This window comes from Vibrio sp. 10N.286.51.E5 (assembly GCF_041469125.1).
Taxonomy (GTDB): domain Bacteria; phylum Pseudomonadota; class Gammaproteobacteria; order Enterobacterales; family Vibrionaceae; genus Vibrio; species Vibrio crassostreae_C.
On the sequence record NZ_JBFRJZ010000007.1, the window covers coordinates 1 to 41050 of the forward strand.

At 43.2% G+C, this 41050-nt stretch carries 38 protein-coding genes, 5 tRNA genes and 2 pseudogenes; 24 read left to right on the forward strand and 21 right to left on the reverse strand.

Features of this window, described 5'->3' with window-relative positions; genetic code table 11:
• Nucleotides 1–142 precede the first annotated feature (142 nt).
• The gene (flgP, locus tag AB4161_RS01600) at nucleotides 143–574 is read right to left on the reverse strand and encodes a flagellar assembly lipoprotein FlgP (RefSeq protein ID WP_017062265.1); all 432 of its coding nucleotides are present in this window, start codon (nucleotides 572–574) and stop codon (nucleotides 143–145) included.
• A gap of 9 nt (nucleotides 575–583) precedes the next feature.
• Entirely contained in the window at nucleotides 584–1219 is a 636-nt protein-coding gene (locus AB4161_RS01605) for a FlgO family outer membrane protein (protein WP_017064137.1), read from the reverse strand.
• Nucleotides 1220–1411: 192 nt separating this feature from the next.
• Between AB4161_RS01605 and AB4161_RS01610 the strand changes: the two genes are divergently transcribed.
• The 4 genes from AB4161_RS01610 to AB4161_RS01625 all read left to right on the forward strand — a co-directional run bounded on the left by AB4161_RS01610 (nucleotide 1412) and on the right by AB4161_RS01625 (nucleotide 5454).
• Entirely contained in the window at nucleotides 1412–2545 is a 1134-nt protein-coding gene (locus AB4161_RS01610) for a flagellar assembly protein FlgT (protein WP_017062267.1), read from the forward strand.
• A 140-nt stretch (nucleotides 2546–2685) separates the two neighbouring features.
• A complete protein-coding gene (locus AB4161_RS01615) occupies nucleotides 2686–3192 on the forward strand; it encodes a hypothetical protein (protein WP_017062268.1) in 507 nt (168 codons plus the stop codon).
• 284 nt (nucleotides 3193–3476) lie between these two features.
• Entirely contained in the window at nucleotides 3477–4874 is a 1398-nt protein-coding gene (locus tag AB4161_RS01620) for an FUSC family protein (protein ID WP_372082641.1), read from the forward strand.
• Between the two features lie 46 nt (nucleotides 4875–4920).
• Nucleotides 4921–5454 (forward strand): isochorismatase family cysteine hydrolase, encoded by a 534-nt coding sequence (locus AB4161_RS01625; RefSeq protein ID WP_240698162.1) that lies wholly within the window; start codon nucleotides 4921–4923, stop codon nucleotides 5452–5454.
• A 125-nt stretch (nucleotides 5455–5579) separates the two neighbouring features.
• On the opposite strand, the gene gltX is transcribed toward AB4161_RS01625, so the two are convergent.
• Nucleotides 5580–7007, reverse strand: coding sequence for a glutamate--tRNA ligase (gene gltX, locus AB4161_RS01630; protein WP_372082642.1), 1428 nt, complete (start codon nucleotides 7005–7007; stop codon nucleotides 5580–5582).
• A gap of 288 nt (nucleotides 7008–7295) precedes the next feature.
• Between gltX and AB4161_RS01635 the strand changes: the two genes are divergently transcribed.
• Together AB4161_RS01635 and AB4161_RS01640 are read left to right on the forward strand one after the other, a co-directional pair.
• Nucleotides 7296–10109, forward strand: coding sequence for a copper-translocating P-type ATPase (locus AB4161_RS01635; protein ID WP_372082644.1), 2814 nt, complete (start codon nucleotides 7296–7298; stop codon nucleotides 10107–10109).
• Nucleotides 10099–10539, forward strand: coding sequence for a DUF411 domain-containing protein (locus AB4161_RS01640; RefSeq protein ID WP_017064149.1), 441 nt, complete (start codon nucleotides 10099–10101; stop codon nucleotides 10537–10539). The genes AB4161_RS01635 and AB4161_RS01640 overlap by 11 nt, the downstream gene beginning before the upstream one ends.
• Before the next feature lie 261 nt (nucleotides 10540–10800).
• Here AB4161_RS01640 and AB4161_RS01645 read toward each other — a convergent pair whose 3' ends face one another.
• Nucleotides 10801–11493 carry an oligogalacturonate-specific porin KdgM family protein gene (locus AB4161_RS01645; protein WP_017064150.1) on the reverse strand — a complete coding sequence of 231 codons (693 nt, stop codon included), beginning with the start codon at nucleotides 11491–11493 and terminating at the stop codon, nucleotides 10801–10803.
• Nucleotides 11494–12026: 533 nt separating this feature from the next.
• Nucleotides 12027–14678 carry a beta-N-acetylhexosaminidase gene (locus tag AB4161_RS01650; protein WP_017071188.1) on the reverse strand — a complete coding sequence of 884 codons (2652 nt, stop codon included), beginning with the start codon at nucleotides 14676–14678 and terminating at the stop codon, nucleotides 12027–12029.
• Nucleotides 14679–15082: 404 nt separating this feature from the next.
• Between AB4161_RS01650 and AB4161_RS01655 the strand changes: the two genes are divergently transcribed.
• Complete coding sequence (locus AB4161_RS01655) at nucleotides 15083–15961, forward strand: TraB/GumN family protein (protein WP_372082646.1); 879 nt, start codon at nucleotides 15083–15085, stop codon at nucleotides 15959–15961.
• A gap of 131 nt (nucleotides 15962–16092) precedes the next feature.
• Complete coding sequence (locus tag AB4161_RS01660; protein ID WP_372082647.1) at nucleotides 16093–16515, forward strand: hypothetical protein; 423 nt, start codon at nucleotides 16093–16095, stop codon at nucleotides 16513–16515.
• 84 nt (nucleotides 16516–16599) lie between these two features.
• On the opposite strand, the pseudogene AB4161_RS01665 reads toward AB4161_RS01660, so the two are convergent.
• The 6 genes and pseudogenes from AB4161_RS01665 to AB4161_RS01690 form a co-directional block, all read right to left on the reverse strand.
• Nucleotides 16600–16974: pseudogene (locus AB4161_RS01665) on the reverse strand (CsgG/HfaB family protein); the annotation flags it as partial.
• 24 nt (nucleotides 16975–16998) lie between these two features.
• Nucleotides 16999–17124: pseudogene (locus AB4161_RS01670) on the reverse strand (transposase); the annotation flags it as partial.
• Nucleotides 17102–17401 carry a helix-turn-helix domain-containing protein gene (locus tag AB4161_RS01675; RefSeq protein WP_372082648.1) on the reverse strand — a complete coding sequence of 100 codons (300 nt, stop codon included), beginning with the start codon at nucleotides 17399–17401 and terminating at the stop codon, nucleotides 17102–17104. The gene AB4161_RS01675 and the pseudogene AB4161_RS01670, both read right to left, overlap by 23 nt.
• Before the next feature lie 415 nt (nucleotides 17402–17816).
• Nucleotides 17817–18653: a CsgG/HfaB family protein gene (locus AB4161_RS01680; RefSeq protein ID WP_372082650.1), complete on the reverse strand. Its 837-nt coding sequence runs from the start codon at nucleotides 18651–18653 to the stop codon at nucleotides 17817–17819.
• Nucleotides 18654–18668: 15 nt separating this feature from the next.
• Nucleotides 18669–19061, reverse strand: coding sequence for a curli assembly protein CsgF (locus AB4161_RS01685; protein WP_032545727.1), 393 nt, complete (start codon nucleotides 19059–19061; stop codon nucleotides 18669–18671).
• 49 nt (nucleotides 19062–19110) lie between these two features.
• Nucleotides 19111–19587 (reverse strand): CsgE family curli-type amyloid fiber assembly protein, encoded by a 477-nt coding sequence (locus tag AB4161_RS01690; RefSeq protein ID WP_029236460.1) that lies wholly within the window; start codon nucleotides 19585–19587, stop codon nucleotides 19111–19113.
• Nucleotides 19588–20023: 436 nt separating this feature from the next.
• On the opposite strand from AB4161_RS01690, the gene AB4161_RS01695 reads away from it, so the two are divergent.
• The 4 genes from AB4161_RS01695 (at nucleotide 20024) to AB4161_RS01710 (ending at nucleotide 23390) form a co-directional block, all read left to right on the forward strand.
• On the forward strand, nucleotides 20024–20707 hold the full coding sequence (locus AB4161_RS01695; RefSeq protein WP_372082652.1) for a curlin subunit CsgB: 684 nt from the start codon (nucleotides 20024–20026) through the stop codon (nucleotides 20705–20707).
• Nucleotides 20708–20781: 74 nt separating this feature from the next.
• Nucleotides 20782–21591 carry a hypothetical protein gene (locus AB4161_RS01700; protein ID WP_372082654.1) on the forward strand — a complete coding sequence of 270 codons (810 nt, stop codon included), beginning with the start codon at nucleotides 20782–20784 and terminating at the stop codon, nucleotides 21589–21591.
• Nucleotides 21592–21594: 3 nt separating this feature from the next.
• Nucleotides 21595–21912, forward strand: coding sequence for a hypothetical protein (locus AB4161_RS01705; RefSeq protein ID WP_017060547.1), 318 nt, complete (start codon nucleotides 21595–21597; stop codon nucleotides 21910–21912).
• A gap of 809 nt (nucleotides 21913–22721) precedes the next feature.
• Nucleotides 22722–23390 carry a LuxR C-terminal-related transcriptional regulator gene (locus AB4161_RS01710; protein WP_017060548.1) on the forward strand — a complete coding sequence of 223 codons (669 nt, stop codon included), beginning with the start codon at nucleotides 22722–22724 and terminating at the stop codon, nucleotides 23388–23390.
• A 102-nt stretch (nucleotides 23391–23492) separates the two neighbouring features.
• On the opposite strand, the gene AB4161_RS01715 is transcribed toward AB4161_RS01710, so the two are convergent.
• Nucleotides 23493–23569: transfer RNA gene (locus AB4161_RS01715), tRNA-Pro, on the reverse strand.
• Nucleotides 23570–23824: 255 nt separating this feature from the next.
• Between AB4161_RS01715 and AB4161_RS01720 the strand changes: the two genes are divergently transcribed.
• From AB4161_RS01720 to rluF, 3 genes are all read left to right on the forward strand, one after another.
• Nucleotides 23825–23965 carry a DUF3149 domain-containing protein gene (locus AB4161_RS01720; protein WP_017062321.1) on the forward strand — a complete coding sequence of 47 codons (141 nt, stop codon included), beginning with the start codon at nucleotides 23825–23827 and terminating at the stop codon, nucleotides 23963–23965.
• A 170-nt stretch (nucleotides 23966–24135) separates the two neighbouring features.
• Nucleotides 24136–24717, forward strand: coding sequence for a DNA endonuclease SmrA (smrA, locus tag AB4161_RS01725; protein WP_372082656.1), 582 nt, complete (start codon nucleotides 24136–24138; stop codon nucleotides 24715–24717).
• Between the two features lie 176 nt (nucleotides 24718–24893).
• Nucleotides 24894–26027 carry a 23S rRNA pseudouridine(2604) synthase RluF gene (gene rluF, locus AB4161_RS01730; protein ID WP_017064161.1) on the forward strand — a complete coding sequence of 378 codons (1134 nt, stop codon included), beginning with the start codon at nucleotides 24894–24896 and terminating at the stop codon, nucleotides 26025–26027.
• Nucleotides 26028–26130: 103 nt separating this feature from the next.
• On the opposite strand, the gene ybaK is transcribed toward rluF, so the two are convergent.
• The 9 genes from ybaK to hemA all read right to left on the reverse strand — a co-directional run bounded on the left by ybaK (nucleotide 26131) and on the right by hemA (nucleotide 35674).
• A complete protein-coding gene (gene ybaK / locus AB4161_RS01735; RefSeq protein WP_050651812.1) occupies nucleotides 26131–26604 on the reverse strand; it encodes a Cys-tRNA(Pro) deacylase in 474 nt (157 codons plus the stop codon).
• A 104-nt stretch (nucleotides 26605–26708) separates the two neighbouring features.
• On the reverse strand, nucleotides 26709–28370 hold the full coding sequence (gene ushA / locus AB4161_RS01740; protein WP_372082658.1) for a bifunctional UDP-sugar hydrolase/5'-nucleotidase UshA: 1662 nt from the start codon (nucleotides 28368–28370) through the stop codon (nucleotides 26709–26711).
• Nucleotides 28371–28772: 402 nt separating this feature from the next.
• A protein-coding gene (locus tag AB4161_RS01745) for an IS3 family transposase (protein ID WP_102319877.1) occupies nucleotides 28773–30010 on the reverse strand; the annotation gives its coding sequence in 2 pieces (ribosomal slippage) (nucleotides 28773–29638 and nucleotides 29638–30010; 1239 coding nt in all).
• Between the two features lie 129 nt (nucleotides 30011–30139).
• Nucleotides 30140–30994, reverse strand: coding sequence for a 3-deoxy-8-phosphooctulonate synthase (kdsA, locus tag AB4161_RS01750; protein ID WP_017069619.1), 855 nt, complete (start codon nucleotides 30992–30994; stop codon nucleotides 30140–30142).
• A gap of 22 nt (nucleotides 30995–31016) precedes the next feature.
• A complete protein-coding gene (locus AB4161_RS01755; RefSeq protein WP_017064164.1) occupies nucleotides 31017–31826 on the reverse strand; it encodes a SirB1 family protein in 810 nt (269 codons plus the stop codon).
• A 27-nt stretch (nucleotides 31827–31853) separates the two neighbouring features.
• Entirely contained in the window at nucleotides 31854–32237 is a 384-nt protein-coding gene (locus AB4161_RS01760; RefSeq protein ID WP_009848726.1) for a SirB2 family protein, read from the reverse strand.
• 194 nt (nucleotides 32238–32431) lie between these two features.
• A complete protein-coding gene (gene prmC, locus AB4161_RS01765) occupies nucleotides 32432–33292 on the reverse strand; it encodes a peptide chain release factor N(5)-glutamine methyltransferase (protein WP_017062314.1) in 861 nt (286 codons plus the stop codon).
• Between the two features lie 5 nt (nucleotides 33293–33297).
• Entirely contained in the window at nucleotides 33298–34386 is a 1089-nt protein-coding gene (prfA, locus tag AB4161_RS01770) for a peptide chain release factor 1 (RefSeq protein ID WP_017062313.1), read from the reverse strand.
• A gap of 28 nt (nucleotides 34387–34414) precedes the next feature.
• The gene (gene hemA, locus AB4161_RS01775; RefSeq protein ID WP_372082659.1) at nucleotides 34415–35674 is read right to left on the reverse strand and encodes a glutamyl-tRNA reductase; all 1260 of its coding nucleotides are present in this window, start codon (nucleotides 35672–35674) and stop codon (nucleotides 34415–34417) included.
• A gap of 160 nt (nucleotides 35675–35834) precedes the next feature.
• Here hemA and lolB point away from each other — a divergent pair, with 160 nt between their 5' ends.
• The 9 genes from lolB to AB4161_RS01820 all read left to right on the forward strand — a co-directional run bounded on the left by lolB (nucleotide 35835) and on the right by AB4161_RS01820 (nucleotide 41008).
• Complete coding sequence (lolB, locus tag AB4161_RS01780; protein WP_136979859.1) at nucleotides 35835–36482, forward strand: lipoprotein insertase outer membrane protein LolB; 648 nt, start codon at nucleotides 35835–35837, stop codon at nucleotides 36480–36482.
• Nucleotides 36479–37354, forward strand: coding sequence for a 4-(cytidine 5'-diphospho)-2-C-methyl-D-erythritol kinase (gene ispE / locus AB4161_RS01785; RefSeq protein ID WP_372082661.1), 876 nt, complete (start codon nucleotides 36479–36481; stop codon nucleotides 37352–37354). The genes lolB and ispE overlap by 4 nt, the downstream gene beginning before the upstream one ends.
• A 27-nt stretch (nucleotides 37355–37381) precedes the next feature.
• Entirely contained in the window at nucleotides 37382–38326 is a 945-nt protein-coding gene (locus AB4161_RS01790) for a ribose-phosphate pyrophosphokinase (protein WP_004739814.1), read from the forward strand.
• 223 nt (nucleotides 38327–38549) lie between these two features.
• Complete coding sequence (pth, locus tag AB4161_RS01795) at nucleotides 38550–39140, forward strand: aminoacyl-tRNA hydrolase (RefSeq protein WP_004739815.1); 591 nt, start codon at nucleotides 38550–38552, stop codon at nucleotides 39138–39140.
• A 10-nt stretch (nucleotides 39141–39150) separates the two neighbouring features.
• A complete protein-coding gene (ychF, locus tag AB4161_RS01800) occupies nucleotides 39151–40242 on the forward strand; it encodes a redox-regulated ATPase YchF (RefSeq protein ID WP_010439159.1) in 1092 nt (363 codons plus the stop codon).
• A gap of 280 nt (nucleotides 40243–40522) precedes the next feature.
• Nucleotides 40523–40599: transfer RNA gene (locus tag AB4161_RS01805), tRNA-Met, on the forward strand.
• Nucleotides 40600–40664: 65 nt separating this feature from the next.
• Nucleotides 40665–40749, forward strand: a tRNA-Leu gene (locus AB4161_RS01810).
• A gap of 30 nt (nucleotides 40750–40779) precedes the next feature.
• Nucleotides 40780–40854 (forward strand) — tRNA-Gln (locus AB4161_RS01815).
• Nucleotides 40855–40931: 77 nt separating this feature from the next.
• Nucleotides 40932–41008 (forward strand) — tRNA-Met (locus AB4161_RS01820).
• The last annotated feature ends 42 nt before the right edge of the window (nucleotides 41009–41050 follow it).

The window sequence follows — 41050 nt, forward strand, 5'->3', positions numbered from 1 at the left end:
TGCTCGGCGCACCAAAAAAGCGGCAAGTATTTTCATACTTGCCGCTTTTACATTCATATTAGTTATTGGTTGCCGATACGCCATCTGGAAAACGAAAGCAGCCAATATAACTGGATAGTCCTATTGCTAGACGCCCCTTGGGCTAGAACAGCGTTTGTTGTCTCTTTTCAGGTACAGGTTGAACTTCACCGTAATTACGTAGCTGTTCCATCTTACGGATATCAAGCTGAAGCTCAGTAACATAGCTATCGCCCACAGGGTAGCTGCGTACCACTTCTGCACCGCGGATTACGCCATCAACCGCACCAGAAGTACGTTCCGTACCAAGGCGTTGATCTTCCAACTCTGCCCGACCACTCACTCGCATACCGTAAACTTGTTCTGCAAGTTCACGATAGGCGTCGATCTTAGAAGCTCTCATCGCACGGATACGTCTTTCTTCATCGTTACGTCCTTTCTGCTCACTGATACTCGCGTAGCCAACGGCAACTAAGTAGTCGTCTGGCCTCATGTTTTGCAGTGGCTGACAGCCAACAAGCAGTAAAGCGGCAACAACAAATATTAACTTCTTCATCTCGAACTCCTAAGGGCGAAGAATAACAGTATAAGGCTGGCTGATCGTTGGGTCAGAACGAATGATAACGCCATCTTGAGTTCGAATACTGTTTAGAGTATCTAGGTCACGACCAATACGGTCTGCAGGCAAGAAGCCTTGTGCCGTCGCCACGACAATGCGAGTTTGCATGCCAACAACACGAGCATTGACTAACACACCACCTTCTTGGCGAAGCATAGTGCCTGTCAGTACGTACTGTACGTCTTGTTCTTGAGCTAAGTCTTTCCAATCGCGGCTTAACGCAAAGTCACCTTGATGAGTCACTTGAATAGAACCTGTTGTTTTGAAATCAACAACCTTGAAGCCACGACGCTGAAACTGATGAATGAAACCTTCTGATACCGAGTTGCCTAGCCAGTTCGTTGTGTCCATGTGCTGCAGGTCCACAAACGAAGTAATTGCTATTGGCGTTCTCGCTGAAATACTTGTATTCGAAATGATCAAATCTTCAGTCATACTTTCCACAAAAAAATCCATGGTATGACGAGGGCTGTCCATCAACATAAACTGACTGCCTGAATATTCAGACTTGCCGTTATAGATCGGCGAATAAGCGCATGAGGTCAACAACATGACACTCATTACTACGAGCCATTTTTTCATTCTCTTATCTCCAGATAGGTTTAGTGCTCCCTGTTCCAATATGTTCTCACCATTATTCTTTTCAATGGATTACAATGTTGGAACAGTCTTTGCTTTTCATTAATGGTTCAGATTAAGAAAAACGCACTTAAGTCAGCTTCAAGCTTATAGTTATTTGTTAAGCAATATTTATACCCAACTGGTAACGAATAGATGAAAAAAATAATTTCTTACTTATTTTCAATAAGTTCACTGATAACCATAAGCTTCAGTGCTCATGCCTCTTGGTATGAGGTTACCGGTACCGCAGCCATCGTATCGTCAGAGGAAACGGCAAGGGTCCATGCTCTGGAAGACGCGGTATATAAAGCGATCCAGTTCTCAGGAGCCGACATTGGTAGCATTGCCAACCTCACGCCCTACCTCGACGCAAACAAAAAAGAGTTTCAATTTACCAATCATGAAGTGCGCTACATCTTGGTAGAAAAAGAGAAAAAACGCAGTGGCAATATAATGATCACCGCAAGGATCGATATCTATCCTTCGGCAAATGCTTGCCATGAGAGCCAATATAAGAAGACATTTTTGGTCGGCAACATCGATGTGACTTCCCCACAGCAAGCTGTAATGGGCAGAATCTATAACATCGGTGATGATTTTGGTCATGTCGTAGATCGACAGCTGGCGCAAGAGTCTCGCAGCTTTGTTTCCGTTGGCACGACCAATTACGACATCGACAAACGTCGACCTGAAGTGATCAAGATGATCGCCCAAGACACTGGCGCACAATACATCATTGGTGGCGACATTACCGATTTAACCGCGACCATCGAGTCCAAACTGTTGAAAGACGACATCATCAATCGCCAGTTTGCGTTAGAGATGCAAGTCTTCGATGGTAAAACAGGACATCAGGTTTACAACCGTAGCTATCGTGAAGTGGCAAAGTGGCCATTTGCTAAGACCAGTGAAGTCGACACCCGCAGTGCCCGTTTCTGGGCATCAACCTACGGCAGCATGATGCTGCGTGTTAGCCGTAATATTATGTTGGACTTAGAATCGGAAGTGTCATGTAAGATCACCCTTCCAGAGGTTGCAGCGGTATTTGGTAACACTGTGACCATTGATTTAGGTCGAATGCATGGCGTACAACAAGGTGACAAACTGCAACTGTGGCACACAGGTTCGTTTATCGACCAACGCGGCTTGCCACGTAATAAGGTATCTCAAAGCGATATCACACTGACCGTTTCTCGCGTTTATGAAAACGAAGCAGAACTGACGATCGACCAACCAAGCCTTGCTGGAAGCATTCAAATTGGTGATGTGATGCAGAAAATCATGTAGTTAGCGACACGCCCGCCTCACAGTTTCTAATAAAGCCTTAGCACTTTTGTTAAGGCTTTATTTTTTTTCATGGGTATTAGTTTCGGTTTTGCAGTATTTGGCGTAATCTTATTAATAACATAATCATCACTTAGCAAACTATGAGTCAGAATAATCTAATTGGTGCTACCGGTTACCGCTTTATCTCGAAAGGTAAAACCGCTTTTAAGATCCACATTCATACTCCCGAAGATACGGTGTTGCATCGGTCGGTCGGTTTTGTTCGTATGGGTGAAGACAAAGCACTGAAGAAAACCATTAAATTAAGAGATGAACTGGGCAGACAGCTATGGGGCAAATTTTGGCCCAAAGTCCTCAAAGAGCCCTACCTGATGACGCGCCTGCCTCATAGTCTAGAACCCAAAATTGTATTCAAACCAAATCCAACTCAGAGTGATCCTGAACACCGCGACGAATGCTACATCGCTAAGTGGCGTGTATTCTCAGAAAACGGCGACTACAAATACAAAACTAAGGTGTGCTCCATTAGAAAGCACGGCAGACTTGCCGCTTATAGCCAAACCAAAAGGGCGCTACTGGATGCCCACAAAGATGTGATTGATCTGCTGATCTTTATGGGTCGACTAAACAGTATCGATCTGAAGTAATCATACTCTCAACAGCGCTAAAATAATCGGAACAACTAGCCAGCTTAGAAGAACGATAAACCTGATGTTCTATCGCTATTAACTATTAGAAGATCTATCGATCATTATCAGCATCGAACAATATCGTATAAGTAGAGTGACTGATCGCCCCCCTCCCCCTGAATGTTAAACGATGCAATAGAGTTGCTATATTTGATGGATCAAGGCCTTCAAACTAGAGTTTAGGCTGACCAAAAGATCAGGCAATATCCTCGTATTCGATCCCTCTGCCGCTAAACCCCACTATGCTACTCATTATAAAGTCACTGAGCACTCCAGCCAAGAATGCCATAAAGGTTGCCCTAGCATTTTGTTTAGCTATCTACCTTGCGTTGTATTTTAACCTTGAGAAGCCTTACTGGGCGGCTATCGTGGTCAATATATTGGCCATCACTGATACTATTACTGCTGGCAAGAAAAAAGGCATTCTCAGATTGTTGGGGACGCTTTGTGGCGCGTTTGTCGGGCTTTGGTTAATCGCTGTTTTTGGGCAAGATCGATATTATTTTTTAGCAAACATCGCACTGTTACTCGCAATTTGTATATACATGGGTTCCGATCCGGTCATCGGCTATGCTTACATTACGGCATTTATTGTCTGCATCCTGCTGGCGATATCTGGCAGCTTTGATGGTGTAGCTACATTTAATATTGCGGTACTAAGGCTGCAAGAAACCCTGCTTGGCTTCGTGGTCTATACGACCATCTATAGCGTGGTTTGGCCTGAGGATGATGACACACGCTTTAACAACGAAGTCAGTGTTGTTTTAGAGGCGATGTCTACCCTCATTCATTCACTCGCTTACAATGACTCAGCGCAGCGTTTCCAGTTACACACGAGCTGCGAGTTAAATATTGAAAGCCCGACCTTCAAAGCGCTGAACGATCTGATGCGCCTGCCCGATTTGCATGGCCGTATGCCTGCCAGAAAGCAGTGGAAGCATCAACAGCAAACTCAAGCAATCTGGGTTGCCAAACAGTTACTGCAAAACGCCCATGATCAAGGGGTTGATCACAATGATTTTTCGATACTTAACCAGGCTATGGCTTTTATTGAAGCATCATCGGTTAATGTCGATTACAAGCCCCCTTTTCCAGAGACAGTCAAACAATTCTACCAGGGTAACTTTAAGAAAAAGCGCTTATTTGCCCGATTACTTGACAACAGCCAGCAACGATTAAGCAATACGTTAGTCGGCACAATGAGCTTCATCTCAGCAATTCTAGTCTGGATATATCTACCAATATCATCGGGAAGTCTGTTCATCATTAACAGTGCCATTTGCGCCTTGATATTAAGCAACATGCCTAGGCAAATGATAAAGCACTGGACCATTGGCTACTTAGCCTTTGGGTCACTGTTCCTCATTCAGTATGTTTTGCTGTTACCTTCGATGACCGAAGTATGGCAATTAATGGCATTTTACTTTGTTAATGTCTTTATGGTGTATCGCCTGTTCGCTGGTAATCAGTGGATGGTCTATCGAGTTCTCGGGGGCAACCTATTAGTAATGATTACCATGAGCGCAACGCAACTTGTGCCTGTTTATGACGTCACTACCCCTTTGAACCTACTCATTTATATGATGGTTGCACTGGCTTTCATCCGCTTTTACACCCGCTTAATACACCGTAAAAGTTAACCACTATAACCTCACACAAAGACCACTAAGGCATAAAGTAATGAAAATGAGTAAATGCTCTGCGCTTGTCGTTATCGACCTGCAACAAGGTATCGTTGATCAATTACCGGAAACCGTGTCCCGACCGATCATAGAGAACAGCCTTGCTCTCTGCGATGCATTTGATGATGCTGATTTACCCGTAATTATTGTTAATGTAGCCGGTCGTCCACAAGGCCGAACGGAACTGCAAAATAAAGCGGCTCAGCCTGACGCATCAAAGATCGTATGGGGAGAGGTCATCGAAAGCCTGCGCCTAAACCCTAATTATCGCTATCTAACCAAATATTCCTGGGGTGCATTTACCAACACAGATTTGCAGAAGCAGCTTTGTGAGCAAGGTATTACGGATATTTATCTGACCGGGGTAGCAACAAGTATTGGGGTCGAATCAACAGCTAGACAAGCATTTGAACTGGGTTATAACGTGGTGATTGTCGAAGATGCGATTGCAGATATGAACCCGATGAACCACCAGCACAGCTGCCAAAATATATTCCCAAAACTCAGTGTTTTAGCAAAAGCTCAAGACTTGCTATAACTGTCTCGTCCTAAAATACGTTGACCGTATTTTCATTAAACAATAAAAAGCCGACAGCGAATTAAGCTGTCGGCTGATGATCGTTCTATCTCAAGTACATTCTATCTCAAACAAGAGAAATAGGATTAAGCGTTAGCTTCACGCTCAGCAATGAACTCAAGAGCCATCTTGATGCGAGCGATTACGCGCTCTTTACCAACAAGCTCCATCACTGCATCAACAGAAGGAGACTGACCGCCGCCTGTTACTGCTACGCGAAGTGGCATACCGATTTTACCCATGCCGATCTCTAGCTCTTCACATACTGCTGCGATAACACCGTCTTTGATGTTTGCAGTCGTGAAATCTTCAAGCGCTTCAACCTTAGCAAGAGCAAGCTCTAGTGGGCCTTTAGCAACACCACGTAGGTGCTTCTTCGCTGCGCCAGCTTCAAACTCAGAGAAATCTTCGTAGAAGTAACGAGATTGCTCAGCAAGTTCGATAAGCGTGTTACAACGCTCGCCAACTAGCTTGATCACTTCAGTGATAGCCGGGCCATTTGTTGTATCGATCTTCTGTGCGTCTAGGTGCCATTGCAGGTATTTAGCAACGTACTCAGGCTCAGAAGTCTTGATGTAGTGGTTGTTCAACCAAAGCAGCTTATCAGTGTTGAATGCAGAAGCAGACTTGCTGATAGCGTTCAGGCTGAAGAATTCGATCATCTCTTCTTGAGAGAAGATCTCTTGGTCACCGTGAGACCAGCCTAAACGAACTAGGTAGTTGTTTAGTGCATTTGGTAGGTAACCTTCGTCGCGGTATTGCATTACTGAAACAGCACCGTGACGCTTAGAAAGTTTCGCACCGTCATCACCAAGAATCATTGCACAGTGAGCGAAAGTTGGAACTGGCGCGCCTAGTGCTTCATAGATGTTGATTTGACGAGGTGTGTTGTTGATGTGGTCTTCACCACGAACAACGTGTGTAATACCCATATCCCAGTCATCCACTACAACTACGAAGTTGTATGTTGGTGCACCGTCTGTACGACGAATGATTAGGTCATCAAGTTGGCTGTTCGCGATTTCAATACGACCACGGATTTGGTCATCAAATACTACGCTGCCCTCTTTAGGGTTACGGAAACGGATAACACATGCATCGCCTTCTTTTGCTGCTTCGTTTGCTGCAACAATTTTAGGGTGGTTAGCATCGTAACGAGCCATCTCTTTGTTTTCTTCTTGCTCTGCACGAATTTCATCAAGCAGTTCTTTAGACGCGTAGCATTTGAATGCTTTGTCTTCAGCAAGTAGCTTATCAACCATTTCGTTGTAACGGTCAAAACGCTTAGATTGGTAGTAAGGACCTTCATCCCATTCCATACCCATCCATTTCATGCCTTCTAGAATTGCATCAACTGCTTCTTGAGAGTTACGCTCAAGGTCCGTGTCTTCGATTCGTAGAACGAATTCACCACCTTGGTTCTTAGCGAATAGCCAAGAGTAAAGTGCAGTACGTGCACCACCAACGTGAAGATAGCCAGTTGGGCTAGGAGCAAAACGAGTTTTAACCGTCATTTAAATACCTTGATTATGTAGGTGATTCTTTTAGTGCTCGCCATTACAAAGCCTGTAACGGACAAATATCACTAAATTTTGGGCGCTATTTTATCACCACCGCTTAAATCTACAATCAGTAGTGAATGATTAATGTGCTGATCTTGTACGAAAGCTATCGTAGAAGGAGAAAACCAATAGCTCAAGTCCATGTCATACACTCTAGAAAGGCAAATTCTCGTCACGCTTGCGATAAACCTCATCTATTCCATCACTCAATATTCCAACAAATATTAAATTCTTGAATTTATGTTTGACCTTACCCTTACGGGAAGGTTTATGTTAGGGCTAGATGAGAATTGGAGTATCGATATGAACCATTACACAACTGCGCTCAACGGCCTAAATTGCATGGGTTGCGCGAAGAAAGTTCGCACACTGTTTAGCGATCTCGACAGCACGATGATTAATGACATATCGCCGACCTACATCGATATTTCGACTCCATTTAGTTACATTCAGCTCAACGAACAGTTAGCAACGCTTGGTTATTCCATGGGTAATTCGCTGCATCTTTCATTATCAGGGCTCAGCTGTGGTAAGTGCGTGAACAAACTGACTCAAGCGCTTCAACAAACCGAGCAAGCCTCAAATCTAGAAGTCACCAAAGATGAATTATCGTTGGTTACTCTACTTGAAGAATCAGAGCTTATTGAGCTGGTCGAAAGTGTGGGTTATCACGCAGCTCCCTACTCTGAAGCCAATAACCTTTTATCTAGTTCAGATTCAGAAAACGAGCAAGCAGATAAAAAGAGTGAAGATACTGAAGATAAAACCACAGCTAGCCAATATACCTATCACCTTGTTCTTGAAGGTATGACGTGTGCGAGTTGTGTATCTTCGGTAGAGAAAGCGCTGAAAAAGAATGAGTTTGTCGACCAAGCTCAGATCAATCTCGCAGAACAAACTGCCTTGGTTTTCACCTCCAAAACACGAGACGTCATCGAAAGCGCGCTAATAGAATCCGTAAAAACCGCAGGTTATGGTGCAGAGTTCGTTGATGACGCGGCGACTCAACAACAAAAACAGCAAGAACAACAACTTCGTACCCAAAAAGCTTTCCTAAAAAATTCGGTAAGCGCGCTGCTTATCGGTGCTCCGCTGATGGCGTGGGGTCTGTTTGGTGGCAGCATGACTATTGCTACATTTAACGACCAATTGGCTTGGGGCTTAATCGGTGTCGTCTGTTTGGTACTGCTAGCCACTTCAGGTCGTAGCTTCTTCACCAATGCTTGGCAATCACTGATGCACAAGCGCGCGACCATGGATACGTTAGTTGCTTTGGGTACAGGCGCAGCATGGTTCTACTCCATGCTAGTTGTGTTGATTCCGTCATGGTTCCCTGAGGACTCTCGCCATGTCTACTTTGAGGCGAGTGCGATGATCGTTGGTCTAATTTCTTTGGGCCACTACATTGAAGCCAAAGCCAAAGCTCGCACCACAAAATCACTACAAGCTTTGATTAACCTACAACCTCAAAAAGCGGTGGTGATTGTCGATGGCAAAGAACAAACTATTGCTGTAGAAGCTATCCAAGTAGGCATGCAAGTACGCGTCAAACCGGGTGAGAAAGTGCCAGTTGATGGTGTTGTGGTATCGGGTGAGTCTTACATCGATGAATCCATGTTGACCGGTGAACCACTTCCCAACGTTAAATCGATGAGTGATGGCGTTTCAGCGGGCACTATTAATGGTGATGGCAGCTTAGTTATTGAAGCGACAGGAATTGGCTCAAGCACCATGTTGGCACGCATCATTCAAATGGTTCGCCAAGCACAAAGCAGCAAACCTGCGATTGCGAAACTAGCCGACTCTATTTCTGCCGTGTTCGTACCCGTTGTGGTCGCGATCGCAGCTGTTGCCGCCCTAGTTTGGTTTTTTGTTGGCCCACAACCAAGTGCAAGTTATATGCTTGTGGTATCGACTACCGTGCTGATCATCGCTTGTCCGTGTGCCTTAGGCCTAGCGACTCCGCTTTCTATTACCGTCGGCGTAGGTAAAGCCGCTGAGCTTGGTGTTCTAATCAAAGACGCCGATGTGTTGCAATCAGCCAGCAAAATCGATGCTGTCGTGTTTGATAAAACAGGCACTCTAACCCAAGGCAAACCAAGCGTTCAGCAGGCGTTTTATCACAACCTATCAGAACAAGAACTGCTGGCTTACGCCTATTCGGTTGAAGTCGGTTCAGAACACCCACTTGCGAAAGCCGTTTGTCAGTATGCCGAAAACCTAGAAGTTTCAGCACTCCCACACAGCGACTTTGAAAACCGCCGAGGCCTTGGAGTACAAGCCAACATTAACGGAAAACACGTCCAAGTCGGCTCTCTTAAATACCTAACCCAACTTGGTATTGATACTCAAATAGGCCGTGACTTTATCGAACTTTGCCGTACACAAGCATGGACGCCAATCTTCGTAGTCATCGACCAAAAACTGGTAGGCATATTAGGCATTTCAGACGCATTAAAAATAGATAGCACACAAGCCATTGCTCAACTAAAATCCGCCGGAATTCACACTGTGCTATTAACGGGCGACAACGACTCTGTAGCTCAAGCGATAGGTAAAAACGTCGGTATCGACGAAGTGATTTCAGAAGTGCTTCCAGAGCAGAAAGCTCAACACATTGTTCAGCTGCAACAGCAATATAAGAGTGTTGCCATGGTCGGAGACGGTATTAACGACGCGCCTGCACTTGCTCAAGCAGATATAGGCATAGCAATGGGCAGTGGCAGTGATGTCGCGATTGAAAGTGCGCAAATGACGCTACTCAACTCGTCGCCACTGTCTGTCAGTAACGCGATCGAGCTATCTCAAGCGACCGTGAGAAATATGAAGCAAAACCTATTTGGTGCCTTCATCTACAACTCGCTTGGTATTCCTATCGCGGCCGGTGTGCTTTACCCATTTTTCGGATTTCTGCTTAGTCCAGTAGTTGCAGGGGCAGCGATGGCGATGTCGTCAATTACTGTAGTAAGCAATGCCAACAGGCTGAGATTGTTCAAACCAAATCATTCTAATATTAATAAAAACCATATTCATGAGGTTAACCATGATTCGTAAAATTATGACTCTTACTGCACTCGCTGCAATCTCAGGACAAGCTTTAGCTACTGATGTTCTAAACCACAAATCTCCATACTGCGGCTGCTGCACAGAATGGACTGAACATATGCGAGATGCTGGGTTCGATGTTACTGAGAAGCTCCACGATGATATGAACCCAATCAAGCAGAAACTAGGGATAACACAAGAGCTAGCCTCTTGCCACACTGCAGAGATCGACGGATACGTATTTGAAGGACACATTCCAGCAGATGACATTAAAGCCTTTCTAGAAAACCCACCACGTAATGCGATTGGTTTAGCGGTTCCGGGTATGCCAATGGGTTCGCCAGGCATGGAATATGGCGATAAGAAAGACGAGTATTCTGTGTATGCGTTTAATGAAAAAGGTCAGGTGTTTGAATACCGTCACTACAACGGGAAATAGAACCTAAACAGACCAACACACAGCAATAAAAAGAAGTCATAAAAATAGAGCCTAGCATTCAGTAAACCCAAGACTGTGGTTTACTTGCTAGGCTCTTTGCTTTTGGACAGTAAAGCAAATCTTGTCGCGGCACCAACCGGGCTGTTAGTACCGCTATGTTCCCCTCGCTAATTAGCTAGCAAGCTATTTAGCAAAAAGCTATTTAGCGAAGAAGCTCACTCGGCTAATAATCTAATAGACTAAGCAACCAAGCGAATCAGCTTAGAAGCCGTAAGAAGCACCGAATACGAATGCGTTGTTCTGCTTAGAATCGCCGTTTGCGAAATCTACACCGTTAGCTTGGCTACGGAATTCAAAGTAAGGTTGAACACCTTGACGAGTCCATGTTGCACGTAACTCGTGGTCCATCGCTTCAGCATCAATCATGTATACGTTGTTGTAGCTAAGCGCTAGGTCAGCATTCACTGTGTAAGCAATGCGGTTATCCATGCGGTAGTCTGTGTCAGCATTAGCTGAAGTATCATCGATGTGTGCACGAGTACGGTTACTAATAGAGATGCCGTTGTCGAAGTTGTAACCGATCTTAACTAGTGGACGGAACTGAATGCTTTCGCCTGCAGAGAATAGGTGTTGGTAACCCGCAGCAACCCATAGGTTGTCAGTGATGTTGAAAGATTGCTCACCACCTACAGTGATGCCTGGAGTAGTATTACCTGCACCGCCATTTTCAGATTCAAGTTTGCCCAGTTGGATACCATCAAACTCAGAATAAACCGTGAAGCCGCCTAGAGAGTTGTCAAACGTGTGACCAGCTTCTAGCGTAGAAGTCATGTCAGAACCGTGGATACGGCCATCGTCATGAATTTGGATGTTACCCGTTACGTAAGAAGAACCAGCAAAAGCACTAGAAGCGAAAGCAAGAGAAAGAGCACTTAGAGCGATAATTTTTTTCATAGTAAACTGCCTTAGTTTAATTTTTTCAGCGGCACATCTTCGGTACATCATTCACCTTCACCGCTTGAGTAGTTGGTAGCCTCCCTGGCATGAAATCTATGTTGCTCGAATTAATTCGCGTTTAAAAATAAAAGGGACAGCAGAGTGATCCCTCTCACTATCAAAAAAAGACAAGTTATTTAAAACTTTAAAATCAACAACTTAAAAACATAAAAATTGATAAAAAACTTAAGATGGAAAAATATACAGATCGGGATCACGTTATTTCACGAAGAAAAATTAGATCTAGATAGTTGAATCACATCTGATTTAGAGTTTTTTACAGGGGGCTTATTTTTTGAAGAGAATAATGAGAAGCGCGTCACTTTTGGGATTAAAGTCACCTTATGTGCATTGTTGATGATATTACCAAAGGCGATTTCTATATGTTTCAGTTTTGGATATGCACCTAATTCGCAGTAAACAAAAAGAGCTCCCGTTTTATCTTGAATAAGATAAAGGTCAGGAGCTCTTCTACTAATAGTGCTTATCGATTATTTAACTGAGGTCACTCGACTTACTTTCTCACCACTTTCTGAAATAGAGCGGATGTAAGTCTCACCAGAAACTGATGGACGTTGTTGCTCATCGTATGTTAGCCAGTTTTCGCCATCAGCAGAGTATTGCAGCTCTACACCTGGGAATTGAACGTTCATCGCTAGCTTACCGTCAACAACCTTCGCACCTGGAACTGGTAGTCGGTAATCAATACCCGCTTTTTCTAGCTTAGCTAGCTCACGTTGACCAAGAATATTCGCGAAGCGATTAAAGTCGCTGTTCAACGCTTGCTTATTCACTAAGTTAGTTTCTTGAGAGTATTCAACACCAACCTTGTAGTCGTTTTCCCAATCTGCTCGGTGCCATGCGCGCTCTGCTGCTGCCAATACGCGAGGGAACACCATGTATTCATATTGCTCGTCAGTACGTACTGTTTCTGACCAAAGTTGAGCTGACAGACCGTAGAAAGGTTTCGCTTCAACCTCACCTTTACCAGTAAAACCATTGCCATCACGGTCTAATGATGTTTCTGCGTTTTGTGGCATGTTTTCTGGTGCGAAGCCAAACATCTTACGAGTATCGGTTGCACGTGTTGCCCAGTAGTAACCACGCTCAGCTGCATCAACTTCGTATGGCATATCCATGTATACGTAGTCTGGGTTAGAGACAATCACGTCATACCCTTTTGCTGACCAATCGTATACTGATGAAGTTCCGCCCCAGTAAAGAACGTCCCAGAAGTTCACGCGTGTACTTTCGGTCGCAAATGCTTCCTCGCCTTCGCTGTATTTCAGACCATCTTGCCATGCTTGGAAGTGGGGAATACCCTTCTCAGCAACAATCTTAGAAACCTGTTCTGCGAAGTGGCTTGGTAGATGACCGAAATCGCTTACAGTACCATCAGCGATCAATGACTGACATTGTGGTGATTGTTGGAACGGCTTATCTTGCTTAGACAAATCGATGTTGCCTTTCCAAGCCACTTTATCTTCTGCATTAATATCTTGTAAGCCTGCGCCTAACTTGATGTTTTTCGCTTCATCGCCGCCGAAGTGCCAAGTCGTTAGCGGTACGCCCGCTTCTTGGTGCATTGCCGCCACTTCAGAGATTACTTTATCGACGAAGTGAGTTGATGACTCCATACATGGGTTAATGAAGCTTTGCTTATCGTAGAACTGAACCGTGGTTACATTCGATGTATCTTGCGGATCCATCAAGCGGTATTCGTTCGCTTCTGCTTCTTTGCCTTCCGCCATGAGACGAGTGTAACGCGCTTCCATTGATACCACAGCTGAACGAGCGTGTGCTGGCATATCAATTTCAGGGATAACTTCGATGCTGCGCGCTTTAGCGTAGCTTAGGATCTCGACGTAATCCGCTTTACTAAAGAAACCAGAGCCAAAGTTGTCTGTTGTTGGACCAGAACCTAGCTGAGGCAGTAAGCAGCTTTGTTCATCCAAATCAAAACAACGATTAGACCCTACATCCGTTAGCTCTGGTAAACCTGGAATTTCTAAACGCCAACCTTCATCATCCGTTAGGTGAAGGTGCAGTTTATTCATCTTGTATGCCGCCATTTGATCTAGCGTTGCTAGGATGGCATCTTTTGAGTGGAAGTTTCGAGCAACGTCCACCATCACACCACGATAATCAAAGCGCGGCGCATCTTTAATTGACAGTTGTGGTAATGATTCAGCGTTCTGACTATCTATTAGGCCAAAAATAGACTGAACTGCGTAGAAAGCACCCGTTTTATCAAACGCTTTAATTGCAATCCCCTCTTCCGAGATGCTTAGTTCATAAGCGCCAGATTTCGCTAAATCACCCGTAAACTGAGTAGGAACAACAGCGACACTCACAGGTAGGTCGCCACTCACATCTACGTTTACCACATCTGCACGTTCTTCAATTGCTGCGAATTGCTCAGCGTCGAATGCGTCTTTAGGTAGGGCAATACCACCAGCAATGCTAACTGAACCTTCACCGGCTTCTACCGACATTGGCGTTGGTAGTAAAGTAGTTGATACGTCTTGCGTTGCTAGATCAGCATTCTTTTCAAAACGCGTCACCGCTGTCGCCATTACGTTATTATCATCAGGCGTACGCTTAAGGTTATTACCCTCTAGACCAGTTACGAACGATGCAACATCTTCTGTATTCAATGATGCAATCATCTTAGGTTCTGCGTTTGGCGCCGTCACGAATGCACCTGGCATAAAGTCAGTTTCAAACAGTTGCCAGTATTCACTCGTTAACGGAAGAACCACTTCTTCACCAGCCGCAAAGCCGTCAAATTTTTCAGTAGGTTCTAGCTTGTGAAGATCACCAGTAACGCGAGTGATCTTAAATTGCTCATTATCAACATCTAAAATAAGACGAATACTGTGGAAGTAGATGCTCCAATCTTTAGAGTCAATCGCTTCACCGTCATTGGTTAGCGTCATGTTCACTTTATTACATGACGCCCATTCAGCACCTAGGTCCTGACAAGCCAAGCCTTCATTCGCACCATGATTAGTTAGAATTTCGTACTGAACATCAAGATTATCAGCCAGTGCATTCACTACTTTTTGTTCTGGTGCTTGCGTTACTGCACAACCTGTTAGGCCAGCCAATACCGCTACAGATAGTAAGTTTCTCTTCAACATCGTATTCACCCATAAATTAAAAATTGAGTAAGAAGCAAAATGGAGCGCTTCGAAAGTTAGATAAACTATATGGGCTTATTTTTCACCGTGAATTAAATCGAGCTAATAAAGTGATCGGCTTCAAATCTCAAAAATTTTTATAAATTTAATTTAAATAAAATCATCAAGTTACAAGCAACGGCACTTCCGTCATTTTAATTTTGACGTAAAATTTGAGAAATGAATCACAATCTTTTTTACCGATTTCATAAAATCGTGTCGTTGTTACTGAGAAAGGTTTAAGAGTTTTTTGGTGTTGTTATACTTTTCGTACAAACAACGTGACATCGTTCTCAAAAAAAACCGTTAAAAAACAACGTCAAAATCGATTTTGACGAGTTTAATACTTCCTAAAGGAGCTCCCTTTGCGCCCATTCTTCTACATGGTTTTATTCGTTCTCGCTTTTTCAGCTAGGCAAGCGGTCGCCGAGCCCCTTTATTGGCAAGCACAAAAGGATAATCTGACACTCACTATCTTAGGTTCAGTGCACGTTGGAGACGAGAGTATGTACCCCCTTCCTTCGGCGATCACCGACGCGCTAAAAAACAGTGATGGCTTAATTATCGAAACGGATATCAGAAAGTCTGATGGCGTTGTATATCCCCGCAACAAACTCACGACTGCCGATGTACTCAATACAGAACAGCTGCAATTATTAACCGACATATCAAAATCATTGGGCATGCCGACGCAACAACTGCTTCGCTCACCGCCTTGGGCAACTTCTCTCTCCATACAAATGCAGCAGTTAAAAAACCTTGGTTATGGCTCCGCCAGCGGCGTTGATGCGACGCTAGCGAACAAAGCGACTACCCAAGATGTTCCGGTTATCAGTTTGGAGCCTCTGCAATTCCAAATAGACCTGATGACAAAACAAAAGGACGACGGTAAAGAGTGGTTAGTCAGTAGCCTTGAAGAATTTGACCAAACTGATCGCGTGGTTCATTGCCTGATTGAAAGCTGGAAAGCGGGTGATTTAGCGAAGCTGGAAGCCTTCTCAGAACTGTCAGAGATATCGCCTGAACTTGAGAAAGCATTCTTAACCGATCGCAACATAGACTGGGCAAACAAACTATCCTCCAATGATTGGAAGCTTAAGACTAAAGGGAACTACATGATAGTAGTTGGTACCTTGCACCTAATTGGAGAAGGTAACCTTATACAGTTATTAGAAAAGAAAGGCTTCAGTGTCATTCAGCAATCACAAAGCCAATCAGCCAAATGTCAATTTGAGACTAGCTAAAAAAGCTAACGATGCTCAACCTCATTTTGTTTTCGTTATAAAAGCATTTCCTTAATAACAGAATCTTTACATTTAATAGCACCATTGCAGTGCTATTATCTTTCGCTCTTTTTACCTATGGCGTTGTTCTAATGAAACCAGTACTTTTCGCTTTTCCCCTAGCCTTTGCCGTCCTTATGCCTACAGTAGTGTCTGCCAAAGAAACTTGTACGGTAGAACAATTTCAAGCTATCGACATTCAGCCAGATACAAAGGGTGGCGTGATAGATAAAGAAAGTGGGCAATTTCTCATAACAGAGAAGCCGCCAATGCGATGTGCGACGATAACATTCACAACATCGACAACACGAAACCGTATCGCAAGCCAAATGAACAACAATTTTGAAGCAAACTTTTACGACAACCAAACGGGAAGCTCTCACTCGGTGACGTTTGATGAAGATGAAATAAAGGCAGGTTACATTCGAATAGGCCCGAATAAGCCAGCGGAAGCGTATGTTTGTTTTGTTACCTCGGAAACACCGATAAAAGATATTACGTGTGATGTGAATTGATCATTGAGTTGCTTGAAGAAAAAAACAGGGCTAAGGGAAAGGTCCGTTTTCCGCATAGCCCTATTTTGCTGCTTACTCGGTAGCTTAAAGTATGTCTGTACTCGCTTCGGAATAACGTGCGATAATCGGATTTTCTAATGCATTCGGATCGCTCGGCGACCACATTCCACGCTTCATTCCTTTCACAATCAAATGAATCACCGCGGCATCAATAGCAGACATCCCAGCAATATTGACCGGTTCATTTTGGCTATAGCCCATCTCTACTTCTAACAACTCTTTGTAGTCAACAAAGCGAAATGCACCGAAGCCGATTTCATGGGAGGAAATGGTTTTAGTCGTCGTGACACTCAAAAGAACTTGCCCAGTTCGAACATCGACGGCTCTCAAATTCACCGTGACTTGATCCATTCTGTATTGCCCGGAACCACCAATACCTAGATACTTGGCACCCGCACCGATATTGTTTCCATGCTTGCCTAACTGCTCTAAGAACGGTCGTATGTCCTTGCGGCTACGGCCTAACCTTATCCAAATGACTTGGCGAGTCTTAGCGTCAGCAATGACGGTGGCATACCGATGCCCCTTAAAGATAGTGAACTCGTCCATGACGAGTTACCTTAGCTCCTCCCAATTTCACTGGCGGTACCACTTGTCTAAGTCGGCGTTTATCTATCTCTTTAATGGTGTACCAATGAACATTCGTTAACCGGGAGATATGTTTAATGAGAAGAAGAGGCAGTAGTTGTTCTATATAGCTTTTTAGGCGCTTCGTTATACGAGCATAAGACTCTAACCAAGATAAAGACTCTGTTTTTATGCTGCAGTCACGACACTTAATCCTTCGATTTTGAACGAAAAGTTCAACAGGAACACCGAGCAACATGGCTTCTTTTACATGACGCCATTGATACTCATGGATAGCCTAGGCCTCAAGACCACAAAAGCATTTAGCCCCAGAGTTAGGTTTAATAGTCAGATAATCAGTGATGCTGTCTGATGAAACTTTACAATGTCAAAGCCTTCACAGAATAAAGATAGGAAGGTATGAAAACGGTAGTTTGTGTATGATTTCTGTTTGGCGAGTAAACTATATCACTTACTACCGTTTCTGTTTCTAGTTCCCGCTAATCCGCGATGAACCTCTTTAGATGTCACTTTTTATGCCGTGAAGATGATTTCAAATAAAGAATATAGGATTAAAAGTAATTTCCATTTACTGCTTAATCCTATGGGGATTGATATGTCGATATTTATCCTCAGGGAAGGTAATATAGTCATTATTCTCGGTTGACCATCGACTATAGAATTTCTCGTGTCGCCTGAGAATACTTAGCTATAATAGGGTTGCTCTCTACATTCGGGTCATTTGATTGCCACATTCCTAATGACATCCCTTTTACTATCAAATGTATCACAGCTGCATCTATCGCGGACATAACGGCGATGTTAACGGGCTCATTATTACTGTAACCTAATTCCACTTCTAATAGTTCTTGGTAATCGATGAAGCGGAATGCACCAAGCCCGATCTCGTGAGAAGAGATAGTTTTAGACGTTGTCACACTAAGAAGTACCTGTCCTGTGCGTACATCTATCGCTCTAAGGCTCACTGTAACTTGATCGGTACGATATTGGCCTGAGCCGCCAATCCCTAAATACTTTGCGCCGAGCCCTCCTGTTTTAATGTTTGAATCATAAGCAACAATGCCTCCTTCTATAACCACATTCGCTGAATTTAACGAAGATAGGTTACTGCCATGATTGGCAATCTTGGTTTCTTTTTTCTGTGCGGCACGAATAATTTTTCGTTCAGTGAGTAAGTTCTGTAATCCCTCACGTTCTAACGGAATAAACCATTGCGAGTCTAATAATGAATTTGTTAATAATGTAGTACCCCCTTGTGGTACTGCGGTGGAATATGTGCTGTTGGGGTATGGCTTATATTGCCCTGTCTGATCTCGGAAGTCGTATACAGACACTAGAATTTTTCCTTTCGGTGTCGGTAATGAAATCAAATCAGTATAAGTTGTTCCGCGCGGCATTAACTTGGGTTCAGAGTCCGCATCGGGAATATCCAGCGATGCGGAGCATCCCGTCATAATGAGTATAACTATGATAGAAAAGAGACCTTTCATAATACATTCCTTGTCTTATAGGTCTGGATTTAATCCCGCTACTTGAATCTCAGTCGATTCACCAGTTTCTTTATCAACAATTTGTACCACTAATGCAGCACCATCATCGATTACATTTAGGAAAAAGTCATCTGTTTCGAGTTGCCCTGAATTTCCATTACCAACGTCCGCTAATAACTGACTTATTAATCGAGACTCTAAGCTTGAAGCGAGCCTATCGAGTGCCGACTCTTCTTCTAAACCACCAAATGAATTAGAGTTAGGGTCAGTATAATCGTTTATCGCATTTGCATGGTTTATTAATATAGTGCTGTTTAAAGGATTACCACCAAAACTAGGATTAATTGGGGTATAAACCAACTCTGAAGCACTAACTACGTTTACTCCCAGAACAAATAAGGGAATCATTAACCAAATTGAACACTTATATCTTGCTGAACTTATCATCCTAACCACCTTAAAACTCGTCGTGTTCCATATCAAATGTATCTAAGTATTGCCTTTCCGCTTCCCAACGCACGATATAATTGCTTAGAGCACTGACCGCTTCTTGTGCTTTTTCTTTTGCTTGACGTTGTCCTGGGGAAAGGGCTGTACGGTATATCGGCTTTCTTGAATGAATAATGGTAACAATACTGCCTCTCAATGCAGTTGGCCTTTCCTCAACAGTAAAGTTTTCATTGATATCCGCATATTGCTCATTCATTTGTTGAGAGAAAAAAAAGTAAAATTTTTCCCCTAGTCGAGTCATAGTTCTATCTACAATGACCCCGTTAATTTCATTAAAGTCATTGAACCGACTTTGAAGAGCTTCATCTTGTTCTTCTAACTGAACAGAATCAGACGTTACTACGTTATGATTCGCATCACTAACCTCACTAAAAACTGGACAATGGAAAAAGCTAAATAGAGTAAACAACAATATTTTATTCATCCCTTCGAGGCCCATACCGTCAAAAATAGTTACGTAACTTACTAATATTTATGGATTGCTAAGATGTCTAATCCTTACGTGAATATAGACCTAATGCCTTGTAATGTTAAATAAACTTTAATACTAGTTTTCTTGTTTATTTATAAAACTATCGAGTAACAATATTACTTTCCAGTAGTCAGATGTGATAGATGAATTTTAAATAAAATCGGAATTAGGTTTAGTGTTCATATTCCAATGTTACTTTAGTTTTATTAAGTAAATGGAAACGATGGTTAACTTTATTTGCGTGACGTGTACGATGTGTTCGCCATTATTTCCCGTTTAATTGATTTATCACGGACTATATAGATTGTTTCCTATATGTATATCGATGCTTCAGTTATCCGGTACAACAGAAAAATGTCAGAAATATATGACAAGGACGGTGGCAACAATGGGTAATTTAATCGAAGCTCGAACTAGGTGTCTAGCACAATTTCAGATTAAAACGGTTGTCTCTGCTGCTTTATTACTTATGTTGTTTAGTTCAACCGTTAAAGCTAGTCATGAAGAGCGCGGTGATTTTGGTGAATTCTTAAGTGGGATTGATGAAGAAAAATACCAAAGCTTATTTGTTGATTACAACAGTGTGCTGAGCAACAGGGCGCCATATGACTTGGATAGTTATTCAGAGATTGACATAAATCATTCTAGCGACACTTCAGTGAGGGCCACCCAAGATAGTTTAGGTACTCACGGGAATAACCGTTCAATCATATCTACTTCAGGGAAAAGCAACAAAGTAATAGTGAATCAGAGAGGGCACGACAACAGTTCCGTTATTCGGCAAGTTGGTAATGAAAATACTGCCAAAGTTAATGAATTAGGGATAAATAATGAAGCCGTGATCATGCAAGAAGGGCATGGGAATAATGCGGAAATTACGTTAGTAAACCTTTCACCTAAACAAGGAAATCAAGTCAGTGTGAATCAACAAGGCAATGGAAACACGGCTGTGATTACGCATAGGAATCGAAGAGGCGGAGCAAACCTCGGGGTAAGTCAGGTTGGTGATGGCCTGTCTGTAGCGATAAGCGCATCCACAAACATGAGAGTTCATGTAAGTCAGTCCAACTAAGTTAGTTAGTTTAGCTGAATTACAATAAATGCTTCATATGAAGCTATGTCGACAGGGAAAAAAGGGACAATACTATGAAGAAGTTAGCATTTGCGGTTGGGTTAGCAATCGTTTCATCATCTGCACTAGCGGATAGAGAAGTGGATTTTTCTGGATATCAACAAATTAGCGGATCCAGATTAGGTACTGATAATCAGAGTGTGGTTTTAGAGCAGAATAATACTGGAAGTTCTGTCCATATTACGCAAGGTGCGTCAGGGTTTGATGGAAACCGCTCAGTTGTTGATATGCGTTTGCAGGGGCATGGAGCAAATAATAAGGTCAAGTTGACCCAATCCGGCGGTTATAGTTTTAATGATTCCTTGGTGAAGATTGCAGGTACTGCTGGTGGTAACAAAGTTGTGATTGACCAAAGTGGTAAGTACCACGACTCGAAAGTGGCACTGCGTGGTGATTCAGATAACGCAACGGTTAAGGTTACTCAAACAGGTACTGCGCATTGGTCTGAAGTCTCTATGTCAGGAAATAGTGATAGAAACTCCGTAACAGTAGATCAAACCGGTGACTTCCATGATTCAATGGTGGATGTTTCTGGAGGGTCATCGAACAATAGTATTACAGTGACTCAGGGTAAGGACATGACGAAGAGTGATAACTGGTCAAATGTTGAGCTTAAAGCTTCAAGTGATTACAACTTGATTAATGTTAATCAAAAAGGTAGCCGCAACGAATCCGAAATTTTGCTAGTTGGGTCTAGTGGTAATAATACAGGTAACGTCTTTGGTGGTGGCTCTGGTATTCAAGTGACTCAAACTACTAATGATTACTCTTATATTTCAATGAATGGCACAACAAACTCAGCTGTATACGTGAATCAAAAATAGCGTATGTTAAAACTAACTAAAACGGCGCTTTGCGCCGTTTCTCTTCTCTCTTTTGTGGCGCATTCTGAAAACATTAAGGATGTAGGGCTTGTGTGTAAAAATGATGGTAATCAGGTCCAATTGTCTATCAACAGAGAGGAAAACTCTGGGAATCTCGTTCTGACTTCCACCACTCAATCTAAGACATCGATATCAATGCAAGGGGGCGTTGCTCATTATGTTTTAGGTATCAATCAGTTCCCTATCCAGTTCTATGACCAAAAACTCGATGAAGGTTGGGTTGTTGCGTCAGATTGTACGGTTACGCTTTCTACTCAGTGACATTTATATCACTGATTATTTTTCACTTCAAATCCTTACAGCCTTAGCACGGCCTTGCCAATATCTTTAGCTATTACTTGTACTACTTCTCTCATTTCATCCTTATTAATCCTTCATTACGTTCGACTAACCTAAATCTCAAGTCTGTATTCTTTGGCTAGCGCCGATATTGGTTGTATTTTACGGTGGGCTTCACGTAAGTGTTCATCAAGCCCCCATTGATTAGAAAATTTATGGTCCGCCCTGATATTGCAAATAATAACGGGGTTGGTTTGCGCTAATGAATTTCTAATTCATCAAACTTCGTATGATGCGCCTATGTTTTAGGTAACGGTGCATACGGCAATGTTAGTCTAACAAACCAAAACCAATATAAATCCAAGTGCATATATTAACACGGCACTGGTCGCCGTTTTATTTGTTTATTTATTACCATTTAAATGGATTGGCTTCTGATTTAAATTCAGTACAGTGCCTGATAAAAAATGAAAATGTATGAGTAACTTTTGATAATACTATGCTGTCATCATTTCAAGTAAGAACAAGAATCAACTCCCTGCAGTGATAAATATAATCCCCGAAGACAAGGTTGGGGGAATTACCCTAAACTGTGCGATAAACCCATTAAAACAAAGAGAATAGAGTAATAACAACCTTTTCAGTCAGATAATATTTTACCTTCACCGATACCATTAAATATATCTATAAGTTTCATAAATAATTCAACTTCGTAATTCGCGAAAAATCAATATGTACTATAAACTAAAAAGTCTATCGTTTAGGTAATGAGTCAATTAAAGGAGTTTCACATGGCTAAACTGGAGGCTCATAACGCCGTTTTACTTGCGGAGAACAATTTACAATCGATACTACTAAAAGAGTCTATAGAACAGAAAGTTAACCTGAACATAAAACTCATATCACCGGAAAGGCTCAGTGCTAAATCCCTAAAAAACGATGACTTAGTTCTGATTATTATTGATTTCCCGACAATGAGTAAGCAATACATTGAGAAATACCAGGAGCTCAGAGATGACGTAGCAAGTGATGTCCATGAAGTGCTACTCAATACACCAGGCGATTTCCCGCACTCTGAAATGCTTAAATGGCAGTATCTTGTCGGCATTTTTTATACGTCGGACACGCTTGAAAAGCTCGTGGCCGGCTTTAACTGCATTTTGCAAGGCGAGATGTGGATGAGTAGAAAGCTCATTTACCAGTACATTAGCTTCTACAGAGAGAGGCAGTGCGCGAAAACCAGTCCTTATTACCTCAAGCTGACCAAACGCGAGCAGCAGATCATTAAGTTACTCGGTGATGGAGCATCTAACACTCAGATAGCAGATACCCTCTATGTCAGTGAGAATACGGTCAAAGCACACCTTCACAACACGTTTAAAAAAATCAAGGTGAAGAATCGCTTACAAGCTTTGATCTGGGTTAAGAACAACGTTGCGACAAATGAGTTTGTCCAATAGACCTAACTCTCTGCCCTCAACCATAAACAGTCAATGCAGTTAGAATGTAGAAATCCCAAATACAAAAAAGCCGTAGCATCTCTGCTACGGCTTTCTTTAATGTGGTCGGTGAAGAGGGATTCGAACCCCCGACCCTCTGGTCCCAAACCAGATGCGCTACCAAGCTGCGCTATTCACCGAGATATCTAACTGGCTCATTGCCTGTCGATGGAGCGTATAATACGGGTTCTGAATTTATCCGCAAGGGCTTTTTCTCATATTTATTGCGATTTTGAATCGTTCGAACAAAAGACATACAACAACGAGCATGATGTGACGAAAAACACACAGTTACCAACAAGTATTTAACTTATGAAACAGGATTGATCCAGATCAGTGAATTGATAATGCTTGTTAATACACTAAGCCATGTCATATAACTTTGAGGTATACACATGGACTTTTGGCTAGATCTCCTATTTGGTAATGCGGTGGGACTATCTTCAATGATAGTAATCTTCGGGGCTCTGGGTCTCATGATGTTTTATGGAGGCTTCTTCATATACAAAGTTATGACTGAAAAATCTCCTCACTAGAATCGCTCTGCCTAAATCATTTACTTTTAAGTATTCTTTTACTTTATAAGTAAATGTCAAAACGCTTTGCACCGGAGCAGACTTATTGTCTTCTCCGGTTTTTTCATTTTTAAACCTAACCTCAACTTAGGTATACTTACCCTATCCTTCTCCAACTTGAGATACACACTATGTCTCATGATGATGACTTAGATCTATTCCAAGAAATGATGGGCGATGTTAAACGTATCGACCATGACACCGCTGAACACCAGAAAGTACACCGAGTCACCGAATCTCACCTTGCTAAGCGTGAAGCCGCTATGTGGCTGTCTGACGACGAGAAAGACTACTTATCATTAGACTATTCGCCAATGATCAAGCCAGACGATGTTGTTGCTTATAAAAAAGATGGTGTACAAGAAGGCGTATACAAAAAGCTGCGCCTAGGAAAATACTCTATTCAAGCCAAGCTCGACCTTCATAGGAAAACACTGAAAGACGCACGTAACGAAGTGCTTTCATTTTTGCGTCAGTGTTTAAGAATGGATGTTCGTACCGTCATCATTGTTCATGGTAAGGGTGAGCGTTCGAATCCACCTGCAATGATGAAAAGCTACGTGGCAAATTGGCTAACACAAATCAACGACGTTCAATGTGTTCATTCTGCTCAGCAATTTCATGGTGGTACGGGCGCAGTCTACGTAATGCTCAGAAAGAGTAATGAGAAAAAGCTAGAGAACAGAGAGCGCCATCAAAAACGCACCAGTTAATAGGTTGAGATAGATAAATGGACTAGTAACGATTTTGCATCAAGATCGATATTTCGTGCCTAGACTCACACCAAGTGCTAAAATTACCTCAGTTAACGAATTTCAACTCAAAGCAACTATCCAAAGGTTGCTTTTTGTTTATCTACATTTCCGTTGTGAAACGCTAAGAGAATATCATGTCACAAGAATCCCAAGCTAAACGCCTTAATAAATACATCAGTGAAACTGGTTTTTGCTCACGCCGCGAAGCCGATAAACTGATTGATGCAGGCCGAGTTACTATTAACGGTAAGATCCCTGAAATGGGTACTAAAGTCTTGCCAGGTGATGATGTTGAGATCGACAATAAGCCTGTTCGCTCAAAAGAGAAGCCGATTTACATTGCTCTCAATAAACCAACAGGTATCACCTGTACGACTGAGCGTGATATTCCTGGCAACATCGTCGACTTTATTGGCCACCACAAGCGCATTTTCCCGATTGGTCGTCTAGATAAGCCTTCTGATGGCCTTATCTTCCTAACCAATGACGGCGACATCGTAAACAAGATCCTACGTGCAGGTAACAACCACGAGAAAGAATACGTGGTGCGTGTAGATAAGCCGATTACGACGGAATTCTTGAAGCAAATGGGCGCTGGCGTTCACATTCTCGATACAGTCACTTTGCCATGTAAAGTAGAGAAAGAGACTAAGTTCTCATTCCGAATTACGCTAACACAAGGCCTTAACCGCCAAATTCGCCGTATGTGTGAAGCGCTCGGTTATGAAGTATTTAAGCTACGCCGTGTTCGTATTATGAATATCTCACTAGACGGTATTCCTAACGGCAAATGGCGCTACCTGAGCGACGAAGAGATCACTGAAATTTTAGCGATGTGTGAAGGCTCAGTAAGTACGGAAGATGCGTCAAAAATGAACGCGAAAGGTCAACGCATTCGCAAAGCGACTGACGCGAAACTTTTTGATAGCCGTGAAGAGAACCAAGCTTCAACAGCGCGCCGTAATCAAAACGAGAACCGTACTCGCACTTACCGCGGTAACAATGCGGATGAATTCCGTCATGCACCTAACTCAAAGCGTGGCCGCAATTCATCAAATGGTGAAAGCGGTGGTAATACCGAGAACTGGAAATCGAACTCTCGTTCAGAGCGTTCTAATTCAGATAGAAACCGTTCGGATCGCAATCGCACAGATCGCGATAATACAGATCGTAGAAGCGGTAAGCCGGCAAACCGCAGCCAAGATTCAAACAGACCGAACAAACCTGCACCAAAGCGTGTTGGTGGTACTTTAGGTCTGAAGAAGTAGTCTGAATCAGTAAGACGAGACACTCGATATAAAAACGCCCGCTAGATTAGTCTAGCGGGCGTTTTTGTTGGTCATTCGATAGTTTTATCATCATGACAACAATCTATAAACATAGATCAGCAAACTGGCCGCGAGTCAGCAGTGTTAAGTCTTTTGGGTCTAATTCAATCTCTAGCCCACGCTTACCTGCACTCACACATATCGTTTCAAAACCTGTCGCACTGGAATGAACGAAGGTAGGTAGTGCTTTCTTCTGACCAAGCGGACTAATTCCCCCCACGACATAACCCGTGGTTTTCTGAGCAATATCTGGATCAGCCATCTCTGCTTTTTTGCCTTTCGCCGCTTTTGCCGCAAGCTTCAGGTTTAGCTTCTGATCAACGGGAATAACGGCGACTGCCAAATCTTTCGCCACACCATTCAAGCAGAACAACAGCGTTTTGAATACACGTTTGGGATCTTGACCAAGCGCTTCAACGGCTTCTAAACCATAGTTCGTATTATTCGCATCATGATGATACTGATGCACACTATGAGCGATTTTCTTTTTCTTGGCGAGATTGATTGCAGGGGTCATAACAAATCCAAACGATAGATAAACAAAAAGCGACGCCGAGGCGTCGCTTTAGTTAAATTTATCATGGTGCTAGAGTCAATCTAATTTAGCACCTATTGATACAATTACTTGTAAACCATTTGGCCTGAAGGCGCGTACTTGTTCACGTCAACCGGGCTGTTTGCTTCTAGGTACTCTTTCAGTACTTCAGCATCAACAAAACCAGTATTTACGTAACCTGGGTGGTCAGACAGTTTAGGGTAACCGTCACCACCAGCAGCGTTAAAGCTTGGTACTGTGAAACGGTATGTTTCGTCTAGACGAAGCTGTTTGCCACTGATGAATACATTCGATACTTCACCGTTTGCTACTGTCATTGAGATACCAGCAAACTGAGCGTAAGCACCAGAATCGATTGGTTTAGTTGCCACTACATTTAGGTAATCTAGAACTTCTTTACCCGTCATGTCTGTGTAAGTCAGGATGTTTGCAAAAGGTTGTACTGTTAGCACGTCTTTGTAAGTGACATTACCGGCTTCAATTGAGTCACGAACGCCACCAGAGTTCATCACAGCGAAGTCTGCTTTTGCACGCTCCATGTGAGAAGTCGCAATTAAACGACCTAGGTTGGTCTGTTGGAAGCGAACGACGTTACGATCGCCTTCAAGCTTGCCATTTGTTTCAGCAATCTTAACTTCAAGTTGTGCTTGACCTTGCTCTTGGAAAGGACGTAGGAATTCAAGTAGCTCTGGGTCTTGTGCGATTTCATCTTGAATAAGAACACGTTGCTTCTTACCGTCGATCTTAACTTTCTTCTTAAGGTTAACTGGAATCAGGTCGTAGCTCACCATCTCTAGCTCGCCATTACGGAATTCGTAATCAGCACGACCTACGTACTTGCCCCACTCGTGAGCTTGAACGATGTAAGTACCGTTCTGTACGTCAGGCTTACACTCATCACCCGGCTTGAAGTTTTTCTTCGCAACGTTAGGGCCTTCCATACATACAGGCTCTTGAGAGTGACCACCAACGATCATGTCTAGATCGCCTTCGTTTAGGTAACGAGCAAGTGCGACATCACCCGGAGCATTAACACCACGTTGACCGTTCTCGTAGTGACCCATATGAGTCACAGCAAAGATTAGATCAGGTTTTTCTGTTTCTTTAAGTTCAGCGACTAGCTTCTTCGCTTCTTCTTTAGGATCACGGAAGTCGATGCCTGCGATAAATTCAGGGTTACCAATCTTTTGAGTATCTTCAGTTGTTAAACCAATAACCGCAATCTTGATGCCTTGCTTTTCGAACATCTCGTAAGCTTGGAACTTACGTTCACCTGTCGCTTTATCGTAGATGTTTGCAGATAGCATTGGGAAATTAGCCCAGTCAATCTGCTTTTCTAGTACGTCTAAAGAGTTATCAAACTCGTGGTTACCCAATGCCATTGCATCGTAACCAATTTTGTTCATACCTTTAAAATCAGGTTCTGCGTCCTGAAGGTCTGACTCTGGAACACCCGTGTTGATGTCACCGCCAGATAGAAGCAACACGCTACCGCCTTCTGCTTCAACTTCTGAACGAAGTTGGTCAACTAGCGTTTTACGTGCAGACATGCCGTATTCGCCATATTTATTCTGCCAGAAACGACCATGGTTATCGTTTGTGTGAAGAATCGTTAGCTTGTAAGTTTCGTCTTGGTTCCAATCATGAGCTGATTGAGACGCACACCCAGCTAGAGTAGCTAGAATTGCAGCACTTAGTGCTGTCTTTAGAATAAGGCGTTGCTTCATTGTCATACCTTTGAACTTTTTAGGGAATCCACTGCTTTTTATAATCTATTGCGACCCCTTTCCTGGAGTTCGAACAATAAGACTTCAACATGACTAATCTTAAATTAACATTCTAGATGTAACACGACGATTTCATATTTATGTCGAATTGGTCACGCATAGGTCAACAGTTAAGTGTAACAAAATTATGAGATTACACTCAAACTTCCCCTGCATCACAAGCAATCGTTTACTTACAAAGTGTGATGAATATCAGTAATTTACTGCAAACAGGACTGACCTCACACTCATATAAGAGTTTCTTAGGTAATAACCCGCCACGTTAACAACTCTTTAAATGAACGGTTTATGTTCGGCTGATTTTACGATGTCTCGTCCTAAAATACGTTGACAGTATTTCTACTAAGCCAACAGCATCAGCTGTTGGCTTTTTTCATGCACCTCATTTGGAGTTTTCATCCTGAGACTAAGGTGCGGCCTCATATTGTTATAGGTACTTATAGACTCTTTTACTAGTTGTTTAAGCTCTCCGAGGTTTTTACACTTATTAAGTAAGAACTCTTGTTTCAGTATTCCATTTACTCTCTCTGCTAATGCATTTTGATAGCAGTCATAACCGTCTGTCATCGAGGGGCTTATGCCGCTACTTTTCAACTTATCTTGATAAACACCGGAGCAATACTGGAGACCACGATCAGAGTGATGGATACACGAACGATGATATTGACGCCCCTTAATAGCCATATCTAGCGCTTTCACAACATCCGTCGCCTTCATTTCGTTGCTCAGCTCGTAGCCCATAATTTTCCGACTAAACGCATCAGTTACCAATGAGAGATAGTGAATGCCTTCATCTGATTGGATATAGGTAATATCACTTACTAACACACCCTCTGGAGTGCATGGTTTGTAGTTCTTTAATAAGTTCGGATGTTTTTTCATCCAATGCTTACTGTTTGTCGTTTTCGTAAAACTACGTTTAGGTCTTACCAATAACCGTTCATCACGTAAGTAGTTGAAAAGAGCATCCCGACCTAACTTGATACCTTGTTCTTGCAACTTTGGCTTAAGTAAAAAGTAGAGCTTTCTAGTGCCAACCCGAGGCATATAACGTCTAATATCCAACACCATTTGTTTGATGGGTTTAAGTTCCAACTGGCGATGAACAGCTCGCTTTTCTCGTTGATAAACGCTTTGTCTCGTTATCCCGCATAGCTTACATACTCGAACTAAACTTATTCCTTCTTGTTCTTGAAGGCTTCTTGCTCCTTGGTGAGATACTTTTTTCTGAGGCTAGTTCCGTGTTCAGCATCAAGAATATCAACCACTCTATTTAAAAAGAGATTCTTGATTTTTTCGTCTTCCAGCTCTTTCTCAAGACGCTTTATTTTCTGTGCTGGTGACTCTTTAGGCTTAGTTGATTGGTGCATGGTATTCATCCTTGGAGTTTGCGCCCAATTCATCTTACCGTGCTTTCGAAGCCAAGTTAAAACAGTTGAACGGCCTTGGATACCATAAATGGTTTGGGCTTGTTTATATGTCATATCGCCTCTTTCTACAGCGGCGACGACCTGTAATTTAAAGCCTAGTGTGTAATCACGCTGAGTGCGCTTAACGTAGGTATTATTTGAAGTAGCCATAATTCGTCCTCAATGTGTAAACACATTTCAGGACGGGACACGAGATTAAAAAAAGCCCAATTCAGAGAACTGGGCTTTCTTAGATCAACTTTGTGAAATAACGTTTCCGTTACTTCACATCCATCTCAATTATTTAATATCAATATGCTCAAAGCCTTTGATAAGGTCATCAAGTGCTTTCATCTGCTTCAAGAACGGCTCTAGTTTGTCTAGAGGTAGCGCAGATGGGCCATCACAACGAGCTTGGTCTGGGTTTGGGTGAGCTTCAATGAACAGACCCGCAATACCCGTAGCAAGACCCGCTTTAGCAAGTTCAACCGTTTGCTCACGACGACCGCCAGATGCAGCACCTGATGGGTCACGCATTTGTAGAGAGTGCGTCACGTCGAAGATGATTGGGCTACCGTTTGAAGACTTCTTCATTACGCCAAAGCCAAGCATATCCACAACAAGGTTATCGTAACCCATGCAAGCGCCACGCTCACAAAGGATGATGTTGTCATTACCGCACTCAGCGAACTTATCAACGATGTTGCCAACTTGATTCGGGCTCATGAACTGAGGCTTCTTCACGTTGATTACTGCGCCAGTCTTAGCCATTGCTTCAACAAGATCAGTTTGACGAGCTAGGAATGCAGGTAGTTGGATTACATCAACCACATCCGCAACAGGCTGAGCTTGAGCTTCTGTGTGGATATCAGTAATGATCTTCACGCCGAAAGTATCTTTCAGCTCTTGGAAGATTTTGAGACCTTCTTCCATTCCTGGACCACGGTATGAATGAACTGAGCTGCGGTTCGCTTTATCAAAAGACGCCTTAAATACGTAAGGGATGCCCAGCTTCTCGGTTACTTTTACATAGTGCTCACAGATCTGCATAGCAAGATCGCGAGATTCAAGAACGTTCATGCCTGCAAATAGCGTAAATGGCTTGTCGTTAGCAATTGGCATATCGCCAATATGAACTGTTTTCTGTTCCATCATATTCTCTCTAAATAATTATTAATTAGTGAACGACCACTGTCTTTTCGTTCATGACGTTCACTTGAGATTTCAGTAACTCAGATGCCGGGTCATCTGGGCATTGGTCGATAAAGTATTGATAATCGGTTGCGGCTACTTGGTGACAGTCTAGCTGCTGATAGATAAAACCGCGGTCACGGATTTCATATGGGTCATCAGGTACAAACGTCAAAGCAAGGTCAGTACACTTCAATGCAAGTGTATAACGCTCTTCTCGCAGTAGTGCACTCTTGAGCAGGGCTAACCACTTACCAATAATTGTTGGGTGGTCGGCGACTTCTAAGTGCTCAGGTTTCACCTTAGCTAATGGGCCATCATGGCCAATTAACCATGCTCGCAGCGTTTGTTCGCCAACATACTCACCGTTATAAGGGTTAATATAGGCTGCAGCTTGCCCGTACCAACTTACTTTAAGTAAGAATTGAGTCGGGAAAGAGACGCCCTCTACAGGAAAGCCTAGCTTGCGACCTAGAAAAAGAAAGATCGCCCCCAGACTCACTGGAATGCCTTTCTTTCTCTCAAGCACTTTATCGATGAACGCGTTTTCCGAAGAGAAATACGCATCTTTATCGCCAGCAAAACCCCATTCATAAAAGAATAGTCGAATAAAAGATTCAAACTTCTGCTGTTCATCGGTTTCATTAACCAAAGCAAACTCGGCGTCTTTTAACAATCTCGCCAGCTCTTGCTCTGCCCAACTGTCTTGAGTTTCTGGGTTAATCGCTTTATTTAAGATCAATGCACCTTCAGCTAACTCTAGCTGGTCAAAGTCTTCATCAAAAAATTCGTACATAGATAGTTAACCGAAATAAGGAGATAATTAACCGAAAAATGTTGGTGTCTTGGTCATTGCGATTTTGCCTGCCATCGCTAACCAGCCAAGCGCACCAAAGAAAGAGAATACTCTCAGTAGCTTGTTTTTACCTAGCTTAAGCGCAAAGAAACCTAATGCGATGTAAGCCATAACACAAGTTAGTTTTTCGGTTAACCATGGTGCTGCTGGTGTAAATGGAATAAAGCCAGTGATGAAAATCAAACCAATGCCCGATAGCAATAGCAACGAGTCATTGATATGAGGGAAACGCTGCAAGAAAGGATGCTTAAGCTTAGGTGAGTTAGCCATCATAAGAGCGAAACGAATCGAGAGAAGTAGCGCACTTATAGCAATCGTTAATAGGTGAAAATGTTTTAGACCTTCGTACATGGTATTCCTTTATATTTTTATATGTGCTTTCGTTAACACGAGCCTCACAATACCCGTTAATGCTCTGTGGTTCTGCATAAAATCTCTGTATTTCTGCGTTAAATGCATTATCGGGTTAAATGTATTGTCGAGTTAAAGGTATCAATTTAGCAAGTTCATCATCCATTGCTCACAAGACGATTAACAATCACTAACTATGAACAGTAACGACCCAATGTCACTCGGTCATTACCACCGTAATCTTTCTCTGTGACAACATCGAGATAACCGAGCGCCTGCATAATCTCACGAACTGCCAAACCTTGGTCATAGCCGTGTTCAAATGCTAACCAACCTTCATTTTCCAAAAAGCCACGTGCGTTTTCAGAAATGTATCGAATATCTGCAAGCCCTTTCTCTTCAGCAACCAGTGCTGTGATCGGCTCAAAACGCACATCGCCTTGAGACAAATGAGGATCATTCTTCTCAATGTATGGCGGGTTAGAAACAATCAGAGAGAATTTCACAACGCCTTCAGAGCTCAAAGGCTCAAACCAACTACCATGCAAAAAAGTCGCATTGGTGATGTTGAGACGCTGTGCATTCTCTGTCGCAAGCTGCTGCGCTTCAGGGCGAAGATCAATACCCGTCACCTGTCGATTCGGCATCTCAGACGCCAATGCTAACGCGATAGCACCTGTACCTGTCCCTAAATCGAGAATCGCGCCTTGCTTGCCAAAGGTTTTATCCAACGCTACTTCAACCAAACGCTCGGTATCTGGGCGTGGGATTAATGTAGAAGGGGAAACTTTTAACGGCAGTGACCAAAACTCACGCTCACCGATAATGTAAGCCACAGGCTCACCGGTTAAGCGACGTTTTAGAAGGGCATTGAATTCAGACTCTTGCTCAGAGGTGAGATGCTTCTCAGGCCAAGTCAGTAGGTAAGATCTTGGTTTATCTAAGGCGTGACAAAGCAGTACCGCGGCATCAATAGAGGGTGATGTGTTATCACCCTCTTGAAGCTTTACGATTGCTGCTTTTAAAGCACTTTCAACCGTATATGCTGACTGCATACTGGTTAGTTGTTCTCTGCAAGTGCAGCAAGCTGATCGGCTTGGTGCTCTTGAAGTACAGGATCAAGCAAGCTTTGCATGTCACCTTCAAGTACTTCGTTAAGACGGTAAATTGTAAGGTTGATACGGTGATCCGAAACACGGCCTTGTGGGTAGTTGTACGTACGAATACGGTCACTACGGTCACCCGAACCTAGTAGGTTACGACGTGTATCAGAAACCGCTGCCGCGCGGCGCTCTTCTTCTGCTTGAACAATACGAGCAGCAAGAACAGCCATCGCTTTCGCTTTGTTTTTATGCTGAGAACGCTCGTCCTGACACTCTACTACTGTACCCGTTGGTAAGTGAGTAATACGGATTGCTGAATCCGTGGTGTTAACGTGCTGACCACCCGCGCCTGATGCACGGAAAGTATCAATTTTAAGGTCGCCCGCTTTGATTTCTGGAAGATCCGCTTCTGGGATCTCAGGCATAACCGCAACCGTACATGCTGACGTGTGAACACGGCCTTGAGATTCGGTTTCAGGTACACGTTGTACACGGTGACCGCCTGACTCAAACTTCATGGTGCCGTAAACAGCGTCGCCACTAACCTTAGCGATCATCTCTTTGTAGCCGCCTTGCTCAGAAGCATTGCTGCTCATGATTTCAACACGCCAACCTTTCTTCTCAGCAAACTTAGAGTACATACGGAACAGGTTGCCCGCGAAGATACCTGCTTCATCACCACCCGCACCTGCGCGGATTTCTAGGAAACAGTTACGCTCATCGTTTGGATCTTTTGGAATCAGAAGGATCTGTAGCTCATCAGTCAGACGCTCAATTGCTGCTTTCGCATCTTTGATTTCATCTTGAGCCATTTCACGCATTTCTGCGTCGTCTTCGTTTGCCATCTCTTCAGCAGCTTCTAGATCTTCTTTCGCTTGCTGGTATGACTGGAAGCAAGCTGTCACTTCTTCAAGTTGAGAGTATTCTTTCGAAAGTGCACGGAATTTGTCTTGATTCCCGATTACATCTGGATCACCAAGTAGATGTTGAACTTCTTCATAGCGTTCAACAAGTGTTTCAAGCTTTACTAGAATCGAGGCTTTCATAATGTCTTATCTTGTTGGAGGTCTAATATTATTGAGGGTTTTCTAAGCCCAAACTCTGTCTAATGACCATTAATTTTGCAGGTTCTCCTTGCTCAGCTGCACTTTGAAGTGCGCGCGTTGGAGCATGGATCAATTTGTTTGTGAGCTTATTGCTGAGCTCGAGTAAAACTTTTTCAGGGTCACCGCCAGCGGCAAGCGATTGTAAACTTTTACTTAATAATTCTTCGCGGATTTCGTTAGCCGATTTACGGTAATCTCGAATACTGTCTACCGCTTGTAAAGAGCGCATCCAACTCATGAACGCGGCACTTTCTTCACTGACGATCGCTTCAGCTTGAATCGCTTCAACTTTACGTTGTTCGATATTGCCATCAACAATCGACTGCAAATCATCAACCGAATAAAGGTAGGCATCATTTAGATCACCAACCTGCGATTCCACATCACGTGGAACGGCAATATCAACCAATAACATCGGCTGATGCTTTCTTGTTTTTAGAGCAGTCTCAACCATACCCTTACCGATAATAGGCAATGGACTTGCGGTTGAGCTAATTACGATGTCCGCTCGATGAAGATGATCAGGGATCTCATTCAAGCTGATCACTTCAGCACCAAATTCTTCTGCTAGCCCTAGAGCACGTTCTCGAGTTCGGTTCGCCACAATCATTTTTGTACAGCCATTCGCCGAAAGGTGCTTAGCCACCAGCTCAATGGTTTCACCCGCACCAACCAGTAACACGGTTGAATCTGCGATGGATTCAAAAATATGCTTGGCTAAGGTACAGGCTGCGTAAGCTACAGAAACCGCGCTTCCGCCGATTTCAGTTTCAGTTCGAACACGCTTCGCAACAGAAAATGATTTCTGGAATAGTTTTTCCATTGAAGCATCAACGGATTTGTTCTCTCGCGAGTCCGTATACGCTTGCTTCACCTGACCTAAGATCTGCGGTTCACCCAAGACTAAAGAGTCCAAACCACAAGCAACGCGCATTAAGTGTTTAATCACCGCCTGCTCTTCATGGATATAAAGGCTTGGCTTTAGCTCTTCTGGGCTCACTTGATGGAAAACTGACAACCAATCGATGAGCTTGTTTTTTGCCACGCCTTTGACGTCACAATACACTTCAGTTCGATTACAGGTAGAAAGTATGACACTTCCATTTACGTGTGCATTTGCGTTAAGTTGCTTGAGTGCCTCAGATAATTTATCTGGACCAAAAGCGACTTTTTCTCGCAATTCAACCGACGCTGTATTGTGATTGATACCTACGGCAAGCAAAGACATGTATCAGAAGTTCTCGATCAGGGAATGGAAACAAGGGGCGAATTTTACTTGATGCATGGCTCTATTTAAAGAGCAAGCGGGATTTGTTTTCCTGACTTCGTGAATTCAATGCTATAGTTGAGACGTTTTTTAGATAAATTTGAACAAGTTGTGAGCAAATATGAGCAAGCTTCGTAAAATCACGTCTCTTATTTTTATAACCATAATTATGGTGGGTTGCTCGTCTATCCCAGAACAACCGACCAGCGTCGAGTGGCAAAGTCACCAAGATCGGCTTTTACAGATAGAAAACTATCAAGCCTCAGGCAAGCTCGCTTACATTTCTCCAGAGCAACGCCAAAGCCTAAATTTCATTTGGAAACATTCCCCAAATCAGAGTCAATTGAGGCTCACTACTTTCCTTGGTCAAACCGCCTTGAACCTCACAATTGACAGTTCGGGTGCCAAGGTAGTCACTTATGATGATCAGGTGTTCACTCACGCAAGTGCATCCGTATTGGTAGAGCAACTTACTGGATTACAGATTCCCATTGACCATTTACCACAATGGTTCCTTGGCATTCCAGACCAAGCTGACAGCTACCAGTTAAATACAACTAACACGCTTGAGTCTCTAACCAAACAAGTCAGCAGCCAGCTATGGACACTGAACTTCGCTAACTATCGCAATACAGAGATGCCGAATAAGCAACTATCGGGTGAAGACAACACTAAGGTAGAGATAATCCCACTCCCTACTCGATTGTCATTCAAGCAAGACAATAACAAAATCAACATTGTAGTTTCGAAGTGGACACTGAAAAGATGATAACAACGCCAACCCATTGGCCTTCTCCGGCTAAACTGAATTTATTTCTCTATATCACTGGTCGACGTGACAATGGCTATCACGAACTTCAAACTTTATTTCAGTTTGTCGATTTTGGTGATGAACTGACGGTTACCGCAAACTCAGAAACTAGCTCGATAACAATCACACCAGAAATCCCTGGGGTAGCACTTGAAGACAACCTGATCTGGAAAGCCGCTACTGCACTTCAACAGTACACCTCAACCTCTTTCGGTGCCGATATTGAGCTAAAGAAAGTGCTACCAATGGGTGGTGGTATTGGCGGAGGCTCTTCAAATGCTGCAACTGTGTTAGTGGCGCTTAATTACTTGTGGCAACTGAATCTTTCTGAGGATCAACTTGCAGAGATCGGTCTGAACCTTGGCGCTGATGTACCAGTGTTTGTGCGAGGCCATGCCGCCTTTGCTGAAGGCGTTGGTGAGCAGTTGCTACCTGCTAATCCGGATGAAAAATGGTATCTCGTGATTAAGCCTCAAGTGAGCATAGCAACTGTAGACATATTCACACATTCAGAATTAACTCGAAATACGCCGAAGCGAGCGCTATCAACGCTTCTAGAGCAAGAATACGTAAACGATTGCGAAAAAATTGTTCGAATGCTGTACCCAGAGGTTGATAAGCAACTTTCATGGCTGCTACAATACGCGCCGTCGAGATTGACTGGCACAGGTTCGTGCGTTTTTGCTGAATTTAGCAGCAAAAAAGAAGCCGAATTGGTGCTAGAAAAACTGCCTGACGCCGTTTCCGCATTTGTAGCGAAAGGACGAAACACTTCTCCTTTAAAAGAAACGTTGGCTGAATACCACTCAGCCCACCCACAATCTATTTAAAACTGGACGCAACCCGAGGTTTCCACCGTGCCTGATATGAAGCTATTTGCTGGTAACGCAACACCTGAACTAGCCCAACGTATTGCTGATCGTCTATACATCTCTCTTGGCGATGCTACTGTAGACCGTTTTTCTGATGGCGAAGTCGCTGTTCAAATCAATGAAAACGTTCGTGGTAGCGATGTATTCCTGATTCAATCAACTTGTGCACCAACCAATGACAACCTAATGGAATTGGTGGTAATGATTGACGCAATGCGCCGTGCTTCTGCTGGCCGTATTACTGCTGTAATCCCTTACTTCGGTTATGCCCGTCAAGATCGTCGTGTACGTTCTGCACGTGTGCCAATTACTGCAAAAGTTGTTGCAGATTTCCTTTCTAACGTTGGCGTAGACCGCGTTCTTACTATCGACCTACACGCAGAGCAAATCCAAGGCTTCTTCGATGTACCAGTTGATAACATCTTCGGTACTCCTGTTCTTCTAGAAGACATGGCTAACCGTGGCCTAGAAAACCCAGTTGTGGTTTCTCCAGACCTTGGTGGTGTTGTACGTGCTCGTGCAACGGCTAAAGCGCTAGGTGACGTTGATATCGCTATCGTTGATAAGCGTCGTCCACGTGCTAACGTTTCTGAAGTAATGAACCTAATCGGTGATGTTGAAGGCCGCGACTGCGTGATCGTTGATGACATGATCGATACAGGTGGCACACTATGTAAAGCAGCTGAAGCGCTTAAAGAGCGCGGTGCTAAGCGTGTATTCGCTTACGCAACTCACGCTGTTTTCTCTGGTACTGCTGCAAACAACATCAAGAACTCTGTTCTAGACCAAGTTATCGTAACGGATTCTATCTCTCTATCTCCAGAGATGGCTGCGACGGGTAAAGTGACAACACTTAGCCTTTCTCGCATGCTTGCTGAAGCGATTCGTCGTATCAGCAACGAAGAATCAATCTCAGCGATGTTCAACTAATCAAAGCCCAATAGCTTTTTTTACAAAAGCTTGGTTTTAGAAACACGCGAGAGAAAGATATTAAGCACTTCAGTCAATGAAGTGCTTTTTTTATGTCTGAGTAATATTGCACTGCTAGTTATCACAAACAGGAATAATCGCGCAGCTATCAGCTAGCTCGCACCTTTTTCATAAACTGTGATATCATACGGCGCTTTTTGAAATCCCAAGAGAGATCCATACCTTGAGCCAACAAATAAAACTTCTCGTTGGACTGGCTAATCCAGGTCCAGAATACGCCAAAACTCGCCACAACGCGGGCGCTTGGGTAGTTGAAGAATTAGCGCGTGTACATAACGTGACACTAAAGAACGAACCAAAGTTCTTTGGCCTAACGGGTCGTATCATGGTTCACGGTGAAGATCTTCGTTTGCTGATCCCAACGACTTTTATGAACTTGTCAGGCAAAGCAGTTGCAGCCTTAGCAAAGTTCTACCAAATTAAACCAGAAGAGATCATGGTCGCTCACGATGAGTTAGATCTGCCTCCTGGTATTGGAAAGTTTAAAAAAGGTGGTGGTCATGGCGGACATAATGGTCTGAAAGACATCATCAGCAAGCAGGGTAACAATAAAGAATTCTATCGTCTTAGATTAGGCATCGGCCATCCAGGACACAAAGATAAAGTTGCAGGTTATGTATTAGGCAAAGCTCCTCAAAAAGAGCAAGAGTGTATCGAGGCCGTCGTTGACGAATCGGTTCGCAGCCTAGACATCTTATTAAAAGATGGCCTACCAAAAGCACAAAATCGCTTACATACGTTCAAAGCAGAATAAGGTTTATATCATGGGTTTTAAATGTGGCATCGTTGGTCTACCAAACGTTGGTAAGTCAACTCTGTTTAACGCACTGACTAAAGCAGGCATCGAAGCAGCAAACTTTCCATTTTGTACGATCGAACCAAACACAGGTATCGTTCCGGTTCCAGATCTACGCTTAGATGCATTAGCAAAAATTGTTAATCCACAGAAGATCCTTCCAACGACAATGGAATTCGTAGATATCGCGGGCCTAGTTGCTGGCGCATCTAAAGGTGAAGGTCTTGGTAACAAATTCCTAGCTAACATCCGTGAAACTGACGCTATCGGTCACGTTGTACGCTGCTTTGAAAATGAAAACATTGTTCACGTTGCTGGCAAAGTATCTCCAATTGAAGATATCGAAGTGATCAACCTAGAACTTGCACTGGCTGACTTAGACAGCTGTGAGCGTGCAATTCAACGTAACGCGAAGAAAGCGAAAGGCGGCGACAAAGACGCTAAATTCGAAATCACTGTACTAGAAAAGCTACTTCCAGTTCTAACTGAAGGTGGTATGGCACGTACTGTTGAACTTGGCAAAGAAGAAGCGGCAGCAATCGGCTACCTAAACTTCCTAACGCTTAAGCCAACAATGTACATCGCAAACGTTGCAGAAGATGGTTTTGAAAATAACCCATACCTAGACGCTGTTCGTGAATACGCAGAAAACGAAAACAACGTTGTTGTTGCTGTTTGTGCAGCAATCGAATCAGAGCTTTCTGAGCTTGATGACGAAGATCGCGAAGAGTTCCTTGCGGATATGGGTATCGAAGAACCAGGTCTTAACCGAGTGATCCGCTCTGGTTACGAACTACTGACTCTTCAGACTTACTTCACAGCTGGTGTTAAAGAAGTTCGTGCTTGGACAATCCCTGTAGGTGCAACTGCGCCACAAGCAGCGGGTAAGATCCACACAGACTTCGAGAAAGGTTTCATCCGTGCTGAAGTTGTTGGATTCGATCACTTCATCGAATTTAACGGTGAGAGCGGTGCGAAAGACGCAGGTAAATGGCGCCTTGAAGGTAAAGAATACATCGTTAAAGATGGTGACGTTGTTCACTTCCGCTTCAATGTATAATTCTGATTAAACATCTAGAAAAAAGGCCAGTGAATTCACTGGCCTTTTTGTTTTTCCCCTTTCTAAATTGTCCCTCACCAGAAACTTAACTTCCTATATATATCGCCTTTTAGACCTGTTTTTTGTCGACAAATACGCCTCTTTGCCTAAAAAGAAACCGAACAGATGTTTATTCGCGATTTATTCAAAAAAAAAGTTGACGGGTTTCACTCAACTCCGCATAATGCGCCCCGTTCACAGCGAAGCGGCAACGTTTCGAAATGAGCAACAATATGGAAATGGCTACTTAGCTCAGTTGGTTAGAGCACATCACTCATAATGATGGGGTCGCAGGTTCAAATCCCGCAGTAGCCACCATTTCCTAAGCACTCTATTTGATATTAAAGTTTGTCTTTAGTAACAAAGAGTTTTTAGGAAATAACGCGGTCGTGGCGGAATTGGTAGACGCACCAGATTTAGGTTCTGGCGCCGAGAGGTGTGAGAGTTCAAGTCTCTCCGACCGCACCATTATTTAGAATGTGTTTAAGATATCATTGTTGGGCTATCGCCAAGCGGTAAGGCACCGGCTTTTGATGCCGGCATTCCCTGGTTCGAATCCAGGTAGCCCAGCCACTATTTAAAGTGTAATTATCTTTAAAAAGATAATGGCATTGAAAGCAAGATTATATTATATTGTCTCGCTCTCAGATGGCTACTTAGCTCAGTTGGTTAGAGCACATCACTCATAATGATGGGGTCGCAGGTTCAAATCCCGCAGTAGCCACCATTCTTTCTTCGAGAAAGAAAAGACAACGTTATATTGAATCAC

Coding starts and splice junctions, on each gene's coding strand:
- flgP (WP_017062265.1), bottom strand. CDS start 574: ATGAAGAAGTTAATATTTGTTGTTGCCGCTTTACTGCTTGTTGGCTGT.
- AB4161_RS01605 (WP_017064137.1), bottom strand. CDS start 1,219: ATGAAAAAATGGCTCGTAGTAATGAGTGTCATGTTGTTGACCTCATGC.
- AB4161_RS01610 (WP_017062267.1), top strand. CDS start 1,412: ATGAAAAAAATAATTTCTTACTTATTTTCAATAAGTTCACTGATAACC.
- AB4161_RS01615 (WP_017062268.1), top strand. CDS start 2,686: ATGAGTCAGAATAATCTAATTGGTGCTACCGGTTACCGCTTTATCTCG.
- AB4161_RS01620 (WP_372082641.1), top strand. CDS start 3,477: ATGCTACTCATTATAAAGTCACTGAGCACTCCAGCCAAGAATGCCATA.
- AB4161_RS01625 (WP_240698162.1), top strand. CDS start 4,921: ATGAGTAAATGCTCTGCGCTTGTCGTTATCGACCTGCAACAAGGTATC.
- gltX (WP_372082642.1), bottom strand. CDS start 7,007: ATGACGGTTAAAACTCGTTTTGCTCCTAGCCCAACTGGCTATCTTCAC.
- AB4161_RS01635 (WP_372082644.1), top strand. CDS start 7,296: ATGTTTGACCTTACCCTTACGGGAAGGTTTATGTTAGGGCTAGATGAG.
- AB4161_RS01640 (WP_017064149.1), top strand. CDS start 10,099: ATGATTCGTAAAATTATGACTCTTACTGCACTCGCTGCAATCTCAGGA.
- AB4161_RS01645 (WP_017064150.1), bottom strand. CDS start 11,493: ATGAAAAAAATTATCGCTCTAAGTGCTCTTTCTCTTGCTTTCGCTTCT.
- AB4161_RS01650 (WP_017071188.1), bottom strand. CDS start 14,678: ATGTTGAAGAGAAACTTACTATCTGTAGCGGTATTGGCTGGCCTAACA.
- AB4161_RS01660 (WP_372082647.1), top strand. CDS start 16,093: ATGAAACCAGTACTTTTCGCTTTTCCCCTAGCCTTTGCCGTCCTTATG.
- AB4161_RS01675 (WP_372082648.1), bottom strand. CDS start 17,401: ATGTTGCTCGGTGTTCCTGTTGAACTTTTCGTTCAAAATCGAAGGATT.
- AB4161_RS01680 (WP_372082650.1), bottom strand. CDS start 18,653: ATGAAAGGTCTCTTTTCTATCATAGTTATACTCATTATGACGGGATGC.
- AB4161_RS01685 (WP_032545727.1), bottom strand. CDS start 19,061: ATGATTCCCTTATTTGTTCTGGGAGTAAACGTAGTTAGTGCTTCAGAG.
- AB4161_RS01690 (WP_029236460.1), bottom strand. CDS start 19,587: ATGAATAAAATATTGTTGTTTACTCTATTTAGCTTTTTCCATTGTCCA.
- AB4161_RS01695 (WP_372082652.1), top strand. CDS start 20,024: ATGGGTAATTTAATCGAAGCTCGAACTAGGTGTCTAGCACAATTTCAG.
- AB4161_RS01700 (WP_372082654.1), top strand. CDS start 20,782: ATGAAGAAGTTAGCATTTGCGGTTGGGTTAGCAATCGTTTCATCATCT.
- AB4161_RS01705 (WP_017060547.1), top strand. CDS start 21,595: ATGTTAAAACTAACTAAAACGGCGCTTTGCGCCGTTTCTCTTCTCTCT.
- AB4161_RS01710 (WP_017060548.1), top strand. CDS start 22,722: ATGGCTAAACTGGAGGCTCATAACGCCGTTTTACTTGCGGAGAACAAT.
- AB4161_RS01720 (WP_017062321.1), top strand. CDS start 23,825: ATGGACTTTTGGCTAGATCTCCTATTTGGTAATGCGGTGGGACTATCT.
- smrA (WP_372082656.1), top strand. CDS start 24,136: ATGTCTCATGATGATGACTTAGATCTATTCCAAGAAATGATGGGCGAT.
- rluF (WP_017064161.1), top strand. CDS start 24,894: ATGTCACAAGAATCCCAAGCTAAACGCCTTAATAAATACATCAGTGAA.
- ybaK (WP_050651812.1), bottom strand. CDS start 26,604: ATGACCCCTGCAATCAATCTCGCCAAGAAAAAGAAAATCGCTCATAGT.
- ushA (WP_372082658.1), bottom strand. CDS start 28,370: ATGAAGCAACGCCTTATTCTAAAGACAGCACTAAGTGCTGCAATTCTA.
- kdsA (WP_017069619.1), bottom strand. CDS start 30,994: ATGATGGAACAGAAAACAGTTCATATTGGCGATATGCCAATTGCTAAC.
- AB4161_RS01755 (WP_017064164.1), bottom strand. CDS start 31,826: ATGTACGAATTTTTTGATGAAGACTTTGACCAGCTAGAGTTAGCTGAA.
- AB4161_RS01760 (WP_009848726.1), bottom strand. CDS start 32,237: ATGTACGAAGGTCTAAAACATTTTCACCTATTAACGATTGCTATAAGT.
- prmC (WP_017062314.1), bottom strand. CDS start 33,292: ATGCAGTCAGCATATACGGTTGAAAGTGCTTTAAAAGCAGCAATCGTA.
- prfA (WP_017062313.1), bottom strand. CDS start 34,386: ATGAAAGCCTCGATTCTAGTAAAGCTTGAAACACTTGTTGAACGCTAT.
- hemA (WP_372082659.1), bottom strand. CDS start 35,674: ATGTCTTTGCTTGCCGTAGGTATCAATCACAATACAGCGTCGGTTGAA.
- lolB (WP_136979859.1), top strand. CDS start 35,835: ATGAGCAAGCTTCGTAAAATCACGTCTCTTATTTTTATAACCATAATT.
- ispE (WP_372082661.1), top strand. CDS start 36,479: ATGATAACAACGCCAACCCATTGGCCTTCTCCGGCTAAACTGAATTTA.
- ychF (WP_010439159.1), top strand. CDS start 39,151: ATGGGTTTTAAATGTGGCATCGTTGGTCTACCAAACGTTGGTAAGTCA.